We start from the raw sequence: 57,192 nt of genomic DNA on the forward strand, positions 1-57,192 counted from the left end.
CACGTTGGCACCGTGTACGAAGGAACTCGCGACGACGTTGCCCTCGATGTTCTGCGTCACCTGCCAGTTGACACCGGCGTACGGCGCGTAGATCGTTCCCATGAGGGAGTCGCCGCCGGTCACCATGACCGAGGTGGCATCCACGAAGTTCAGCAGGATGAAGTGCGCGTTCGCTGATCCGATGCCTGCGCTCGTTGGATTTGTGCCGTTGAACGATGAACCGAAGACGTTGATCAGCAGCGGCGTGGTGTCGTTCGGTTGAGTCGTGAACGTCAGCGACGCGAGGTTCTCGAGGTCCGTCGTCGTGATGTTCAGCACATTCGTCTCACCCGGCGTGAGCGTGATACGTCCGTTCGCTCCGGGAGGCACCGAGCTAGGCAGCGGCTGCGAATCGTCACGGTTGAGCAGCTCGATGGTCGGCGAGCATGTCCCCATGAGCGTGGCCGTTTCCCGGTACAGAGCGAACGCCGCGGGAACATCGATGAGCTCGGACGTCCCTTCGACGGCATATACGGAGTCAGGCGCCTGAGAGGTCGCGAGTTGGATACGTGGTGAGTATTCGTAGGCCTGCCCGGGCGGCACGATATGGGTCGCGAGTCCCGGCGTCCCGTTCATGTCGGTCGTCAGTGCGGTGTAGCTCGTCGCGTCACCGATCTTCGCAAACCCACCGTTGTGGACCTCGACGTTCTCGGCTGTCGTCGGGAACACCACCTGACCCCCGGCCCAGAGGTACGTCGGCTGAGCATCTCCCGGGGCGGTGAACGTGTCATAGAACGGTCCCACCCCCGCGGCGACGTTGTACCCCTTGCCGATGATGTAGTCACCGCCCGTCGCCATCGTGCCCTCGGACTCGTCCGCGTTCACGGTGGTGTCGCCCTCTACGAAGACGAGGAACCCACTGTTGGCGGGATGACCGTCGACCAACTGTCCGAGCGGGGTGCGAACGGGATTGAACGGTCCGATCGCCTCCCCGGGGGCGGCAGCCGCCGGCGTTGAGACCGTAAGCGCCGCGATCCCGAGCGCCAAGGCGCACGCACCCGCGGAGACCTGCAGAATTCCCCGTGCAGCGTGCATACGGTCAGTCTGCCACCACCACGGTCAAATGTGTGCCTGAGCGGTGAGATTCGCGAGCACCTTGTCCCAGGTGCCCTCGACAGCCATCCGGTGATGCCACGTCCATGCCGTCTACCACGGCCCGAACGCCGCCGGCAGATCACGCCACGCGATCCCGCACCGATGTCGATAGGCGATCCCTTCGAGCATCATGCGCGCGTCCGAGAGCTTCCGACCAGGCTTGCCCGTCGACTTCGGCACTGACGACTCGAACGACGACCACTGAACATCAGAGAGCAACTGGAAACGCGACACGGCTCAAGAGTCTCAGCCAGAATCGTCCGCCTTTGTCAGATACGACTTAGGCGAGTCGGGCACGGACCGCGGTCTCCAACGCGGTGAGGCGGGTCTCGGCATCGGCGGGGGAGGTTCCGCGCACGTCGAGGTACGCCTTCAGCTTCGGCTCCGTGCCGCTGGGGCGGAAGATCACGCGCGACCCGTCGTCGAGCATGTAGCGCAGGATGTCGCCTGACGGGGCGTCGCCGGATGCCGAGAGCAGGTCGGTCGCCTCGGTCACGGTGCGCTCGCCGAAGGCCGTGGGAGGTTCGGCGCGCAGCGACGCCATCGTGTGCGCGATGACCGAGGTGTCCTCGACCCGGATCGATACCTGGCCGCTGGAGTAATGGCCGATCTCGTCAGAGACCTCGTCCACCAGATCGGCGAGAGTGCGGCCCGTCGTGCGTGCCTCGGCGGCGAGGGCGAGCACGGCGACGGCCGCCGAGATGCCGTCCTTGTCGCGCACCGTCTCGGGGTTCACGAGGTAGCCCAGCGCCTCCTCGTATCCGTACACCAGATCGGGCGTGCGCGAGATCCATTTGAATCCGGTCAGCGTCTGGACCGAGCGAACCTCGTAGCGCTCAGCGATCGCCGAGAGACCGGGAGAGGAGACCAGCGAGCACGCCAGGGTCGCGCCGGGGGCTCCGGATGCGGCGCGCGCCGCACGCAGGCCGAGCAGCAGGCCGATCTCGTTGCCGGTGAGGCGCCGCCATGCACCGTCGGCGCCGGGAATCGCAACAGCCAGCCGATCTGCGTCGGGGTCGTGCGCCAGCGCGAACTCCGCGCCGGCCTCGCGTGCGGCCTCGAACAGGAGGTCCATCGCGCCAGCTTCCTCAGGGTTGGGGAACGCGACGGTGGGGAACGCTCCGTCCGGATGGAGCTGAGCGACAGCCGCCGCCGGCCGTGGGAAGCCCGCCTCGTCGAGCACGCGCGCGAAGGTCTCCCAGCCGACGCCGTGCATCGCCGTGTACGCCCACGCCATGCCGTCCGCCCCGCGCGGATAGCCGGGCCCGGCGACGGCCGCCGTCGCGCGCACGTACGCGTCGACGGACTCGTCGTCCGCCACGCCGTAGTCGCCGGAGCGCGGCAGCTCGGAGACCGAACCTTCCGCGACGCGGCCGATGTGCGCGGCGATGTCGCCGTCGGCGGGAGGCACGATCTGCGCGCCGCCGCTGTCGCCGCCGAGATACACCTTGTAGCCGTTGTCGGCCGGCGGATTGTGGCTGGCGGTGACCATCACGCCCGCATCGGCGCCGAGGTGCCGCACGGCGAACGCGAGCACGGGGGTGGGAAGCATCCGCGGCAGCAGAACGGCGCGCAGACCTGCACCGGCGATGATCTCCGCGGAGTCGCGGGCGAACACGTCGGAGTTGCGGCGGCCGTCGTACCCGATCACCACGACGGGAACGTGTCCGCTCGTCGTCTCACGCAGGTAGGCGGCGAGGCCTGCCGCGGCCTGGGCGACCAGCACGCGATTCATGCGCATGGGTCCTGCGCCGAGTGCGCCGCGCAGCCCCGCCGTGCCGAACTGCAGACGCCCCGAGAACCGGGCGCGCAGCTCTTCTGCGGCATCCGGATCCTCCCTCACCCGTTCGAGCAGCGCGTCGAGCTCGGCGCGGGTCTCCTCATCCGGGTCCTGCGCGCTCCATGCCCGCGCCGTAGCAACGACATCGTCCAGCGCGCCCGCACCCTGTTCGCTCACGTGTTCCTCCCGATGCTCCCGTCCCGCGCGGTGCCGTATCGGCCGGCCGCGGCATCCGGTCCGTGCTCCCGCCCCATGGCTCTCATCAGATCCTTCCGACGACGTCGGCCAACAGCTGTGAGATCCTGCCCTCCGCCGCGCGCCCGGCCTCGATGACCTCGGCATGGCTGAGCGGAGAGGGGGAGATGCCGGCGGCGAGGTTCGTGATCAGCGAGAAGCCCAGCACCTCCATACCCGACTGGCGGGCTGCGATCGCCTCGAGTGCCGTCGACATGCCGACGATGTGCCCGCCGAGGGTCTTCGCCATCTGCACTTCGGCCGGCGTCTCGTACTGCGGTCCGCGGAACTGGCAGTACACGCCCTCGTCGAGATCCGGATCGACCGAGCGTGCCACCTCGCGCAGCCGTGCCGAGTACAGATCGGTCATGTCGATGAAGGTCGCGCCCTCGAGCGGACTGTCGGAGGTGAGATTGAGGTGGTCGCTGATCAGCACCGGCTGCCCCGCCGACCACGCGGGCTTGATGCCGCCGGCGCCGTTGGTGAGCACCATCACCTTCGCGCCGGTCGCCGCCGCCGTGCGCACGCTGTGCACGACCCTGCGCACGCCGTGTCCCTCGTAGTAGTGGGTGCGCGCGCCGATCACCAGCACGTTCCTGCCGCTGGGAGTGCGCAGGCTCCGGATGGTGCCGACGTGGCCCTCCAGTGCGGGCTTCGAGAAGCCGGTGACCTCGGTCGCGGGAATCGTCGCGACCGTTTCGCCGAGCAGCTCCGCCGCTTTGCCCCACCCGCTGCCGAGCGTGACGGCGATATCGTGCCCGGCGACGCCGGTGAGCCTCGCGATGTCGTCTGCCGCGGCCTGCGCGATGGAGAACGGGTCTGCCGGGTGGTCGAGCGGGTGCGTCATGCGACCACCTTAAGCACAACCGCCGACGGCGCGCCCCGGCCCCCGGCATCCGGTTCCTCGTGTCCGTCGCCCGCGGCGGCTGCAGGGTGCTGAGACGGGGTCAGGGAGTGACAGAATGGAGCCATGAGCTTCGACTTCGAGCGCAAGCAGCGGATCGCGATCATCGGCGGGGGGCCTGGCGGCTACGAAGCGGCGCTGTCCGCTGCTCAGCTCGGGGCCGAGGTGACTCTCGTGGAGAACACGGGCGTCGGAGGGGCCGCGGTCCTCACCGATGTGGTGCCGTCCAAGACGCTGATCGCGACGGCGGACGCCGCGCAGGCGATCGATGCAGCAGGCGACCTCGGCGTGCAGTTCTACGCGAAGGGTGCAGAGGACAAGCCGCTCAAGCCGGAGACGGCCATCAATCTGCTCGCGGTGAACAAGCGGATCCTCGCTCTGGCCGGTCAGCAGTCGGAGGACATGCGCGAGCAGCTGATCGAGGCCGGCGTGAATGTGATCTCCGGTCACGGCCGGATGAAGGGCGACAACGCCGTCGTCATCTCCACGGGTCCCGGCGGCACGGACTTCGATCAGATCGAGGCCGACACGATCGTCATCTCGACCGGTTCGACCCCGCGTGAGCTTCCATCGGCCAAGCCCGACGGCACGCGTATCCTCACCTGGAAGCAGGTCTACGATCTGCCGGCCGTGCCAGAGCACATCATCGTGGTCGGCTCCGGCGTCACCGGCGCCGAGTTCGCGTCGGCGTACATGAACCTCGGTGCGAAGGTGACGCTCGTCTCGAGCCGTGAGCAGGTGCTTCCCGGTGAGGACCCGGATGCCGCTGCCGTGCTCGAGAAGGTGTTCACCCGCGGCGGCATGACGCTGCTGGCGCGCTCGCGCGCCGAGAAGGTGGAGAACACGGGAGACGGCGTCGTTGTGACGCTGTCGAACGGCGACGAGATCGCCGGATCGCACTGTCTGATGGCCGTCGGATCGACGCCGAACACCACCGACATCGGGCTGGAGGAGGCCGGTGTGCAGCTGGCCGATACCGGACGCATCATGGTCAACCGCGTCGGCCGCACGTCGATCCCGAACGTGTACGCGGTCGGCGACTGCACCAACCTGATGCCGCTCGCCTCGGTCGCGTCGATGCTCGGTCGCACGGCGGTGTTCCACGCCATGGGCGACGCGGTCATCCCGTTCGCGAACAACAAGATCGCGGCGAACATCTTCACCAGCCCCGAGATCGCCACGGTCGGTTGGACCACCGGCGAGGACGCCGTCGAGTACAAGCTCCCGATCGCCGCGAACGCCCGCGCTAAGATGATGAGCGTCCGCGACGGCTTCGTGAAGCTCTACGCGCGCAAAGGATCAGGCACGGTCGTCGGCGGCGTGGTCGTCGGGCCGAAGGCGAGTGAGCTGATCTACCCGATCTCGATCGCCGTCGACCGCCGTCTCACGGTCGACCAGCTGGCCCGCGTGTTCACAACCTACCCGTCGCTCTCTGGCGCGATCAACGACGCCGCCCGCGCGATGCACGGCATCAACAAGCGCGGCTTCTGACTCCGCAGCACGAAAGCGGCGCGGCGGGCCCATCCGGGTCCGACGCGCCGTTCTTCTTCATTTCTGGCACATTTCTGATGCTGGGCACCCCCGGAGATGTGCCAGAAATGAAGAGATGACCCGCGCTACGCGATGGTGAGCAGGGGGTGGCCGGATGAGATCGTCTGGCCGACAGGGGCGTCGATCGCTGAGACGGTGCCGTCCTTGTGCGCGTGGATGGGCTGCTCCATCTTCATCGCCTCGAGCACGAGCACCAGGTCGCCCTTGACGACCTCCTGGCCGTCCTCGACGGCGACCTTCACGATCGTCGCCTGCATCGGCGACTTCAGCGAATCCCCGCTGGCGCCCGTCGTGACCGACGAGCCCGAGTGCGAGCGGCGCGAAGGCGGCGCCGCTGCGGGGCGCCCCGTGCCGCCGCTGTTCGTGGTGATGCGGTCGGGCAGGCTGACCTCGAGGCGCTTGCCCGCGACCTCCACGACCACGGTGTGGCGCGGCTCCCGTTCGGCGGGAGCCGTCAGCTCGCCGTCCCACGGCGGGATGTCGTTCACGAACTCGGTCTCGATCCAGCGCGTGTAGACGCCGAACTCGCCGCTCTCCGCCGTGAACGCGGGGTCGGAGACGACCTTGCGGTGGAACGGCAGCACGGTGGGCAGTCCGGCGACTTCGAACTCCTCGAGCGCGCGGCGCGAGCGCTCCAGCGCCTCGGCGCGGTCGCTGCCCGTGACGATGATCTTCGCGAGCATCGAGTCAAACGCGCCCGACACGCTGTCACCGGCCGTGACGCCGGAGTCGAGCCGGATGCCTGGACCGCCGAAGGTCTTGAAGACATGGATCGGGCCCGGCTGCGGGAGGAACCCGCGGCCCGGGTCCTCGCCGTTGATGCGGAACTCGATCGAGTGCCCGCGCGGGGCCGGGTCGTCGTACCCGAGCTCCTCGCCCGCGGCGATCCGGAACTGCTCGCGCACCAGATCGATGCCGGTGACCTCCTCGGAGACCGGATGCTCGACCTGCAGCCGTGTGTTGACCTCGAGGAAGGAGATGGTGCCGTCCGCACCGATGAGGAACTCGCACGTTCCCGCGCCGACGTAGCCGACCTCCTTCATGATCGCCTTCGACGCCTCGTACAGCACGGTGTTCTGCTCGTCGGTGATGAACGGCGCGGGCGCCTCCTCAACGAGCTTCTGGTGGCGGCGCTGCAGCGAGCAGTCGCGGGTGGAGACGACGACGACGTTCCCCGCCTCGTCGGCGAGGCACTGGGTCTCGACATGGCGCGGCTTGTCGAGGTACTTCTCCACGAAGCACTCGCCGCGGCCGAACGCAGCGATGGCCTCGCGCGTGGCCGACTCGAACATGTCGGGCACTTCGTCGATCGTACGGGCGACCTTCAGGCCGCGGCCGCCGCCGCCGTACGCCGCCTTGATCGCAATCGGCAGGCCGACCTTCTCCGCGAAGGCGACGACCTCCTCCGCCGTGTCGACAGGCCCTGGCGTGCCGGGCGCCAGCGGTGCGCCGACCTTCTCGGCGACGCGGCGCGCGGTGACCTTGTCGCCCAGCGACTCGATCGCCTCGGGCGACGGCCCGATCCAGGTCAGTCCCGAACGGATCACGGCGCGTGCGAACCCGGCGTTCTCCGCGAGGAATCCGTATCCGGGGTGGACCGCATCCGCGCCGGAACGGCGGGCGACGGAGAGGATCTTGTCGATCTGCAGGTAGGTGTCGGCGCTGGTCTCACCGTCGAGGGCGTAGGCCTCATCGGCGAGCTTCGCATGCATGGCGTCACGGTCCTGGTCGGCGTAGACGGCGACCGACCCGAGGCCGGCGTCGCGGGCCGCCCGGATGATGCGAACGGCGATCTCGCCACGGTTGGCGATGAGGACCTTACGAAGGGCGCGGCTATCGAGCATGGGTTTCAGCCTAGTTCGGAGGCAGAGCGAGAAATTGAGCGACTCCGACAACAAAGCGTGCGCTTCGTGACGTGAATCCTACGAGCGGAGATGCGACGGTGGATCGCGTCAGGCTCCGCGGTTCCACAGGCTCGGCCAATCGACGCCGAGATCGCGCACCAGGCGTCGCACCGTCGACAGCGACATGCCTACGACGGTCGAAGGGTCGCCGTCCACCGATTCGATGAACGCGCCTCCCAGACTGTCGACGGTGAACGCGCCAGCCACATGCAGCGGCTCGCCCGTGGCGACGTAGGCGTCGATCTCGCCGTCAGTGATGTCGGACGCGAACGTCACGCGCGCCTCAGCGACCGCATGCGCCTCGTACGATCCGTCTGCTGAGACGCGGTGCACACTGTGGCCGGAGTGCAGCACGCCAGTGCGACCGCGCATGTCGCGCCAGCGGGCGACGGCGCGCTCCGGCGTGTGCGGTTTGCCGTAGACGACGCCGCTGAGCTCGAACATCGAGTCCCCGCCGATCACGAGACCGTCGAACCCCTCCGCGGCAAGTCTGCCTGCGACATCCGCCGCCTTGCGGCGCGCGAGCAGCAGCACGTGCTCCGACGGGGTCAGCGCGTGACCCTGTTCCGCCTCGACGGCCTGCACGACCGCGTCCTCGTCGACGTTCGGCGACTCCAAGCGCGGCTCGATGCCCGCCTGTCGCATCAGCATGAGGCGGGCAGGGGAGGTGGAAGCGAGGCAGACCGGCATGCGTCCAGAGTATTAGCGGGCACTCGGTTCGCAAAGGCACGGCCGCGGCTCACGGTGATCCAGCCGGGGCGTGCTGCCGCAGGCATCCGGATGGTCGATTCGCAGGCCGTTCCTGACACGATAGAGGCATGGAAAAGGGCGATCAGATCGAACTCGACGTCACGGGCGTCGCGCACGGGGGCGTGTTCGTCGCGCGCGAGCCGGAGGGGCGCGTGGTGTTCGTCGCCGATGCGATCCCCGGAGAGCGGGTGCGTGCACGCATCACCGAGGTGAAGAAGTCGTTCGCACGCGCTGAGACGGTCGACGTCCTCGATGCATCGCCCGACCGCGTGCCGCACGTCTGGCCCGCCGTGGCCGGGGGCGAGCAACCGGGCGGCGCCGACCTCGGTCACATCGCACTGCCTCGCCAGCGCGAGCTGAAGGCGCAGGTGCTGCGTGAGGCGTTCGCGAAGTTCGCCGATCTCGAGATCGATGCGCCCGTGCTGGGCCCGGAGGCCGTGCTCGGAGGCGATCATCCGGATGTAGCGGCCACCCGTGACGGGCTGCGCTACCGCACCCGCATCAGCCTGCACGTCGACGATCGAGGGCGCATCGGCCCGTTCGCCCCGCGCAGCCACCGCGTCGTCGAGGTCGGCGATCACCCCCTCGCAACACCGGAGATCGCCGAAGTCGCCGTCGCTCTGCGCAGCGCGCCGGAGGGTCGCGTCGACTTGGTGCAGCCGGCCGACGGCGGCATCCGGACCCTGCGGCGTCCCGCGCGCCGACCCGGTGACCGCGCCCCGCGCGAAGAGCCCGAGGTCGTCGTCGAAGCGGTGGCGGACCGCGAGTTCCAGGTCGACGCAGGGGGATTCTGGCAGGTGCACCGCGCCGCGGCCGAGCTGCTCACGGGCGCCGTGCGGCGGGGGCTCGGCCCGCTGGATTCCGACGCGTGGAACCTCGACCTGTACGGCGGCGTCGGCCTGTTCGCGGCGACGCTGGGTGAGCTCGCGGAAGGAGCGCGACTGACGACCGTCGAATCGTCGCAGCGCGCGTCGCTGCACGCGGAGCAGAACCTCGCCGACTTCGGCGCGGAAGCACTCGACCTGCGCGTCGAACACTTCCTCACGCAGCTGTCGAACCAGGCCAGCCTGCTCGACCGCGAGATGCTCACACGAGGCGTCGCGCTGCTGGACCCGCCGCGCTCGGGGGCAGGCAGGGACGTCGTCGAAGGCCTTGCCGACCTCGGCCCGTCGCGCGTCGCATACATCGCGTGCGACCCCGTGGCTCTCGCCCGCGACGTCGGCACGTTCCGCGGTCTCGGCTACGAGCTGGAATCGCTGCAGGCATTCGACATCTTCCCGCAGTCGCACCACGTCGAGGCCGTCGCCGTCCTGACGCGCTGAACCGGCATGCCTTCGGGACGGCGTCGTCGGCATGCGCAGCCGCCGTGCGCGCGACGTGGATCGTGCGGCGGCTCGATAGGCTGGCCGGATGATCCGGGTTGCACTGATCGATGACCACGAGTCCGTCCGTCTCGGCCTCGTGGCCGCGATCGGGCGCGCAGGGTGGGTGACGATCTACGAGGGGGCGACTGTGTCCGACTTCCTCGCGTGGCGGCAGACGGAGCGGACGCCGGCCGCGGACGTCGTGCTGCTCGACCTCACCCTCGGCGACGGCACGACGGTCACGGAGAATGTGACGCGGCTCGCCAGGGAGTCCTCGGTGATCATCCACTCGGTCGCCGACCGCCCTTCCGCGGTGCGTGAGGCGCTCGTCGCCGGGGCGGTCGGCGTGGTGAGCAAAGCATCGCCGATCGACGACGTGATCGACGCGGTCGGTGTCGTCGCGCGCGGCGACCAGCTCAACAACGTCGAGTGGGCGAGCGCCGTCGAGGGCGACAGGGCGTTCGCCGACGCCCAGCTGTCGATCAGAGAGCGCGAGGTGCTTCGGATGTATGCGGCTGGGCTGCCGCTGAAGGCCGTAGCGGAGCGCCTGGGAGTCGCCTACTCCACTGCCAAGGAGAACATCACTCGCGTGCGGGTGAAGTACACCGAGGTCGGACGCCCCGCTCCGACGAAGGTCGATCTGCTCAGGCGGGCGGTGGAGGACGGGCTCGTGGACGGATTGTCCGAGGACCCGACTCGTGCCTGACGAGCAGTCGCTGATCGACGAGGCGTGGCGTCGGATCCCGCAGGGGCGGAAACAGGCGAGTCCCGGGCGGTTCACCAGGGCGAGGTTCGAGCGGATCGCGCAGGTGCTCGTCGCCGTCGCCGGTGCGGTGCTCGGCGGCCAGACTCTGGTGATCGCGGTCACGGACGGCCAGTTCCAGGCACATCCAGTCGTACTCGGAATCACCATGAGCTCGCTGGCGGCCATGATCGTGACCGCGGCAGTCGGCCGCTTCGCCCGGCTCGCGGCCGGAGTGTTCGCCGTCGGCTACGTCGCCGCACTGGCGTGGTGGTGCTTCGTCGACATCGGCGGCGTCGATCCGATCGCACAGCCGTGGCCGTTCTTCCTGCTCTCGGTCGCGACAGGGGCAGCGCTGGTGGCCTTCAGCCTGCCGTGGCAGATCGTCTGGGCGATCGTCCCTCCGCTCCTGTTCGGCATCGCGCAGCTGCTGCGCGCCGACTTCGCCGAGACCGCGTGGGAAGCGCTCGGCTACGACACGTCGGTTGCGATTCTTCTCAATCTGCTGATCGTCGTCCTCGGCTGGATGTACCGCGGCATCGCCAACGGTGTCGACGAGGCGCGGAGCCGCGTGGTGGAGGCATATACCGACGCACGCGCCGTGGAAGCAGCGGAACAGGAGCGCATCGAGATCGCGAGCCTCATGCACGACAGCGTGTTGGCGGCACTCATCGCCGCAGCGCGAGCGGAGACGCCGAGGGAGCGCCAACTCGTCGTCGACATGTCGCGTGAGGCGCTGACTCGCCTCGCCGATGCAGAGACCGCGGGCCCCGAGGGCAGTGACGCGCCGCGAGGCGTCAGCGAGATGGCCGCGGCGATCGAGCACGCGGCGAGTGAGCTCGGCGTCACTCTGACCGTGCCAGTGCACGTTCCGGACGGCGACGTCGAGATCCCCGGCAGAGTCGCGCGAGCCGTGGTGCTCGCTGCGAAGCAGGCGGTCGCCAACGCCGTGCACCACGCTGACGCCGTGGGACTCGCAGCGAGCGTGAGAGCCGATGGCGCAGGCATCAGCGTCGAGGTATCCGATCGCGGACCCGGCCTGGACGTCGGCGCGATCCCCGCCGATCGCCTCGGCATCCGGGCTTCGATCATGGCCAGACTCGCAGCGGTCGGCGGTGAGGGCCACATCGATTCCGGCTCACACGGCACACGGGTCACGCTGACCTGGAGCGCCACCGATGACGACGAGGGGGACCGGACATGACACTGCGCCGAGTCCTGATGACGATCGTCATCGCCTTCACAGCGTACTTCCTGGTCAGGGGCGCCATCATCGCGACGATCGTGCCGAACGCGCTGCACCACCTCGTCACCGTGGCGCTGTGGCTGGCGACCGTCGCGATCGTGCTGTGGGTGCCGGGGCGGGATCCTCGTGCGAAGGGAGTCGGGAACCGATCGCCGTCACGGCTGCCGCTGTGGGCCGCGATCGTCGTGGTCGTCGCCATCACGGTCTCTCAATCGCAGGCGATCTGGGCGAGCGGAGACCACATCCACGACCCGATCATGGCGACGATGTTCGGCGCGAACGGTGAGGTGCTGACGATCCTCATGGTGCGTCGCCGCCCGTCCTGGGCGTGGGGCGGCGTCGCCGTCGTCGCCGCCCTCGGCATCGCCGCGATGGGCGTAGGGGAGGCGCTGGGGCGAGGCCTGCTCGGTACGTTCCTCTGGGTGGGGATCGCGCAGCTGATGCTGTGGTCCGTCGACAGGGCGTATCTCGACACGGCTCGGCTGGTGAGGCTGCAGCAGGCCTCGGCGGCCTGGCAGGCGTCGCAGGATGCGCGACGCGCCGAGCGGCGCGAGCGGGTGCGATTCGCCCTCGCCGTGGCCGGGCCCGTCCTGACTCGGGTCGTGCTGTCCGGCGGCCGGCTCGACGATGCGGAGCGAACGGACGCGCTGACGGCCGAGGGCACGCTGCGCGACGAGCTGCGCGCGCACCGGCTGCTGGACGACGATGTGCGCGCGGCGATCCGGATGACGCGCGACCGCGGTGCGAGCGTGACGGTGATCGACGATGACGCCCTCACCGACCTCGGCGACGATGCGCTCGAACGGGTGCGCGCTGTGCTGGCGGAGGCGCTGCGCGCGACCGATGCCGACCGCATCATCGTGAGGACCACGCCCGATCCCGACACCGCGGTGACGATCGTCGGCCGCCGTGCCGCGCCCAGACCCGACGAGGACGCCCTCGCCCTGTGGCAGGAGATCCCCCGGCCCTGACCCGGCACTCACTGCCAGCAGCCGTCGGGGGAGGAGAAAGGTCCCGGGCGGCGTATTCGCCGCCCGGGACCTTTGGAGACGCGGAGCAGTTACCCGAAAACCGTCCGCGAGGGAACCGGCGCGTGCCGCCATCCCTAGGGCGGCGCGCCAGAGCGCTTGAGCGCGTTTCCGTATTCAGTATTTCAAGCCGAGGCGTCCGCGTCTGTAGGTATTTTGGGGGACATTTGTTGCGAGATCCGACAACTCAGCCTGCGAAACGGCCCCACTGGCTTCCCGGCGTGCGCCGCATCCGCCGCGAGCGGTTCCACGCGCTGCGCGCCGTCTGCTCGTCGGCCGTGGCATGTTCGGTCTCTTCGAGGTATGCCGTGGGGAGCACACCGGCCAGCGCGGCCAGATCCTCCTCAGACGGCGTTCCCCTGGTGATCTCGACGCTCGGCAGCTCGCCGCGCCCGTGCGTGCCCTCGGTGCTCACAGCGGAATGTTCCCGTGCTTCTTCGGCGGCAGCTCGGCGCGCTTGTTGCGCAGCGAGCGCAGCGCCTTCGCGACCGACACGCGGGTCTGCGCCGGTTCGATGATGCCGTCGAGCTCCCCGCGTTCCGCGGCGAGGAACGGCGACGCCACGTTGTAGGTGTACTCGTTCGCGAGCCGGGTGCGCACCTCGGCGAGATCCTCGCCGTTCTCCGCCGCCTTCTTCAGCTCACCGCGGTACAGGATGTTCACGGCCCCCTGGCCGCCCATCACGGCGATCTCGGCGGTCGGCCACGCCAGGTTGACGTCGGCGCCGAGCTGCTTCGACCCCATCACGATGTACGCCCCGCCGTACGCCTTGCGCAGGATCACGGTCACCAGCGGCACGGTCGCCTCGGCGTATGCGTACAACAGCTTCGCGCCGCGACGGATGACACCCGTCCATTCCTGGTCCGTGCCCGGCAGGTAGCCAGGCACGTCGACGAGCGTGACGATCGGGATCGAGAACGCGTCGCAGAACCGCACGAACCGCGATGCCTTCTCGCCCGCCTCGATATTCAGAGTGCCCGCCATCTGCTGCGGCTGGTTCGCGATGATGCCCACCGAGCGCCCCTCGACGCGGCCGAACCCGACCACGATGTTCGGCGCGAACAGCGGTTGCACCTCGAGGAACTCGTCGTCGATGACCTGCTCGATGACCTGCTTGATGTCATACGGCTGGTTCGGGGAATCCGGGATGATCGTGTTGAGCGAGCGGTCCTCATCCGTCGTCTCGAACTCGAAGCCCGTGTCGTACGCCGGAGGATCGGCCATGTTGTTGTCCGGCAGGAAGCCCACCAGCCCGCGCGCGTAGTCGAGCGCGTCGTCCTCATCTTCGGCGAGGTAGTGCGCCACACCGGAGCGGGTGTTGTGCGTGTAGGCACCGCCGAGCTCCTCCATGCCGACGTCCTCGCCCGTGACCGTCTTGATGACATCCGGGCCCGTGACGAACATCTGACTGGTCTTGTCGACCATGATCACGAAGTCGGTCAGCGCCGGCGAGTACACGGCGCCGCCGGCTGCCGGCCCCATCACGATCGAGATCTGCGGGATCACGCCGGAGGCCGCCGTGTTCAGCCGGAAGATCTCGGCGTACTTGCCCAGCGCGAGCACGCCCTCCTGGATGCGCGCGCCGCCGGAGTCGAGGATGCCGATGATCGGCATGCCGCCGCGGAGGGCGAATTCCATGACCTTGATGATCTTGTCGCCGGCCACTTCGCCGAGCGATCCGCCGAAGGTGGAGAAGTCCTGCGAGTAGACGGCGATGTTGCGGCCGTGGATGGTCGCCGTGCCCGTGACGACGGAGTCGCCGTACGGGCGGGAGCGGTCCATGCCGAACGACGTGGTGCGGTGGCGCACGTATTCGTCGAACTCGACGAAGCTGCCGGGATCGACGAGCATCTCGATGCGCTCGCGCGCTGTGAGCTTGCCCTTGGCGTGCTGCTTCTCGACAGCATTCTCCTCAGCCTGAGTCACGGCTTCGGCGTAGCGTTCGCGGAGGTCGGCGATCTTGCCTGCGGTCGTAGAGAGATCCGGTTCGGTCACGCGTTCCACCCTAACCGCGCGAAGCTGACTGCTTTTGGTGGCCACGCACAATGACTCCGGAGATCGTGTGTGTGATCTGGATGATCGAGACGAGGCAGGGCGTGCCGTGATCTGCGCGTACGCTGGCTGGGTGACGTGGGAGAAGACGCGCGGTGCTGCCGCGAGCGTGACGGAGTTGGAGCACACCGGGTCGACGAACGCCGATCTGGCCAGTCGAGCGGCGATGGACGTTCTGCCGCACCTGAGCGTGCTGCTCACCAGGGACCAGCGGTCGGGCCGAGGGCGGCTCGACCGGCAGTGGCGGGCGCCCGCGGGCGCCGCGCTCGCGGTTTCGGTCCTGGTCAGGGTCGACGGCGTGCCCTTCGCCTCGCGGGGTTGGATTCCGCTGATCGCGGGCGCGGCGATGGCGAGGGCAGTGGGAGCGCAGCTCGTCGGCTATCCGGTCGGAGCGAAGTGGCCCAACGACGTGCTGGTGGCGGGGCGGAAGATCTGCGGCATCCTCGTGGAGGCGACCGCCGACCTCGGCACCGTGATCATCGGGTCGGGCATCAACACACGGATGACGGCCCAGGAGCTGCCAGTGCCGACGGCGACATCGTTCGCGGCCAGCGGCATCCGGTGCGACGAGGATCGGCTGCTGGCCGACTATCTGCGCGAACTGGACCGGCGGCTCGGGGCACTGACCGAGGCCGGCGGCGACGCGGAGCGAGCAGGTGTGCGGCGCGACGTCGTCGAAGGATGCATCACGCTCGGACAGAGCGTGCGCGTGATGATGCCGGCGGGCGACGACCTGCTCGGCAGGGCCGAGGACATCGACGCGGACGGACGGCTCGTCGTGCGCACGCCGAAGGGTCCGGTGTCTGTCGCGGCAGGAGACGTCGTGCACGTGCGCCCTGCGGAATAGACGGCTTGCAGCATCCGGAGCCGCGCGCCACCGGGCACAGGCGGCGCAGACACGGCAGAATGGGAACCCCGCGCGGACAGAAGGGAGCGGCCGTGACAGTGCCGAGCATGCCCGATCGCCCTGATCTGCCGCCCCCTGGCGCGCCGAGGCCGGAGGAACTGCTCGTGGCGAGGTTCCGGCCGCAGGCCAGGCGCCTGATCTGGTCGGCGCTGCTGCTGATCGTGCTCTGCGCCGCGGGAGGATACGGCTGGGGCAACCTGCCGGACGGTTTCAGCAACTGGATGATCCTCGCCGCGGGCGCGGGCCTCGTGCTGCTGTTCGTGGTCACACCGTGGCTGGTGTGGCGCTCGCGGGTGTACACGGTGACGACTCGGCGCGTGATCGCCAGGCGCGGCCTGTTCGGGCAGAGCAGCATCGAGCTCTCGCACGCCCGCGGTTACTCGATCGAGACGCGGCGCGGTCTCTGGCAGCGTCTGTGGGGCACGGGCACGCTGACGCTCTCCGACGGTCTGGAGGGGAAGATCGTGCTGGTGAACGTGCTGCGCCCCCGGCTCGTGTCCGAGGTGCTCGCCGACCAGATCGAGGTCAACCAGATCCTCGCCCACCGCGAGGCCGAGTCCCAGCTCTGACGCGCACCCGCCTCCGCCCTGGCCGGGTGCCTCAGCTGCCGAAATGCGCACTTTTCGCCGAGACGCGCCGTTCTGGACGTCCGAATGATCGAAAAGTGCGCATCTCGCGGGCGGCCCCGGCTGTCATTGCGTGCCGGGAGGCCTCGGTTCCGGATGGCAGGATAGGTGCATGTCCCTGCGTGTCGGAGTAATCGGTGGCGGCCAGCTGGCCAGGATGATGATCGCACCTGCCGTGGAGCTCGGCGTCGAGCTGCGCGTGCTCGCCGAGGCGGACGGCATGTCGGCGGCGCTGGCCGCGACGGCGGTCGGCGACTACCGAGATCCGGATGTCGTGCTCGCGTTCGCGAAGGACGTCGATGTGATCACGTTCGATCATGAGCACGTGCCGCAACCGGTGCTGCGTGCGCTGGTCGATGCCGGAGTGAAGGTGCACCCCGGTCCCGACGCGCTGCGCTACGCCCAGGACAAGATCGTGATGCGCACGCGCCTGGCCGAAGTCGGCACGCCGCAGCCGGACTGGGCGGCTGTGCGCGATGCAGGCGAGCTGCAGGCATTCCTCGACGGGCACAGCGGGCGAGCGGTGGTGAAGACCCCCCGCGGTGGCTACGACGGCAAGGGCGTGCGAGGGGTGTCATCCGGATCCGAGGCCGACGACTGGTTCGCGGACTTCGACGGTGAGCCGATTCTGGTCGAGGAGCTGGTCGACTTCCGTCGCGAACTGGCTCAGCAGATCGCGCGCCGTCCATCCGGTGCGACGAGGGCGTATCCGGTCGTCGAGACCGTGCAGCGCGACGGCATCTGCAGCGAGGTCTTCGCACCGGCTCCCGGCGCCTCGGCCCGCACCGTCGAAGCGTCGGCGCAGATCGCGGAGGAGATCGCCGCCGGGCTCGGCGTGACGGGAATGCTCGCCGTCGAGCTGTTCGAGACGACGGACGGGCGCGTGCTGGTGAACGAACTCGCCATGCGACCGCACAACAGCGGCCACTGGACGCAGGACGGTGCCGTGACGAGCCAGTTCGAACAGCATCTGCGCGCCGTGCTCGACCTTCCACTCGGCGACACCGCGCCGGTGAGCGAAGCCGCCGTGATGATCAACATCCTGGGCGGTCCCGAGGGCGAGGAGCTCACGGACCGGATCGCCGTGGCGGCCGCCGAGCACCCGACGGCGAAGATCCACACCTATGGCAAGGCACCGCGGCCCGGCCGCAAGGTCGGCCACGTCAACGCGTTCGGCGACGACCTCGACGACGCGGCGCACGTGGCGCGCGCGGCGGCCGCTCTGTTCGGCTGAGCGCCTCGAGCAGTTCGGGGCGGGCGACGGCCTGCGGGTGCGCGGACAGCGCGCCCGTCACCTGTCGAGTGATCGCAGGGGAGAGCAGGGAGTCGCCCGCTGCCACCGCCCTGACGGCTCGACGAGCATGCGCAGCCCGGTGCAGACGAGTTCCTGGTCGTCGACCAGCACGATATTCGTCCAGGACACCCTGGTCACTTTGCTCATCCGGAACGGGGGCGTCTCCGCCTGGCCTCTCCCCGTATTCGCGTTCCTGATGCCGGTCGTCTCCGTCGCTTCGGCCGCGGCAGCCGTGCTCGTCGACCGCCGTCGAGCCAGGGGACGTGCGGATGAGGACCGTGGCGCCGACCGTGCCGGCGACACGCGCCGGGAATAGCCAGGCGCCATGGACGTTAGACTTCTGTAGCCGGGCCGCAGCAAACCCCGGGCTCCAATTTTTGCCGCTTCGAGCGGACCACGCGCCGAGAGGCGTTTTCTGCGGCCCGGTCTTTTCATGTCCGCCCGACTCGCGCCTGCGAGCTCGCGAGATGCGCGCTTCTCGCCGAGATGCGCCGATTCTGACGGGCTCCTGTCGTAGAAGTGCGCATCTCGGCAGCTGGGCGCGGGGCATCGGTGCGTGGCGTCTCACGGCGTAGGGTCGGAGCATGACGCGGTTCGCCTTTCTGATCAGCCCGGTCCCGGCGGATGCGACCGGGGACTTCGAATCCACGATCACGCAGATCGATCCGGATGCTCCCGCCCTCAGCGTGGGCGATCTCAGCGCGAATCGCGGCGACGGCGTGTTCGAATCGATCGGCGTCTTCGACGGCAGGGCGAAGCAGGTCGTGCCGCACTTGGAGCGGCTGGCCAACTCGGCGCAGCTGCTCGAACTGCCCGAACCCAACATCGCGCAGTGGAGTCGCGCCTTCGATCGCGCCGTGGCGTCGATTCCCGACCGGGGTGAGTGGACGATCAAACTGCTGCTCAGCCGCGGCGTGCAGATCGGTGGGCCGGGCGCGCCGGCCAGCGGGCCGACCGCCTGGATCACGGCATCGCCCGCACCCGACTTCACCGCTGCGCGGGAGAACGGCATCAGGGTCGTCACGCTCGATCGCGGCTACGACTCCGGCGCGGCGCAGCGTGCGCCGTGGCTGCTGCTGGGGGCGAAGACCCTCTCCTACGCGGTGAACATGGCCGCCGCGCGGGAGGCGCACAGGCGCGGGGCCGACGAGGCGATCTTCACCACCACAGACGGCTACCTGCTCGAAGCGCCGACCGCGAACGTGATCCTGCGCCGCGGCGACCACTTCATCACACCGGAGCCGACCGCGGGCATCCTGCACGGCACGACGCAGCTGGCCGCGTTCGACTGGCTCGAGGAGAACGGGCATCCGACCGGCTACGAGCACATCCCGGTTGCGGCGCTCGCCGCCGCGGACGCCGCCTGGTTCGTCTCGTCGATCCGGCTCGCCGCGCCCGTGACGCATATCGACGGGCGCGAGGTCCCCGTCGACAACGACCTCACTCGAGCACTGAACGTTCACCTGCGCGGCTGATTCTGGCCATCTGGGCCCGTGCGCGGTTCGCGAGATGCGCACCTTTTCGACAGAATCACGTCCAAACCTGCGCATCTCGACGAGAAGAGCGCATCTCGGCAGCCGGCCTACGGCGCGCGGAGGATGTGGTCGCGCGCGTGCGCGACGGCGGCGTCGAGCTCTGTGAACAGGTGCCGATGGTGGCGCAGCGACGCGAGCACACCGACCTTGCGGAAGAGCTCCCTGTGCATCGGTTGGACGCCCTTGATCAGCACGGTGATCCCGCGCCGCTCCAGCGTGCGCACCAGCGTGCTGAGCACGTTCGCCCCCGTCGCGTCGACGAGTTCCAGATGGGACATCCGCAGAATCGCGACCTGGACGCGTTCGAGGTTCTGCGCATCGTCGAACACCCGATCCGCGACGGAGAAGATGAGCGGTCCGTCGAACCGCAGGAGTGCGATGCGCTCGTCTCCCTCGACAGCGGCGCCGGGCAGCGGCTCCGCGGTGACCCTGGTCGTCCCTGCCAGATGCCGGATCGCGAAGAAGCCGGCGAAGACCACCCCGATCACGACCGCGACGATCAGATCGAACGAGACCGTGATGATAGCCGTGAGAACGAATGCCGCGGCGTCAGACCGCGTCGACCGCAGGATGACGCGCACCGTGCTGAGACGGACCATGCGCACCGCCGTCATGACGAGGACGCCGCCGAGTGCCGCGACGGGGATGGCTGAGACCGGTGCAGAGGCCGCGAACACGATCACGAGCAGGAGCACCGCGTGCGTCGCGGCTGCCAGGCGCGTGCGCCCGCCGGCGCGGACGTTCACGGCCGTGCGGGCGATCGCACCCGTGGCTGGCATGCCGCCGAACAGCCCGGCGCCGATGGAGGCGAGCCCTTGGCCCACAAGCTCCCGGTCCGGATGGATCGCGCCGGTGTCGGCGAGCGATGAGGCCACGCGGGCCGAGAGCAGCGATTCGATTGCGGCGAGTGCGGCGACTGTCGCGGCGGGGCCGGCGAGCTCCAGGAGCATGGCGGGGTCGACGGCGGGCAGAGCCGGCGCGGGCAGCGTCGCTGGCAGCGAGCCGATGGTCGCAAGCGGATTCGGAACGATCACGGCGATGATCGTGACCATGACGATGCCGACGAGTGACCCCGGAATCGCCGGATGGATGCGCGGACACACGATCATGCAGGCGACGACGACCGCGGCGGCGCCGAGTGCCCAGAACGCGTAGGAGCCGTTCGCAGTCGTGATCGACTCCCATGCCGCGACGGCCGCGTTCGCATCGTGCGAGGCGATGTCATCCGCGACCAGCGATGGGATCTGCTGCAGACCGATGATGACGGCGATTCCCAGGGTGAAACCTTCGATCACCGGCCAGGGGATGAAGCTCACGGCGCGCCCGAGCCTGGCCGCTCCCGCCGCGAGAACGATGATCCCCGCCATGATGCTCACGGCGGCGACGGCGCCGAGACCGTGCTGCGCGACGATCGGCGCGAGCACGACCACCATCGCTCCCGTCGGGCCCGACACCTGCACGTGAGATCCGCCGAACACGGCTGCGATCACACCAGCGACGATCGCCGTGATCAGGCCGGCTTCGGCCCCGGCGCCGGAGCTCACGCCGAAGCCGAGCGCGAGCGGCAGCGCGACGATGCCGACGGTGATGCCGGCGATGAGGTCGCGTCGCCAGGTCCGCGGCACCGCACGGTAGTCGGCACGCGACGGCAGAAGGCCGACGAATCTCCTCGCCCTGCCGTTCATCTGGACTGCTCGGACCCGACGAGGGCACCTTCGAGGCGAGAGCCGTCCTCCGAGAGGACATCGAGCAGGAGCGCCCGCGCCACGGTCAGCATCTCGGCCACGCGCTCGCCCGTGATCCGGTAGTAGACGTGGCTTCCCCGGCGCTCCGAGGTCACCAGGCGGTAGCGGCGCAGCACGGACAGGTGCTGAGAGAGATGGGAGGCCTCGAGACCGGTCTCGCGTTGGAGAAAGCCCACGCTCAGCTCCTCGCTCTCCGAGAGCAGCTCGAGGATCCGGATGCGCAGCGGATGCGCGAGGCCCTTGAACAGACTCGCCTTGATCTCATAGAGCGGCCGAGAGAGATTGCTGAATGGCATGATGAAGTCATCATATCGTGCCGACCGCATACCCCTGCCCTGTCCGTCCCGGCGACGAAAGGTTCAGCGGGAGAGGAGGGCGTCGGCGAACTCGAGGAACCAGGTGCGGGCGACTGCGGGTGTGAGGGTCGCGACGCCCTGTGCGCGCTGGGTGGCGAGGCCGTCAGAATACGCGGCGAGCTTGAGAGCGGCGGCATCCGGATCGACATCGCGGAACGTGCCGTCGGCCGCGCCGCGCGCGATCACCCTGGCCACGCAGCGCTCCCAGTGGCGGATGCGCGCGCCGTATGCGTCGTTCATGCCCGGTCGCTGCGAGATCGCGGCCCAGTAGTCCGTCCAGATGCGCCAATGCGCCTCGACCGCGTCGCCCTCGGCGAACAGCGGCTCGAGCAGAATTCCCAGCGCGCGCCCGGCATCCGGTTCCGCGTCGGCGGCGGAGACGACCTGCTCGTAGAAGCGCTCCGACTCTGCGATCACGACCGCCCCGAGGATGTCGTCGACGCTGTCGAAGTGGTACGTCACCGTGCCCATCGACACGTCGGCCGCTGAGGCGATGTCGCGCAGCGAGGTCGAGCCGAGGCCCCGCCGCACGATCACGGCGCGCGCCGCCGCGACGATCTGCTCCCGCCTGGCCGCGGGGCTCATCCGGCGCCGCGGAGGCTTCGCCCCGTCGCTCATGCCGACGTGCGCGGGATCGTGTTCGCCTTCGTGCACTCGAAGATCTTCTCGCGCACACCGTCGCGCTCCGCGAAGGCGGTCACGGCGTTTTCGAGATGGAAGCTCTCGGCGTCGCATCGGATGATCGAGCGCGTCTCGATGTCGGCAGCCCAACCGTCGTTCGACAGTCGCAGCGACCACCGCGACTCCGTCTCGGGGGAGTCCGGATGCCCCTCCCTGATGCGGTAGATCTCCCGCGCGCTCTCAAGGAAGTCGAGGCCGTCGGGGTAGTGACGGGTGCCGCCGTAGTTCGGGTCGATGTCGAGCACGGTCTCACCGGTGGCGATGTCGCTCGTGACTACGCGCGGCGGGCGCGGCGCGGCAGCGCCATCCGGAGCCGTGATCTCGATCGGACGGACGTGCTCGGCCGGGCCGAACGACACCGGGCGTCGGGCGTCCGCCACGAGCGGCAGAGTCACCGTGCTCGCAGCGAGATCGACGTCGAGCGAGCCGTCGACGCCGTGCGGCCAGATCCACGGCCAGTAGTGGTTGCTGATCGCGATCCGGACGGTGTGGCCGGGCTCGAAGCGGTAGCCGGAGGCGACGAGGTCGAACGTCACATCGACGTCCTCGCCCGGCGCCAGCGGCGTCGAGCGGTCGCGGCCTGCTCTCTTGAGCAGGTTCAGCACCCCGCGGGTGACCAGCGTCGACGACCCGTCGGGGGCGACGTCGCACAGACGCACGATCACATTGCCGCGATCATGCGTCGACCGCAGCCGCAGCTGCACCTCCGCGCGCCCGAGCAGTTCGAACGGCTCGTCGACGGGGACATCGATGCAGGTCGAACGGCCGTCCTCCGCGCGCTGATCCGGCGGCAGATCTCCGACGTTGCCGAACGGGAAGAAGCGCCCGGCGTCCTGCCCGGTGTTCCACGGCGAGTCGACGATCGCGCGGCCGGCGCCCAGCGGCACCTCGTGTCTGTGCGTCTCGCCCGGCCAGTCGACGCCGACCCAGCGGCCCGGCTGCTCGTCGACGTAGGTGGCTGGTGCGACCGGGTCGTTCACCCATGCGCGCAGGTCGGGGTCGTGCTCGACGCCGGTGTCGACACCTTTCAGCCAGCGGTCCCACCAGCGCAGCGTCTCTCCGAGGAAATCGATGCCGGGACCCGGCGCCAGCCCGCGGTCGGGGTACTGGTGCGACCATGGCCCGATGATGCCCTTGGTCGGCACCTCGAGGTTCTCGAGCAGGCGCAGCACCGTGTCACGGTACGGATCGGACCAGCCGCCCACCGCCAGCACGGCGGCGCGGAAGCCGTCGTAGTCCTCGCAGGCGCTGCCGTGGCGCCAGTAGTCGTCGCGCTCCTGGTGCGCCAGCCACGTCTCCGCCAGCGGATGCTGGTGCGTGAGACGCTCGCGCCACTGCTCGGCCCATCCGGATCCGACGATCTCCGGCCGCGGCGGGCGGGAGGCGAAGGCGAGCATCGTGCCGGCCCACGCGGCCATATCGATCGCCAGCACGGCGCCGCCCATGTAGTGCACGTCGTTGTCGTAGCGGTCGTCGGTCGAGCACACCGTCACGATCGCCTTCAGCGATTCCGGCCCGCGGGCTGCGAGCTGCAGCGAGTTGAACCCGCCCCACGAGATGCCGAACATGCCGACGTCCCCCGAGCACCACGGCTGTGCCGCGAGCCACTCGATCACCGCGATCCCGTCGTCGAGCTCCGCCGCGGAGTACTCGTCGTCGAAGAGCCCCTCACTCGAGCCGGAGCCGCGCACATCGACACGGATCGACGCGTAGCCGTTCGCGGCGTAGTACGGATGGCGCTCGCTGTCGCGCACGCTCGTCCAGTCGTCCAGCCGGTACGGCAGATACTCCAGAATCGCCGGCACCGGATGCTGCTCGGCGTCCCGCGGCAGCCAGACCCTCGCGTGCAGACGCACGCCGTCGGGCATCGGGATCCACACGTCGCGCGTGTCGACCTGGTCCTGGTCGATGTCGATCAGCTTCATACCTGGAGCAGGGCTCCCTCGTCGTCGCGCACGAACCGGCCGCCGCCTAGAGCGACCATTCGTGCTTCCGGATCGACGCGCGCGCGTCGGTCGTCCGCGTCGGCATCCGGCAGGTCGGTGTGGCCGGGCTCGACGACGGCGTCGAGCAGCGACCGGGTGTACGGGTGGCGCGGGTCGGCGAACAGCTCGGCCGAGGGCGCGGCCTCGACGATGCATCCGCCGTTCATCACCACGATCCGATCGGCGACGTTGCGCACCACGGCGAGGTCGTGGCTGATGAACAGGCACGACAGGTCGTGCTCGTCGCGCAGCGCGGCCAGCAGGTCGAGCACATCGGCCTGCACCGACACGTCCAGGGCGGTCGTGATCTCGTCGGCGATCAGCAGCGTCGGGTCGGCCGCGAGCGCGCGGGCGATGCCGACGCGCTGGCGCTGACCGCCCGACAGCTGTGCGGGGATCCGGTCGGCGAACTCCGGCCCGAGCCCCACCTCGGTCAGCAGCGCCTCGACGCGTTCACGACGGGCGACACGGCCGCGCACGCGCGAGAACACCGCCAGCGGGCGGGCGATCGCGTCGCCCACGGTGCGGCGCGGGTTCAGTGCGAGATCGGCGTTCTGGAAGATCAGCTGCACCGACCTGCGCACGTCGACGGGCCGTTTCCCCACCGGCTTCAGCAGGTCGTGCCGTGATCCGTCGGAATCGGTCAGCTGCGCGCTGCCGGAGAGCACGGGTGCGAGCCCGGCGAACGCTGTGGCGACCGTCGATTTCCCGCTGCCGGATTCCCCGACGATCGCGATGGTCTCGCCGCGGTGGATGTCGAGGCCGAAGTCGCGCACTGCGCGCGTCGACGCGCCCGGATACCGGATGTCGATTCCCTCGCATCTCAGGACGGCTTCATCTGCGCGCGCTCGGACGTCCGGCGCCGCTGCGCCCTCGATGCGCGGCGCCGCGTCGAGCAGCTTCCGCGTGTACTGCTCGACTGGCCGTTCGAGCACATCGAGCACCCGGCCGCGCTCGACCTCGCGGCCGGTGCGCAGCACGAGCACGTCGTCGGCGACCGCCGAGACGACGCCGAGGTCGTGGCTGACGATCAGCACCGCCATGCCGAGCTCCGCGCGCAGATCGTTCACGAGCGCGAGCACAGCGGCCTGGGTGATCACGTCGAGCGCGGTGGTCGGCTCGTCGAGCACGAGGATCTTCGGGTTCGTGGCGACCGCCATCGCGATGCCGACGCGTTGCTGCTGGCCGCCGGAGAGCTCGTGCGGGTAGCGGCGGCCGATCGTCTCGGGGGACGGGAGGCGCACGAGTCGGAGAAGCGACACGATGCGCTCGTCGCCGGACGGCAGGTCGTGCACGCGCAGCGCCTCGCGGATCTGCTCGCCGACGCGGATCGTCGGGGTGAGGGCGTGCCCGGCGTTCTGCGCGACCAGGGCGACCCGCTCGCCGCGCAGACGCCGCAGCGCCTCGGGTGCGAGCGAGAAGACGTCGTCGTCGAAGACGGTGACGGAGCCGGAGTCGATGCGCGAACCGTCGCGCAGGTGCCCGAGCAGGGTGCGCGCTGCGGTCGACTTGCCGCTCCCCGACTCTCCGACGAGGCCGAGCGTGCGGCCTTCGGCGAGGGTGAACGACAGGTCGTCCACTACGGTGACGCGCTGGTCGCCGGTGCGGTAGGAGATGGTGAGGTCGCGCACTTCTGCGACGGTGGCGGCGGTCATGCGGGCACTCCTCTCCTCGCGCGGTCGACTCCGAAGTGCTTGCCGAGCCCGTCTGCGGCGAGGTTGAGCCCGACCACCAGAATCGACAGCGCGACGATGGGCGCGAGGGTTCCTGCGGGCGCCACGGTCAGCGCGGCGCGGTTCTCCTGGATCATGAGCCCCCAGTCGGGCGTCGGCGGGTTCACGCCGAAGCCGAGGAATGACAGCGTCGAGACGAGCAGCACGACCCACGATGCGCGCATCGCGAACTCGACGAGGATCGTGTCGAGGATGTTCGGCAGCACCTCGCGTGCGATGATCGGCAGCGAGCGTTCGCCTCGGGCCTTCGCCGCCGTGACGTAGCCGGTCGAGAGCACGGGGAAGGTCGCTCCGCGCACGACGCGCGCCACGGCGGGAATGTACACGACGGCGACGGCGAGCACGAGCACCCAGAGGCTGTTGCCGAACACGCTCACGATGAGCAGCATCGCCAGCACGGCGGGCACGGCGAGGATCGCGTCGAGCACGCGGGTGACGCCGATGTCGACCCAGCGCCCGTAGTAGGCGGAGACCGTGCCGATGAGGGTTCCGACGACGACGGCGACGAGAGTCGCCAGCAGCGCCACGAGCAGTGCGAACCGGCCGCCTTCCAGCGTGCGTGAAAGCACGTCGCGGCCGTACTGGTCGGTGCCGAGCAGGTGCTGCCAACTGGCGCCTGCGAGCGCATTCGGCGAATCCGTGGCGATCGGGTCGTACGGCGACAGCCATGGCGCGACCACAGCGATGACGACGGTGAGTGCGACGAGCACCAGTCCGATGCGGGTGCCTGCGGTGAGATCGCGGAGCCGGATCATGCGGCGGCCTCCTTCGTCGGGCGGGCGGCTCGTCGGTGCAGCGTGCGCTGGCGCGGGTCGATCCACAGCGCGGCGAGATCGGCGGCGAGGTTGACCACGACGTACACGACGGCGCTGACGACGGCGATCGCCTGCAGCATCGGCAGGTCGCGCGTCGAGACCGACTCGATCATCAGCTTGCCGAGCCCCGGGTAGTTGAACACCGACTCGACCACCACGACGCCGCCGAGCAGCCACGCCACGTTGATCGAGATCACGGGCAGCACGGGCAGCAGCGCGCTGGGGGCGACGTGGCGCCACAGCACGGTGCGCCGCGGCACGCCCTTCAGCTCCGCCGTCACGGCGTACTCCGTGGCGAGACCGTCGATCGTCGAGGAGCGCATGGCCCGGATGATGTACGCGGCCATCGCGATGATGAGCGTCACGGCGGGCAGGATGATCGACGGCAGCAGATCGGTGAACGCCGCATCCGGCCCCTGCAGCACGACGGCGGGGAAGATCGGCAGCACGATCGCCAGCAGCAGGATGAGCAGGGTCGCGATGACGAACTCCGGAATGCTCATCAGCACGAGCGACAGCACCGATACCGACGAATCGGTCGCCGTGCCGCGGCGGTGCGCGGCGATCACGCCGAGGGCGACCGCGATGCCGATGCCGAAGATGATGGCGGGGACGGCGATCATCAGCGTGTGGGAGAAGGCGTTCCAGATCTCGCCGGAGACGGGCCCGCCCGAGACGAGCGACGTGCCGAAGTCACCGGTGACGGCTCCGGCGATCCAATCGCCGAAGCGGAGCCACACGTTCTGGTCGAGGCCGAGCTGTGCGCGCAGCGTCTCGACGGCCTCCGGCGTGGCGTTCTGCCCGAGCAGCTGCTGGGCGACATCACCCGGCAGCGCCTGCACGGCGAAGAAGACGAAGAACGCCGCGAGGAACAGGGTGACCAGGCCGGTCACGAGGCGCGTTGCGATGAGGCGGAACATGGCCGGTCAGCCCTCCTTCAGTCCGATGGACATGTAGTCGAACTCGAAGCCGTACTCGTCGTAGCCGACGACGTTCTCGCCGAGCCCGACGAGACGGTCGCCGAACACGGGCGTCATGTCGGCGCCGTCGGCGACGATGAGCCGCTGCGCGTCCTGGTACTTCTGCAAGCGGGTCGCGTCGTTCATGTCGGCGCGCGCCTCGTCGAGCAGACGGTCGAAGTCGGGGTTGGACCACGCCGACTCGTTGTAGCCGGAGCCGGAGCGGAAGATCTGGTTCAGCAGCTGGTCGATCGGGCGCCCCGTGAACCAGTAGCTGACCATGAGCGGCTCGGCCATCCAGACCTGCGTGTAGTAGGAGTCGGCCGCGACGTTGGTGATGTCGAGGTCGATTCCCGCCTGCTTCACCTGAGAGGCGTAGGCGGTCGCGATCGCGGTGAAGTTCGGCTCGTACGCCGAGGTGTGGATCTTCGTGGAGAATCCTTCTCTGCCGATCTTGGCCAGGATGCTCTTCGCCTTCTCAGGGTCGTACTCGCGCTGTTCGTCGACGAAGGCTGCCAGCTGGGGAGGCACGGGGTTGTCCCATCCCGGCGTGCCCGTGCCCTGCAGAGCGGTGCCGAGGATGGCGCGCGGGTCGTAGGCGAGCTTCATCGCCTGGCGCATCTGCGGATCGGCGAACTCGTCGCTGGTGTGCAGCATCGGGATCGTGTACCACTGCGCGTTCTCGACGCGGGAGACGGTGACGCCGGGAGAGCCGGAGACGACGCGTGCGGTGGGGTTGTCGAGGTTCGTCTGCGAGAGCAGGTCGACCTGGCGTGCGAGCAGAGCGTTCACCCTGGCCGAGGTGTCCTGGATCGAGAAGAACTCGATGCGGTCGAGGGCGGCGCGCCCGTCGAAGTACGCCTCGTTCGCACGGATGGCGCCCTGTCCGGCAGGAGTGAAGCTCTCCAGCACGAACGGACCGGTGCCGATGCCTGTGCGGCCGATGTCGGCAGCCGAGTCCTCGGGGATCACATAGCACTGGTAGGCGGTCAGCAGCGAGGGGAACTCCGCGTTGGGGGAGCTCAGCCGGAACCGGACGGTGGTGGTGTCGACGGCTTCGATGCGCTCGATCTGCTCGAGGGGCCCTGCCTGCGGCGACGCCGTCTCCGGATCGAGGATGTGCTGGAACGTGTATCGCACGTCGCGGGAGGTGAGCGTGCGGCCGTCGTGGAACGTCACGCCGCTGCGCAGGCGGAAGTCCCACATCGTTGCATCGGCGTTCGCCGACCAGTCGGTCGCCAGATCCGGAACGGTCTCACCGGCGCGGTCGAGCTTCACGACCCGGTTGTAGATCGCCCCGAGGTACTCGTAGGCCGACAGCGAGCTGGCCGGGTCCAGAGTCTCGGCGGCCGATGCGGCGGGGCGGGCGATGCGCATGGTGGCTCCCGGCTTCGTCTTGCCGGTCGCCGCGCTGTCCGCGAGGTGGAGGGGTGGCGCCCCGCACGCGGCGAGGCTGAGGGTTGCGGAGGCTCCGAGGAGTCCTCCGAGGAGGTGTCGACGGTTGAGAGTCACAGGTATCTTCCAGACGCTAATCGTTCAGTTGCACGATACAGCGATCTGTCAGGAACCCAAATCGGCGGTCGGCCGCGAATGACCCATGTGAATCGCCGCTTTCCCTGTCATGCGTAGGGATCATCCGGGGTCCGACACGCCGCCCGAACGGTTCGCGTCAGTGGCGCGGAGAAACCTATGCATGCGAATAGAACGATGTCATCCGGGCTGAAGTGCGTCTCGCGAGATGCGCACTTCTTCGACAGAACTGCGGTCAGAGGTGCGCACCTCGGCAGCTGCGCGGGGGACGGGAAAGGCCCCGTGCGCGGGGCGCACGGGGCCGAGGAACCGGATGGTCCGCGTCTCCCGAGGCGCGGACCATCCGGGAACGGGTCAGCCGAAGCGGCCGGAGACGTAGTCCTCCGTTGCCTGCACGGACGGGGTGGTGAAGATCTTCGGGGTCTCGTCGAACTCGATCAGCTTGCCGGGCTTGCCGGTGCCCGCGATGTTGAAGAACGCCGTCTTGTCGCTGACACGGCTGGCCTGCTGCATGTTGTGCGTCACGATCACGACCGTGTAGTCGTTCTTCAGCTCCGCGATCAGCTCCTCGATCGCGAACGTCGAGATCGGGTCGAGCGCCGAGCACGGTTCGTCCATCAGGATGACCTCGGGCGAGACTGCGATCGCGCGTGCGATGCACAGACGCTGCTGCTGCCCGCCTGACAGGCCGGAGCCGGGCTTCTCGAGCCGGTCCTTGACCTCGTTCCACAGGTTGGCGCCGCGCAGCGACCTCTCGACGAGATCGTCCTGATCGCTCTTCGACATCCTGGAGTTGTTCAGCTTCACACCGGCCAGCACGTTGTCGCGGATCGACATCGTCGGGAACGGGTTGGGGCGCTGGAACACCATGCCCACCTGTCGGCGCACCAGCACGGGGTCGACACCGGGATCGTAGAGGTTCTTGCCGTTCAGCAGCACTTCACCCGCGACGCGGGCGCCCGGGATCACTTCGTGCATCCGGTTCAGGGTGCGCAGGAAGGTGGACTTGCCGCAGCCGGACGGACCGATGAAGGCCGTGACGCTGCGCGGCTGGATGTCGATCGAGACGCCCTCGACGGCGAGGAAGTCGCCGTAGTAGACGTTCAGATCGTTGACTTCGATGCTCTTGGACAACGTGATTCCTTCTTATCGGGACTTGGGCGCGAAGATCTTCGCGATCAGGCGGGCGACGAGGTTGAGAACCATCACGATCAGGATGAGCGCGAGCGCCGCGCCCCACGCGTTCGCCACGGCCGCGTCCGGCGTCGTTCCCTGGTTCATGTACGAGTTGTAGGCGAACACCGGCAGCGTCATCATCTGGCCGTCGAACAGGTTCGTGTTCATCCCCATCGTCATGCCGGCGGTGAGCAGCAGCGGGGCCGTCTCACCGATGACGCGCGCGATGGCGAGCATGATGCTCGTGACGATGCCTGCGATGGAGGTGGGCAGCACGATCTTGACGATCGTGAGCCACTTCGGCACGCCGAGGGCATAGGAGGCCTCGCGCAGCTCGTTCGGCACGATGCGCAGCAGCTCCTCGCTGCCGCGCACCACGACGGGGATCATCAGCACGCTGAGCGCGAGAGAGCCCATGAAGCCCATGGATATGCCAGGGCCGATCAGCAGTGCGAACACCGAATAGATGAACAGACCCGCGACGATCGAGGGAATGCCGGTCATGACGTCGACGAAGAACGTGATCGCCTTCGCGATCCTGCCGCCGTTGCCGTACTCGACGAGATAGATCGACGTCATCAGCCCGATCGGCACGGAGATGAGCGTGGCCATCAGCGTGATCAGCACGGTGCCCCACATCGCGTGCACGATGCCGCCGCCCTCGCCGACGACGTTGCGCATCGAGTAGGTGAAGAACTCCCCGTCGAACCGGAGGATGCCGTTGCTGACGACGGTCCACAGCAGCGACAGCAGGGGCAGCAGCGCTAGGACGAACGCCGTGCTGACCAGACCAGTCATCAGACGGTCCATCGCGTGGCGCCGACTCTCGGCGGCGAGTGAGACGGTCACGATCAGCACGATGTACAGCAGCATCGCGACGATGACGGCGCCGGCGACGTTGAAGCCCGCCAGCCCGTCCCCGCCGATTGCGACGATGCCGAAGACAGCGAGCGAGACGACGAAGGCGACGCCGACGAGGCCCCACGGAGCCCAGCCGGGCAGACGGTTCGCGGTCAGCGAGACGGAGGCGCTCGAGGGTGCGGCCGTTGTGGTCACGGTGGTCATGTCAGTTCGCTCCCGAGAACTCGGCGCGGCGGCTGACGATCCAGCGCGCCAGCGCGTTGACGGCGAAGGTCACGATGAACAGGATGAGGCCGGTCGCGATAAGGGCGTTGACGCCCTCGCCATGGGCCTCAGGGAAGGCCAGGGCGATGTTGGCGGGGATCGTGGTGGGGTTGACGGAGGTGAGCACCTCGAAGGAGACGACGCCCGTCACGGAGAGCACCATGGTCACGGCCATCGTCTCGCCGAGCGCGCGGCCGAGGCCGAGCATCGCTCCGGAGACCATGCCTCCGCGTGCGAACGGGAGAACGGCCATCCGGATCATCTCCCAGCGGGTGGCGCCGAGAGCGAGTGCGGCCTCCTCGTGCAGGCGCGGCGCCTGCAGGAACACCTCGCGGCAGATCGCGGTCATCACGGGCAGGATCATCACCGCGAGCACGAGCGACGCCGTGAGGATCGTGCGGCCCGTCGGCGAGACCACGCCGCCGAACAGCGGAATCCAGCCGAGGTATTCGTTCAGCCACGCGAATCCGGGCTGCAGCAGCGGGGCGAAGACGAGGCCGCCCCACAGGCCGAACACCACAGAGGGCACGGCGGCCAGCAGATCGATGATGTAGCCGAGCACCGCGGCGAGGGCGCGCGGTGCATAGTGCGAGATGAACAGCGCGATGCCGATTGCGATCGGCGTGGCGATGATGAGCGCCAGGAAGGACGACCAGATCGTGCCGAACACGAACGGGCCGACGTAGGACCAGAACGACTGGCCTTCGAGGATGTGGTTGCCGCTCGTGTCCGGCTTGAACGCCGGGATCGACTGCACGACGAGGAAGACGGCGACGGCGGCGAGGACGAGCAGGATGATCCAGCCGGCGCCGAGCGCCGTACCGGAGAAGATTAGGTCTCCCGGGCGCTTCTTCGCCCTGATCGCTCCCGGCTGAGCCTGGGATTCGGACTCGGGCGACGGCTTCTCGGCGTCGGCCGTTTTCTCAGACGCGCTCATTGGCTCCTGGTCCTCGGATTGCAGTGGTTTCGACTCGGGAATCGTGGCGGTGCCCCCGTCGTCTCTCACGCGTCGTGCGCGTCAGAGAGCGACGGGGGCACCGGCGACCGATCAGACGATCAGCCGACCTGGATGGTGTCGATCGCGCCGAGCACCTGCTCGCGCAGCGAGTCGGAGATCGGTGCGTTGCCCGCGTTCTCGGCGGCGGCGTCCTGACCCTCAGCGCTTGCCATGTACTCGAAGTAGCCCTTCACCAGAGCGGCGACGTTCTCGTCTTCGTACTGCTCGCAGGCGATAGCGTAGCTGACCAGGGCGATCGGGTATGCACCACCGGTGGCGCTTGCGGGGTCGATGTCGAAGACGAGGTCGCCCTCGCCGCGGCCCTCGACGAGCGGCGAGTTCTCGACGAGCGCGGCGGCCGCGTCCGAGGAGTACTCGACGTACTCGCCGTCGACGCCGACGTGCACCTGGCCGGAGCCGTCGGGGATCTGCGACGCGTCGAGATAGCCGATCGTGCCCACACCGCTGCCGAGCACCTGCGCGACGCCCGAGGTCTGCTGGGCGGCCTCACCGCTGTCGAGCGGCCACTCACCGGAGATCTCGAAGTCCCAGATGTCGGGGGCGGTTGCCTGCAGGTAGGTCACGAACGTCTCGGTGGTGCCCGAGTCGTCGGCGCGGTGCACCGGGGTGATGTCGAGGTCGGGCAGGTCGGCGTCGGGGTTCGTCTCGGCGATGGCGTCGTCGGACCAGTTGCTGATCTCACCGGCGAAGATGCCGGCGATCGTCTCGGCATCGAGGTTCAGAGTATCGATGCCCTCGAGGTTGAACGCCACGGCGACGGGCGAGATGTACATCGGCACCTCGACGATGTCGTCGGTCGAGCACGCGCCGAAGCCGCCTGCCGCAACCTCCTCGTCGTCGTATGCGCGGTCAGAGCCGATGAAGTTGCTGGCGCCGGCGAGGAAGTTCTCGCGGCCCGTGCCGGAGCCGGTCGACTCGTAGTTGACGGTGACGCCGGAGTTTGCGGTCTGGAAGCCGGCGACCCAGGCCTCCTGAGCGGCCACCTGCGAGGAGGCGCCGCTGGCGTTGATCGTGCCTTCGAGGGCCGTGCCGTCCTCGTTGCCGTTCGCGGCGTCGCCGGATCCGCCTTCGTTGGCCGCACAGGCGGTGAGTGCGAGAGCGGCAGCGGCACCGAGCACCGCGACGCTGGTGAAACGGGTGATCTTCACTGTGTTTCCGTTCAGTCATGTGTTCAGGGATGACCCCGCAGAACTCCGGGGCACGCACTGACGCTAGGCGGATGCGTTAACGAGAGTGCGCTCCTCGGGTGAACGGAAGGTGAACGGGGAGCGAAGGGCGCGCATATCCACCTCGGCAGGGGGTCCGATGTCACGATGACCATGCTGTCGCACAGCAGTCGCGCGGATCCGGATGGGGCTTGGGCGTCAGACGAGAGGCGAATGGGCCTCGACGGCGACGATGCTCCGCTCCGGTTCGTGCTTGCTGATGTGGGCCACGGTGAACGACCCGGTCGACATCGCTGAGCGCGTGTCCATCCGCGAGGCGCGGCGCGCACCCGTCTCGAGCCAGAGCTGCTCGAGGATTCCCGGGAGCACGGGCCCGTGGCTGCACAGCACGGCGCCCTTGCCAGCGGCGAGGCGCTCGGAGACGACGCTGCGCACATCGTCGAGCCCGTCCTCCCACGCATCCTGGCTGATGGCATCGGTTTCGGTGATGGGCCGCCCGAGTGCCTTCGACAGCGGACGCACGGTCTGCAGGCACCTCGTGGCGGTGCTCGATACCACCTTGCGCACGCCGAACGCACGCAGTTCGCCGGCGAGCGCCTTGGCCTGGTCCCTGCCCTTCGGGAGGAGCGGACGGAGGTGGTCGGCCCTCGGCCAGTCCTTGCGCGACATCGCCGCGCCGTGCCGCAGGGCGACGACAGGGAACGTTGCGCGGGCGCCGTTCTCGAACTGTGTCAGGAACTGCTCGAGGATGTCGACGTCGAACTCGTAGGTGAGCCGCTTCAGCGCCTTCTCGGCCGTCAACCACTCGATTGCCGAGACCTCCCGGTTGGGAGAGAATGTGCTCTCGCGGACGGCGCGATCCTTCGCGCGCATCGCCCAGTAGTGCACGACCTTGTCGCGCCCGTTCGGCAGGGCATAGCGCGTGTCGCCGATCGGCGGGCCGAGCGGCGCGGCGATCCCCGTCTCCTCCCGCACCTCTCGTGCGGCGGCCTCTGCGAGGATCTCGCCCGCCTTGACCTTGCCCTTCGGAAAACTGATGTCGTCGTGGGCGGTGCGATGCACGACGAGGACGCGCAACCTTCCGCCCGTGACGCGCCAGAGGACGCCGCCCGCAGCATAAACCGTGCTCGTACTCACCGTGCCATTATTCATCGCGGTGAGCGCGAGCGGCGGCGACCCGCGACGATCTCCATAGTCCGATCCTGCACATCGACGATCGGGCTGCCGTCTGCGTCGAGATGATGACGGGTCCACACGGCGTCCGCACCGAGCCGCCACGTCGCCGAGGAATCGTCCATAGCCATCGCGAACAGGTCGAGCAGCTCCCTGATGTGGCGCTCCTCCTTCACGCGCACCAGCGCCTCCACGCGGCGATCGAGGTTGCGGTGCATCATATCGGCGCTGCCGAGGAAAACCTCGGGACTGCCATCGTTCTCGAAGGCGAAGATGCGCGAGTGCTCGAGGTAGCGACCGAGCACGCTGCGCACCCGGATGTTGTCGCTGACGCCGGGAAGGTCGACACGCAGGCTGCAGATGCCCCGCACCCACACATCGACCTGCACACCGGCCTGGCTGGCTCGGTACAGCGCGTCGATGATCTGCTCGTCGACCATCGAGTTGACCTTGATCCGCACCGCGGCCGGCTTGCCCTCACCGGCGTGCTTCGTCTCGCGCTCGATCAGCTTGACCAGGCCCTTGCGCAGGTGCAGCGGTGCCACCAGCAGTCGTTTGAACTTCTTCTCGATCGCGTAGCCGCTGAGTTCGTTGAACAGACGGGTCAGGTCGAGCCCGACGGCCGGGTCGCAGGTGAACAGTCCGAAGTCCTCGTAGATCCGGCTGGTCTTCGGGTTGTAGTTGCCCGTGCCGACGTGGCTGTAGTGCCGCAGCTGGCCGCGCTCCTCTCGGACGACGAGGGCGAGCTTGCAGTGGGTCTTCAGCCCGACCAGGCCGTACACGACGTGCACGCCGGCCTTCTCGAGCTGACGCGCCCACTCGATGTTGTTGGCCTCGTCGAAGCGTGCCTTCACCTCTACGAGGGCGAGCACCTGCTTGCCGTTCTGGGCGGCCTCGATCAGCGCGGCGATGATCGGGCTGTCACCGCTGGTGCGGTACAGCGTCTGCTTGATCGCCAGCACATGCGGGTCTCGGGCCGCCTGTTCCAGGAAGGCCTGCACACTGGTGGCGAACGATTCGTACGGGTGGTGCACGAGCACGTCGCCGCCGCGGATGGCCTGGAAGATGTCGGCCTTCGCGTGCTTCGAGTCCGCGTCCTTCGGGCGCAGTTCGAGCGCCGTCACGGGAACGTGCTTGTGGTACTTCAGCTCCGGCCTGTCGAGTGAGGAGAAGTCGAACAAGGCGCGCAGATCGAGCGGTCCGCGCAGGCGGTAGACCTCCTGCTCGGAGATGTCGAGCTCGTCGAGCAGCAGGTCGAGGGTGACGTCGTCCATCTCCTCGGCGATCTCGAGCCGGATGGGCGGCCCGAAGCGCCGCCTGCGCAGCTCCTGCTCGAGCGCCTGGATCAGGTTCTCGGTCTCGTCCTCCTCGACGACCATGTCCTCGTTGCGTGTGAGGCGGAAGGCATGGTGCTCGAGCACGTCCATACCGGGGAAGAGGTCCGAGAGGTTCTCGGCGATGAGGTCCTCCAGCGGCAGCATCCGACCGCGGTTCGTCTCCTCTCCGCCCGGCACCGGCACCATCCGGGGCAGCATCGGGGGCACCTTGACGCGCGCGAACTCCTGGCGTCCGGTGCGGGCGTTCCGGATGCGCACGGCGAGGTTCAGCGACAGCCCGGAGATGTAGGGGAACGGGTGGGCGGGGTCGACCGCTAGCGGCATCAGCACGGGGAAGACCTGCACCTGGAAGTACTCGTACAGCTCCGCCTGCTCTTCGCCGGTGAGGTCGTGCCACGCGACGATCTCCACACCCTCGGCGGCCAGAGCGGGGCGCACCTGCTCGTGCCACACAGAGGCGTGACGCTCCTGCAGGGCGTGCGCCTCGGCGCCGATCGACTCGAGCACCTTTGCCGGTGCCGTGCCGATGTTGTTCGGCACCGCGAGGCCCGTCATGATGCGACGCTTCAGACCCGCTACGCGCACCATGAAGAACTCGTCGAGGTTGCTAGCGAAGATGCCGAGGAAATTGGTGCGCTCCAGCAGCGGTACGTTCGGGTCCTCGGCGAGCTCGAGCACGCGCTGGTTGAACGCCAGCCAGCTCAGCTCGCGGTCGACGTAGCGGTTGTCGGGCAGATCGACGTCGGCCGTCGGTACGAGCTCGTCGAAGTCGTCGTCCTCCGAGTCTCCCAGCCCGGTGTCAACGATCGATGCGTCCGTCATGGCTGCTCCTGCCAATCGAATCAGTGGGCTCCCTATCCTGGCACCCGCAGGTGGCCTTGTGGTTAACAGCCCGCGTGGCGGGCGTCATCCGGGAGTGTCCGGCGCGTGTCGCACCTCGGCTACGACACGTGCTGCTCCGCATGTTCGTCGACGACGTTGAATCGGTAGCCGACGTTGCGCACCGTGCCGATCAGCTGTTCGAGGTCGCCGAGCTTCGCGCGCAGGCGCCTGACGTGCACGTCGACGGTGCGGGTGCCCCCGAAGTAGTCGTAGCCCCAGACCTCGCTGAGCAGCTGCTCGCGCGTGAACACCCTGGAGGGATGCGTGGCGAGGAAGTGCAGCAGCTGGAACTCCTTGAACGTCAGGTCGAGCGGCTTTCCGCGCACCTTCGCCGAGTACGACGCCTCATCGATCGAGATCCCGGATGTCTGCACACGGCCGCCGTTGTCGTCCGGCGCGGGGCTGCGGCCGACGACCAGGCGCAGACGCGCGTCGATCTCCGCAGGCCCCGCCGTGTCGAGCACGACGTCGTCGACGCCCCAGTCCGGTCCGACGACGGCGAGCCCGCCCTCGGTCGCGACGAGCAGGACGGGTGCCACAGGGCCCGCCGTACCCAGCAGCTTGCACAGAGACTTGGCACCGGCGAGATCCGTTCGGGCATCGACGATGATCACGTCGGTCTCCGGCGCGTTCGCGAGGCTGCTCACCCCGGAGGGCAGCTGCCGTGTCTCGTGGGGAAGGAGTTCGAGTGCGGGGAGCACTGCTCCTTCTGAGGCGGAACTCAGAACCAGAAGCCGGGTCACGTGTGTCCTTCCGGGGGCGGTTGTTTGCCAGTTTAGAGTCAGGAGTGTTTCAGGAATGTGTCGTGGGGCAGAATGGGCATCATGACGTCGCCTGACCTCACCCCGCATTCGCCGCTGGCCGGCATGATTGCGACGTGGGCGTTCGGGGCCCTTGCGGCCGTCGCGGTCGGACTGCTGTCTCCGCTCGACGAGCGCTTCCTCTGGCTGGCGGTCGGTGCCGGCGCCTGCGTGTTCGTCGCGTTCGCCGTGAACCTCGCCTACGGTCGCGCAGAGGGTTTCATCGTGCGGACCGCCGCCGCCGCACTCGGCGCCCTGGTCGCGATGGGTGTGATCGCCTTCGTGTTCTTCATCGTCGGCATCACGGCGCTCGTCGCGTCGGTGTAGGGTTGCGGCATGGACCTTTTCGCGCTCGAGATGTTCTTCATCGGCCTGCTGGGGCTGGCGAGCTTGGCGATCGCGTTCGTATCGGGCGCCGTCATCGTGAACCTGTTCCGCGGTCAGAAGTAGTCGCCGCCCGCGCCGGAAGCACTGCTTCATCCGGCGCTTCTGTCTGCGCACGCGGAGAACGAGGTCGCGCCGATAGGTCGCCTGACTCGGTTCAGAGCCGCCCCCTCGGTGCAGCCTCTACGCTGGAGAGATCATGATTGAGATCCCGAGCGACCTCCCCGCCGAAATCGTTCCCCTCTCCTGGCTGATAGGAGTGTGGGAGGGAACCGGCGTGATCGACTACACCGCGGGTGACGCCCATTATGAGGGCGAGTTCGCCCAGCGGGTGAGCTTCAGCCACGACGGCGGCCCGTACCTGAACTACGCGGCGACCGCCACGACCACGACCGCACTCGGCGTGACGCAGTCGCTCGCGGCCGAGACCGGGTTCTGGCGTCTCTCCATCGTGCAGGAGCAGGCAGACCCCGGCCCCGCCCTGCTGCCCGCGGCGGCGACGCGCGCTCCCCGCACGGCGGAGGACATCGAGGCGCTGCGCAACAAGGACGACGCCTTCGACATCGAAGCGTCGATCGTGCGCTCCGATGGCGTCAGCGAGCTGTACATCGGTCAGGTCGCCGGTCCCCGCATCGACCTGGCCACCGACGCCGTGGTGCGCACGCAGGGTGCGAAGAACTACGCGGCGGCGACTCGAATGTACGGGCTCGTCGATCAGCACCTGCTGTGGGCGTGGGACATCGCCGCACTGGGTCGGAGCCTCGCGTCGCACGCCTCGGCGCGCCTGGCGAAGGTGCAGTGATGGCCGAGCATCTCGAGGGAGCGAACGGCAGCGCCGGAGGAGACCGGCATGACACGGCCGGGGACGGACCGGCGCCGTCGTTCGGCGCGGAGATGTCCGGAGCCGTCATCGACGACGGCGTCGTGCTGCACTTCGGCGACCCGGTGCGCGAGCAGCGCGCGCTGGCGGCCGGTCGCGCTGCCGCGCCCCTCGCCGACCGTGCGGTCATCGCGGTGCGGGGCGAGGACAGACTGACCTGGCTCGACTCGATCACGTCGCAGAGCGTGAGCACTCTGGCCGCGGGGGAGAGCACCGAGCTGCTCGTGCTCACGCCGCAGGGACACATCGAGCACGCGGCTGCCGTGCTCGAGGACGGCGAGACGACGTGGCTGATCACCGACGCCGCCGATGCGCCGGGGCTGGCCAAGTGGTTGACGATGATGCGCTTCCGCTCGCGCGTCGAGGTCGCGGAGCGCACCGATCTCGTCGTGGTCGGCTTCGTCCCGGACGGGACGGCCGCCGAGGCGATCGTTCCCCTTGCGCAGGGCCGGGTGTGGCGCGACCCGTGGGCGGGTGTGTCGGCCGGGGGCTGGCAGTACGCGCAGACGGATGAGCATCCTGGCGCGGATCGGGCGTGGTGCGAAGCGATTCTCGATCGGAACGAGGCATCGGCGAGTGACGTGTTCGCCGGAGCCGAGCCAGCGGGCACCGCGGCGAGCGAGGCGCTGCGCATCGCCGCATGGCGCCCTCGCTGGGCGGGTGAGGTCGACGAGAAGGCCATCCCGCACGAGGCTGACTGGCTGCGCAGTGCGGTGCATCTGAACAAGGGGTGCTACCGCGGGCAGGAGACGGTCGCGAAGGTGCACAACCTGGGCCACCCTCCGCGCCGCATGGTGATGCTGCACCTCGACGGTTCGGAGAGCACGCTTCCGGTCAGGGGCGCGCCCGTGTTCGACGGTGACCGCGAGGCCGGGCGCATCACCTCCGTCGCCCGCCACCATGAGCTCGGGCCGATCGCGCTGGCGATCGTGTCGCGCCGCACCGCAGCCGACGCGGTTCTCGTCGTCGACGCCGACGGCACCCGCGTCGCGGCGTCACAGGAGGTCATCGTCCCGGCAGACGCCGGCGCCACGGCCGAGATCCCGCGCATCACCCGCCTCTCCCGCCGCCCCCTCGCCGAGTAGCACGAACCCACGCACCACACACCACCTCGCGAGCTGCCTGGGATTTGTCGAGGTGGTGCGATTCGGCCGCAGTTTCGGACCGTCACGAGGCATCTCGCGAGCCGGATCGCAGGCAGAAAGGCCCCGGATGCCGCAGTGGCCGCCGACGTGCAGGCGCGGCTCGCAGGCTCGGTAGGCTGGGGGCATGACGCACACGCTGATCCTGCTCCGCCACGGGCAGAGCGAATGGAACGAGAAGAACCTGTTCACCGGATGGGTCGACGTCCGCCTGACCGAGAAGGGGCAGGGCGAGGCCCGCCGCGGCGGTGAGCTCATGCGCGAGCTGGGCGTGCTGCCCGACGTGCTGCACACCTCGGTGCTTTCGCGAGCGATCCAGACGGCCGACATCGCGCTCGACGCGGCTGACCGCCTGTGGATCCCCGTGAAGCGCTCCTGGCGCCTGAACGAGCGCCACTACGGCGCGCTGCAGGGCAAGGACAAGGCGCAGACACTCGCCGAATTCGGCGAGGAGCAGTTCATGACGTGGCGTCGTTCGTTCGATGTGCCGCCGCCGGAGATCGCCGCAGACGACGAATTCGCGCAGACCGGCGACCCGCGCTACGTCGGGATCGACGGCGAACTGCCGGCGACGGAGTCGCTGAAGCTCGTCATCGACCGGATGCTGCCGTACTGGCGCAAAGAGATCGTCCCGGATCTGGAAGCGGGCAAGACTGTGCTCGTCACCGCTCACGGCAACTCGCTGCGCGCGCTCGTGAAGCACCTCGACGGCATCAGCGACGAGGAGATCGCAGGCCTGAACATCCCGACCGGCATCCCGCTGAAGTACGAGCTCGGCGACGACTTCATGCCCGTCGCCCCCGGCGAGTACCTCGACCCCGAGGCCGCAGAGGCCGGAGCCGCCGCCGTCGCCAACCAGGGCAAGTGATCAGGGCGTGAGCGCCCCTCTCGCTGCGTTGTCGTCGGTCGCCGGGCTGTCGGTCCGACTCCCTCCTGCGACTTGCGATAGGCACGCTCGCGACCTGATCCGCGTCCTGGTCTGATCACGCGAAGAGGCCGCCCGCTCCATCCGGAGCGGGCGGCCTCTTGTCGTGTCGGCGCGGGGCGGAACCGCGGTTCAGGTATGCCGAAGTGCGGTTCCCAGCCGCGGTCGGTGCACTTCGGGGGACCGGAGTGCGCGCCGCGGCGCGGGAAGGACGGCTCGGGGACTGGAACCGGAACCTCTGGGCTCAGCCCTCAGGGTCCTCGTCGCCGTGGGAGGTCCAGTCGCCCGTGGCGAGGTAGATCATCTTCTTGGCGACGCCGACGGCGTGGTCGGCGAAGCGCTCGTGGTAGCGGCTCGCGAGCGTCGCATCGACGACGGCCGTGACGTCCTCGGAGGTCCGAGCGCCGAGCACCTTGTCGAACACACTGGCGTGCAGCTCGTCGACCTCGTCGTCGGCGTTGCGGATGCTCTCGGCGATCACGAGATCCTCGGTGCGCAGCAGCTCGGTGAGCTGGCGCGCGACGTCGACGTCGAGCTCGCCCATGCGGGCGAACGTCGGCATCAGGTCAGCCGGGATCACCCGCTCCGGATAGCGCAGGCGGGTGAGCTGAGCGATGTGCTCGGCGAGGTCGCCCATGCGCTCGAGCGAGGCGCTCGCGCGCAGCGCCGTGACGACGATGCGCAGGTCGCGGGCCACGGGCTGCTGCATCGCGAGGATCTCTATGGCGAGCTCATCGAGGGAGACGGAGCGCTCATCGATCAGGTCGTCGCCGGCGATGACCTCTTCGGCGAGGGCCACGTCGCTCGTGCTGAACGCCTTCGTGGCCTTCTCGATGGCGACTGTGACCATCTCCGCAATCTCGACGAGGCGGGACTGCACTTCCTCGAGAGACTGGTGGAAAACTTCGCGCATCGTTGTGGGACCTTTCGTCGGCGGGAACCTGCACCTGGTGCGACAGTACCGAGTACGCGCGGAAGGACCCGCGCTATCGGCCATCCCCGATTGTCGTCGTCGAAGGTTAACGAACGGTGACCTGGGTGAGAAATCTGGTGCCCGCCACGCCCGAAAGGTGCACATTCGGTGAACCGGACGGCTTCGCCCCGCATACTCTGGTGGCATGCCCCACTCGCAGCTCCTGCTGCTCGCACTGCTCGTCGGCGTCATCATCGGTGCCGGCATCTGCACGATTCTCTTCGCTGCACTGCGTGCGCGCGAACGTGCGGAGGGGCGCAGCAGCAGCGCTCTGCCGGACGGTGTCACGGCGGTGCTCACCTCCATGGACGATGCGGCTGCCGCCATCGACGCATCCGGTCTGGTCGTCGCGACGTCTCCGTCGGCGCACACGCTGGGTGTCGAGGAACAGACCACGCTCGCCAACGGCGGGCTCCGCGACCTGCTCAAGATCGCGCGCACGGCCGGCAGTGCGACCGAGACCATCCGGCTGCGCCTGGGGCCGCTGCAGGGCCAGGAACGGCTCGTCGCTGCCCGTGTGACGAGGCTGACCGAGCGGTTCTTCCTGCTGATCCTGCGCGACATCTCCGAGCAGGAGCGGCTGGAGGCGATGCGTCAGGACTTCATCGCCAACACCAGTCACGAGCTGAAGACGCCCGTCGGCGCGATCACCCTGCTCAGCGAGGCGATCGATTTCGCCGCGGACGATCCGGATGAGGTGCGCCGGTTCGCGTCCCGGCTCACGGCGGAAGCCGAGCGCCTGGGGCAGCTCACCGGCCGCATCATGCACCTGTCCCGTCTGCAGGCGGCCGACGCCGTCACAGACCTGGGCGACGTCGCGATCGATGAAGTGGTCACCGCGGCGGTCGAGGCGAACACCGTGCCCGCTTCCGGTGCCGGCGTCGAGCTGGTGCGCGGAGGGGAGCGTGGGCTGCACGTGCGCGGCGACGTGCACGTGCTCATCGAGGCCGTGGCGAACCTGATCTCGAATGCGATCTCGTACTCGCCGAAAGGCTCGCGAATCGGGATCGGGGTCAGGCACGACGGCGTGAGCGTCGACATCGCGGTGAGCGACCAGGGCATCGGAATCGCCGAGTCGGATCAGCAGCGGGTGTTCGAGCGCTTCTATCGGGCGGACCAGGCACGATCGAGGCGCACGGGGGGCACCGGTCTCGGGCTGTCGATCGTGAAGCACGCGGTGTATCGGCACGGCGGCGAGGTGAAGCTCTGGTCCCAGCCCGAAAAGGGATCGACGTTCACCATCCGGCTGCCGCTGAGCGACCCGCCGGAGATCGCACAGCCCTCGCACAAGGAAACGAAGAAGGCGACCCGCCGGACGAAGGAGAAGGCATGACGACACGAGTGCTCCTCGTGGAGGACGAACCCGACCTGGCTGACCCCCTGGCGTACCTGCTGCGGCGAGAGGGCTTCGAGGTGGAGATCGCCGACGACGGCGAAGTGGCGCTGGAGGCGTACCGGGAGCGGGGCGCCGACGTGATCCTGCTCGATCTGATGCTGCCAGGTATGCCGGGCACTGAGGTGTGCCGACAGGTGAGGACGACTTCGAGCGTGCCGATCATCATGCTCACGGCGAAAGACAGCGAGATCGACATCGTCGTGGGGTTGGAGCTTGGCGCCGACGACTACGTCACCAAGCCCTATTCGGCGCGCGAACTGCTCGCCCGCATGCGCGCCGTGCTGCGTCGCTCCCAGCAGGAGGAGGACGACATCGACGAGCGGGTGCTCAAGGGCGGCCGCGTCACTCTCGACGTCGACCGCCACACGGTGCAGGTCGACAGCGAGGGCATCAACATGCCGCTGAAGGAGTTCGAGCTGCTCGAGCTGCTGATGCGCAACGCCGGCAGGGTGCTCACTCGCGGTCAGCTCATCGACAGAGTATGGGGCAGCGACTACTTCGGCGACACCAAGACGCTCGACGTGCACATCAAGCGGATACGTTCGCGGATCGAGAAGACGCCGGGTTCCCCGGAGATGCTGGTCACTGTGCGCGGACTCGGCTACCGTTTCGAGGCCTGAGCTCTCGCACCCGTATGCAGAAGGGGTTCCCGCCAGCGGCGGGAACCCCTTCTTGCTGCTTGTGGGCGAGTGTCCGTCAGTGCTCCGCCTCGTCCGCTGCGGTTTCGTCGTCAGACGGCTCGTCCGAAGACGAGATCTCTCCGGGAGCCGGAGCTGCTGGCGGAGTCGGTGCGAGGGTGGACAGGTATGCGAGCTCGGTGTCGAACACCTGCACCTTCTGAGCGACGCCCTCGGTGCCGCCCGACTGGAACACGACTTCCTCGGTTGCTCCGGGAGCGGCCGAGACGTTCTGCAGCAGCAGAGCCGACTCGTCGGCTCCGTAGCTCGCGACCGAGCCGGCCGGGACCTCGATCGCGGCGGAGCCGCCGTCCCAGCTGAGCGTGACCGTCTGGTCGCTGTCGCTGTCGTTGACGAGCGCGGCGACGAAGTTGGCGTCGGTCTCACCGTCGTTCTTCACGAGGAGCGCGTTCAGAATCTGAACCGGTGCGCCATCCGGAACGGCGACGTTCACACCGTCGCTCGGTGAGAAGTCGATGGTGGTGGCCTGCGGGGTGATGGCGCCGCAGCCGACCGTACCGAGAATGACGGCTGCGCCGAGTGCCACGGACGCGAGAGAGCGCGTTTTCACGTATCCTCCAGGTGCTGCGGGTCGGCCGCCGGCCGGCGGACCCTGCCCACCAGTCTAGATGCTCCGGATCGTGCCTCCGCACGCCGTTCGGATCGGCCAACTCTGCACCTGCGAAGCAGCAGGAGCGCGATGCTCGCGATGGCCGGGAAAGCGCCTGCGCCGAGGGCGCCCTTTGCGACCTCACCGCGGGTGACGGCGAGGTCGCGTGCGCTTTCCTGTCCACGCATCGGCTCCTCATCCGGCCGCGATCTCCGTGCGCGTGAATGGAAGCGGCAGAGCCTAGTACATCTTCGGCTGTGATACCCTGGAGAACGCCGAAAGGATGAAAATCTATGCTTTTTGAGGTTGGCGAGACCGTTGTCTACCCGCACCATGGTGCAGCAACTATCACCGAGGTGAAGACCCGCAAGATCAAGGGCGAGGAGAAGACCTACCTCAAGCTGAACGTCACACAGGGCGACCTGGTGATCGAGGTTCCGGCCGACAACGTCGACCTCGTCGGCGTGCGCGATGTGATCGGCAAGGAGGGCCTCGACAAGGTCTTCGACGTGCTGCGTGCTCCGTTCACCGAGGAGCCGACCAACTGGTCGCGTCGCTACAAGGCCAACCTCGAGAAGCTCGCCTCGGGCGACGTCATCAAGGTCAGCGAGGTTGTGCGCGACCTCTGGCGCCGCGATCAGGATCGCGGCCTCTCGGCCGGCGAGAAGCGCATGCTCGCCAAGGCCCGTCAGATCCTCACGAGCGAGCTCGCTCTCGCTGAGAAGGTCGACGAGGAGAAGGCCGGCGAGATCCTCGACAAGGTCCTCGCCTCCGAATAACTCACGCTGCAGTCGAAGCCGCCGGTCCGCCACGGGCCGGCGGTTTCGTGTGTGCGGCGCGGTAGGTTGAGGGCGTGACTGAGCTCTCCTCTCCACGCGTGGCCGTGATCGTCGTCGCCGCAGGTTCCGGCACCCGGCTGGGGGCGCACGTTCCCAAGGCATTCGTCGGTCTCGACGAGCACACCATGCTGCGGCACGCGCTCGACGGCGTCTTCGCGGTTCCCGAACCGTGCCAGGTGATCGTCGTCGCTCCGGCCGATCGCACGGGCGAGGCGCTCACGGAGGCAGAGCAGGCGGCGGGCGGCGCCGTCGAGCTCGTCACGGTCATCGCAGGCGGAGCGACGAGGCACGCGTCCGTGCAGTCCGGTCTGAAGCGCGTGCTCCCCGCCGTCGAGATCGTGCTCGTGCACGACGCGGCGCGCGCTCTCACGCCTCCGGAGGTCTTCACTCGCGTGATCGAGAAGATCCGCGAGACCGGATGGGGCGCCATGCCGATTCTGCCCGTGATCGACACGATCAAACGCGTCGACGGTGAGCGGGTCTCCGGTGCGGTCGATCGCTCGCAGCTCGGCGCTGCTCAGACGCCGCAGGGCTTCCGGCGCGACATCCTCGAAGCCTCGTACGCCGCGGTCAGCCAGGAGCACACGGACGACGCCGCCGTCGTGATGGAAGCGGGGCATCCGGTCGTCGCAGTCGAAGGGCACGCCCACTCCTTCAAGATCACGACCCCTGCCGACCTCGAACGGGCCCGCACCCTCGTCTTGTCCGGTGACGCAGGCGGCGTCGCTGGTGACCCCGTCCCCCGTCGCACCGCGACATTCGGAGTCGTCCCGGCCCCACGCATCGGGATCGGCACCGACGTGCACGCGTATGGCGGAGACGGCGACCTATGGCTGGCCGGGTTGGAATGGCCGGGAGAGCGCGCGCTGTCCGGCCACTCCGACGGCGACGTCGTCGCCCACGCCATCGTCGACGCTCTGCTGTCGGCGGCGGGCCTTGGCGACATCGGCGCGCATTTCGGCGTCGACCGCCCCGAGTTCGCCGGCGCGCACGGCGAGGCGTTCCTCACCGAGACGCTTCGGATCATTCGGGCCGAGGGCTTCGATATCGGAAACGTGGCGGTGCAGTTCCAAGCGTCCAAACCGAAGTTCGCCCCACGCCGCGCGGAAGCCGAGCGTGCACTGTCCGCCGCGCTCGACGGCGCCTCGGTCTCGGTCAGCGCCACCACCGCCGACGGGCTGGGCTTCACCGCCGCCGACGGCGTGCAGGCCTTCGCCACCGCGCTCCTCATCCGCCGCTGAACGCCTGCGCAAGGCATGAGCGCCCTTCGCCACCGGCGTGCTCGACTCTGACGGGACTCTTCGCCGGCGAACGCACAGCCGAACACGCGCACTGCCACCGGCGTCGCGACAAGAAACACGCTGGGATCACGCCGTAGGCTGGGAGGGTGACTCTTCGGCTCTACGACACCCGCGCGCAGGCGCTGCGCGACTTCGTGCCCCTCGACCCGGAGAACGTCACGATCTACGTCTGCGGGCCGACGGTGCAGTCGGGCCCTCATATCGGGCACGTGCGCGCCGCGCTGGCGTTCGACCTGCTGCGACGCTGGCTCGCGCACCGATATCCGCGGGTGACGTTCGTGCGCAACGTCACCGACATCGACGACAAGGTGCTCGCCAACGCCACGGCCGACGAACCGTGGTGGGCGCTGGCTTACCGGATGGAGCGCGAGTTCACCGCCGCGTACGAGGCGATCGGCATTCTGCCGCCGACCTATGAGCCGCGCGCCACGGCATCCGTCGCCCAGATGCAGGAGCTGATCGCCGAGCTGATCGAGCGAGGTCATGCCTATGCTGCGGCCGGCGACGTGTACTTCGATGTGCGATCGTGGCCGCAGTACGGCGCGCTGACCCGCCAGTCGCTCGACGCGATGGAGGACGCCGCTGACGCCGACCCGCGCGGAAAACGCGACCCGCACGACTTTGCGCTCTGGAAGGGCGCGAAGCCGGGTGAGCCTGCCAGTGCGACTTGGCAGTCGCCTTGGGGCGACGGCCGGCCCGGCTGGCATATCGAGTGCTCCGCCATGTCGCGCCGCTACCTCGGCGAGGAGTTCGACATCCACGGCGGCGGGCTCGACCTGCGCTTCCCGCACCACGAGAACGAGCTTGCGCAGTCGGCGGCGGCGGGGCACGGCTTCGCCGGATACTGGGTGCACAACGGCCTTGTCACCGTGGAGGGACAGAAGATGTCGAAGTCGCTCGGCAACTTCACGCTCGCGTCCGACCTGCTCGACGAGCGGCCAGCCGATGTCGTGCGATACGCGCTCGCCGCGGCGCACTACCGTTCGAACCTCGACGTCTCGGAGAAGGCGCTCGACGAGGCCGCGGCGGCTTTGGAGCGAATCCGAGGCTTCCAAGACCGTGCGCTCCGTGCGCTGGGCCCCGCGTCATCCGGGCCGCTGCCGACCGATTTCGAGGCGGCGCTCGATGACGATCTCGGCATCCCGCAGGGCATCGCCGTGCTGCACGAGCAGGTGAGGGCGGGGAACACGGCCCTCGACGCGGGCGACGATCACACGGCGCGAGGCGCTCTCTCAGCTGTCACCGGGATGATGGAAGTTCTGGGATTTCCCGGCACGGATGCCGTGGCCGCGTCATCCGGAGCCGCCGACCAGGCGCTCGGCACACTCGTCGAGCACCTTCTCGCACAGCGCGCGCAGGCGCGCGCCGACAAGGATTGGGCCACCGCCGACCGCATCCGCGACACGTTCGCGGCGGCGGGGATCGCCCTCGAAGACACCGCAGACGGAACACATTGGAGTATCGATGGCTAAGCCAGGGCGCCCCGGCGCGAGCAGTGGCAAGAAGGGGCCGACGAAGGGATCGGGCGGCAAGCACCGCCGTTCCCTCGAGGGCCGCGGGCCGACGCCGAAGGCCGAGGACCGGCCCTACCATGTTGCGCACAAGCGCAAGCAGGCCGCGGAGCGCGGAGCGCGTAAGCCGGGTGGTGGTAAGCCGGCGCCCGCGCGCGGACGTTCGCGCGACGGCTCGGACATCGAGCACGTCACCGGGCGCAACTCCGTGCTCGAGGCGCTGCGGGCGAAGATCCCCGCGACGGCGATGTACGTGGCCCAGCGCATCGAGATGGACGACCGCGTCAAGGAGATGCTGGCGATCGCGCATAAGCGCGAGCTGTCGGTGCTCGAGGTGACGCGTCCGGAACTCGACCGGATGGCCGGATACGACGGTGTGCACCAGGGTGTGGCGCTGAAGGTTCCGCCTTACGAGTACGCGCACCCACAGGAGCTGCTCGAGGAGACGTTCGATCAGGGCGAGACGCCGCTGCTGCTCGCCCTCGACGGGGTGACCGACCCGCGCAACCTGGGCGCGATCATCCGATCGACGGCGGCATTCGGCGGGCACGGCGTGATCGTGCCGCAGCGCCGCTCCGCCGGCGTGAACTCGGCCGCGTGGAAGACGAGCGCCGGTGCACTGGCACGCGTGCCAGTGGCGCTCGCAGGCAACCTCACCACGATGCTGAAGGACTTCAAGAAGCAGGGCGTGTTCGTGCTCGGCCTCGACGGCGACGGAGACGTGTCGCTGCCGTCGCTCGAACTCGCGGACCGGCCGATCGTGGTCGTCATCGGCAGCGAGGGCAAGGGATTGAGCCGTCTGGTCGCCGAGAACTGCGATCAGATCGTGTCCATCCCGATCTCGGCGGCGACCGAGTCCCTCAACGCCGGCATCGCGGCATCCGTGGCCCTCTACCAGGTGGCCACGCTGCGCGCCGCAGCGGAAGCAGAGTAACCCCGCTGCCCGCGCACGCCCGCCGCGAACCGGGCTCGCGAGATGCGCACTTTTTCGACATATGGGCGTCAAAACCTGCGCATCTCGACGAAAAGTGCGCATCTCGGCGGCTTCGCGCCAGCGGGGTTAGACGAGGTCGCGCCAGTTGCGGGGCGGGGCGGTGTCGATTCCGGATGTCAGAGTCTCGGTGGGCGGGCCCATGATGGTGGCCTCGTCGCGCCGGTGGCGCAGCACCGTGTCGATGTAGCTCGACAGCGTCTCGGCCAGCGATACCGACGCATCGTGCATCTGCGACAGGTGCCAGCGGTGCTCCAGCACCTCGTGGAACACCTCGGCGGGCTCGAGCTTCGCGCGCAGCTCGAACGGAATGGCACGTACGACGGGTTCGAACACCGTGGTCAGCCACTCGTGCGCGATGACGCTGTCGTCCTCGTCGCCCGTGCGACCCGTTTTGGCGCGGTATTCGTCGAGGTCGTTCAGCAGCCGCCGCGCCTGGTTCTCCTCGACGTCGAGCCCCGTCAGCCGCAGCAGTCGCCGCTGATGGTGCCCCGCGTCGACGACCTTCGGCCTGATCGACACGCGGGTGCCATCGGGAGTCGTCTTCATCGACATCTCGCCGATGTCGAAGCCGAGACCGTTGAGCCGGCGCACGCGTTCGGTGATGCGCCATGACTCGCTCAGTTCGAACTCCTCCTGCTCCGTCAGCTCTGACCACAGCGAACGGTACGCATTGACGAGACCGTTTGCGATGCCGACGGCATCGACATCCGGATCGATGCGTCCGCTCGCCGCCAGGTCGAAGATCTCGCCCGCGATGTTCGTATGCGCCAGATCGACGTCGTACTCCCGCTGCCCGGCGGTGAGGCCGCCGTCGCCGTCCACGTTCACCTCGTGCAGCCCGCCCGTCTCGGCGTCGACGAGGTACGCGGCGAATGCACCCGCGTCGCGCCGGAACAGCGTGTTCGACAGCGACACATCGCCCCAGGAGAAGCCGACGTTGTGCAGCCGCACGAGCAGCAGCGCGAGCGCGTCGAGCGCACGGTTCAGGGTGTCGGGTCGCAATGCCTGCGTGAACAGCGCTCGGTACGGCATCGAATACGGCAGGTGAGCGGTGACGAGAGCGGAGGGGAGCGAGGCGCCGTTCGCGTCCTGCCGCCCGGCGATCACGGCGACGCGGTCGACGGAGGGCATGTCGAGCCGGCGGAGGGAGCCGAGCAGCTCGTACTCGCGTGCAGCCATCTCCTCGTTGGTCTCCTTGACGGCGACGACCTGCCCCGACAGCTCGCTGAATCGCACGACGTGCCGTGAGATGCCCTTCGGCAGCTTGACGATGTGCTCGTTCGGCCACTGCTCGAGCGGCAGCTGCCACGGCAGGCTGAGCAGCTGGGGGTCCGGCCCGCTGGCCGTGATGCGAAGGGGCAAGAGGATCTCCCGGATGAGGTTGTGGCGGTGTGGGGGAACGGTGCCGGATGCTGTCGGTGCCTGACCGTTCACGGACGCCGGATGGCGGGCCGGAGACGACAGCGGCGCGAGCCGACCAGGAGGTCGACCCGCGCCGCTGTGCGCATGTGCGAAGCGTCACACCGTGGTGACGATGGCCTCCTGAGTGAGGCGCTCGCCGGTCTCGCCGTCGAACACGTGCACGTGGTCGGACACGGGGGTCAGCGTGACCGTCTCGCCGGCCTTCGGGTGCGAGCGGCCGTCGACGCGCGTCACGATCTCCTGATCGGTTCCCACGATCGTGCCGTAGAGGAACCCGTCGGCGCCGAGCTCCTCGACGAGGTTGACCTCCACCTCGAGGCCCGGCGTGCCGTCTGCGGCGACAGCGAGGTCCTCGGGGCGGATGCCGGCCGTTACCGACGAACTGGTCGCCGCGTCGAGCGTCACGCGCGAGAGCGGGACGCTCGCGGTGCCGAACTTGACGCCGCCGTCGGCGATCTCGGTGGTGAACAGGTTCATCGCGGGGGAGCCGATGAAGCCGGCGACGAACACGTTCGAGGGGCGCTCGTACAGCTCACGCGGCGAGCCGACCTGCTGCAGCAGGCCGTCCTTCAGCACGGCGATCCGGTCACCCATCGTGAGCGCCTCGGTCTGGTCGTGCGTGACGTAGACGGTCGTGACGCCGAGACGACGCTGCAGCGATGCGATCTGGGTGCGCGTCTGCACGCGCAGCTTCGCATCGAGGTTCGACAGCGGCTCGTCCATCAGGAACACCTGCGGTTCGCGGACGATCGCGCGACCCATCGCGACGCGCTGACGCTGACCGCCCGAGAGAGCCTTCGGCTTGCGGTCGAGGTAGTCCTCGAGGTCGAGCAGCTTCGCGGCGTCCTGCACGCGCTTTGCACGATCCTCTTTGCTGACGCCGGCGATCTTCAGGGCGAAGCCCATGTTCTCGGCCACCGTCATGTGCGGGTACAGCGCGTAGTTCTGGAACACCATCGCGATGTCGCGATCCTTCGGCGGCACGTCGGTGACGTCGCGATCGCCGATCAGGATGCGCCCGTCGTTGACCTCTTCGAGGCCCGCGAGCATGCGGAGCGACGTCGACTTACCGCAGCCGGACGGTCCGACGAGCACGAGGAACTCGCCGTCGGCGACCTCAAGGTTGAGCTTGTCGACAGCCGGGCGGGTGCCTCCGGGGTAGAGGCGCGTAGCGCTGTCGAAAGTGACCGATGCCATGATCTTCTCCTTCACCGGCAGGTACGTGCCGGACGATCCGTTGTGAATGGAACGGCGGGTACGACCCGCCGCGACCCACCATTGGGTCAGGACCAGTATGCCATGCCGCGGGCATCCGCCCGCTGCACCCGCGCGCTCAAAGAGGCTGAGGCGCGACACCCCTGCGCGTTCACAGCGCGGTACGGGTATTCTCAGTGGGTTGAGTAGGGCCGCACGGGCGGCGAGGGAGGACAATGTCGAGCCACAACGGCGAGCCCCGCGACGAGCAGTCGGGTGCGAACGATCTCGAGACCACGGACGAACAGGCTGCGGCCGCTGGCTCGTCCGTCGACCCCGCTGACGCGCGGATCACGGATGAGGCGGCCGAGTTCGACGAGGACGACGCGGTCGGCGACCTGGCCGAGCCGGGCGCCGCAGCGGGTCGTCGCCACCTCGTGCGGCAGAAGGCGAAGAAGGTCACCACCAAGCAGCGCGTGCGCCGGGTGCTGGTGCGCTCCGGGATCGCCGTCGTCATCATCGCCGCACTCGTGGCTGCGGGGTTCTGGATCAAGCAGAACGTCGTTCCCGAGGTCACCGAGCCCGTTCCCGAGCCGGGGAACATCGCAGACGGCGCCTTCCTGTTCGACGGGCACGACCTCTCGAGCATGCTCGACGATGAGTCGGGCGAGGAGGACGCCGAAGGGGAGGGTTCCGATACGTCGGATCCGGACGACGGCGGTTCCGCAGAGACGGAAGACGAAGAACCGGAGCGGGTCACGGTCGACGTGTACGTCGACTACCTCTCACCGGAATCTGCTCTGTTCCACCAGGCGAACGCTGCTCAGCTGGCGAGTTGGGTCTCCGAAGACGCGATCTCGCTGACCTATCACCCCGTCGCCCTGCTGACGGCGAAGTCGAACGGCACCCGCTACTCCCAGCGTGCGATGGGGGCAGTCGCCTGTGTCGCCAGCGGCGATCCGGAACGCTTCGTGCCGTTCAACGACGCACTCCTCACGGATCAGCCGGCTGTGGATACTCCGGGCCACACGAGCGAGGAGCTCGCGGGCATCGCCGAGTCGGTCGGTGTGGAGAACTCCGACGTGTCCTCGTGCATCGAATCCGACAAGTACGCAGCGTGGGCACGCGATATGACGAGCGAACTCAGCGCAGGCGACCTGCCGGGCCAGGGCGACCAGCAGCTTACGGGCGCGCCGATGGTGCTCGTCAGCGGCATACCGTACACGGGGGCGCTCGACGATCCGGGTGAGCTGTCGCAGTTCGTGCTCACGGTCGAGAGCGACGAGTACTTCCAGAGCCCGACTCCCGAGCCGTCGGAGTAGGGCATGTCCTTTCGCAGTCCGTCCTCGTCATAGGATGGAAGCGCGCCGGCTTAGCTCAGTTGGTAGAGCACCGCTCTTGTAAAGCGGGGGTCGTGGGTTCGAGCCCCTCAGCCGGCACAAGATTTCCACGGCTGTAGGCCGTGGAGATCTTGTCGTTTTCTGTGGAGTCCTCGGGCGCGGCAGGCGATCTGGCGCACTTCGTGCGCAAGATCGTGCCGAGCCCTGCGGGCGGCGGAGCAGGCAGTGCCCCCGCGGGCGGGCCGAGTCAGGGTAGTGCCCTGTGGGTGGCCCCGGTCGAGGCCTGTGGTGCGAGACGAACAGTCAGCGGTCGGGGGCCGACTCACCTCGCCGGCGTCGCTGCGCGGTCTGCGCTGGCACTCAGTCCTCCGGCGTGAAGTTCAGTGCGAGCGAGTTCATGCAGTAGCGGTCGCCGGTCGGCGTGCCGAAGCCGTCAGGGAACACATGGCCGAGGTGGCCGCCGCAGCGGGCGCAGCGCACCTCCGTGCGCACCATGCCGTGCGCGCGGTCCTCGAGCAGCTCGACGGCGTCGGGACGCACCGACTCGTAGAAGCTCGGCCATCCGCAGTGCGCGTCGAACTTGGTGCCGCTGAGGAACAGCTCGTTGCCGCATCCGGCGCAGGTGTACAGCCCGGCTCGCTCCTCGTCCAGCAGCTCACCGCTGAACGGGCGCTCCGTCGCCGCCTCACGCAGCACCGCGTACTGCTCGTCGTCGAGCTCGGCGTGCCATTCGTCATCGGTCTTCGCCACCTCGTAGTCCATGCTTTCACTTTACGTCCGTCCGGGTGTGGCGGCGCCGTTCTCCCGGCTCGCGCGCGTATCTTGGGCGTCATGGCATTGCACGATCAGGACCGCGCGATCCTCGCGTTCGAGGCGCAGTGGCAGCGGCATGTCGGAGCGAAGGAAGAAGCCGTCCGCACTGAGCTCGGTCTGACGCCGGCACGGTACTACCAGCTGCTGGGCCGGCTGATCGATACGGCCGATGCGCTCGAGCATGATCCGCTGCTCGTGAAGCGACTGCGCAGGGTTCGTGACGAGCGCGTGGCGAGACGGGCGGCTCCGCTCGCGAGGCAGACGTCCTGACCGAGTCGCGGGACGTGCGCTGATCACCGAGAGCCGCCGTGAGCATCCGTTTGGCAACATGCCCTAGTACCATTCATGGGGTGCCGACCCAGACATCCTCACGAGACCGCTTCGACGACGCGCCCCGCAACCGAGGGCGGGTCGGTGCGCACAGGGCAGAGAAGCCGGGCGGGCGCGGCATCGTCGTCGTGATGTGGGTCCTGATCGCGATCGTCGTGTTCCTCGCGGCGGGCACCGTCGGCTTCCTCGCCCTGTTCCAGAACAGCTCACTGCTCGGCGCGGCGGACGCGGGTGCGGCGATCGCCGTGGTCGGTGGCGTGCAGCCGCCGGGCATCGTCGGCTGACGCACGCAGGCAGAGCACCGGATGTCGACATCCGGTGCTCTTCTCATCTGTTGCGGCGAACCTGTCGCTGCGGCTTGCACTCGGGGGTGCCGAGTGCCAGAATGCGTATTAGCACTCCCCAGTTCGGAGTGCTAATCCCATACGCCTACGTCCGGGAGGGACGACACACTCATGGCAAAGATGATCGCTTTCGACGAGGAGGCCCGGCGCGGCCTCGAGCGCGGCCTCAACACGCTGGCCGACGCCGTCAAGGTGACGCTCGGCCCCCGCGGCCGCAACGTCGTGCTCGAAAAGAAGTGGGGCGCTCCCACAATCACGAACGACGGCGTTTCGATCGCCAAGGAGATCGAGCTCGAAGAGGCATACGAGAAGATCGGCGCTGAGCTCGTCAAGGAGGTCGCCAAGAAGACCGACGACGTCGCGGGCGACGGCACGACGACGGCGACGGTGCTCGCTCAGGCGCTCGTTCACGAGGGTCTGCGCAACGTCGCAGCCGGCGCCGACCCGATCGGCCTCAAGCGCGGCATCGAGAAGGCCGTCGCGGCCGTCTCCGAGGAGCTGCTGGCCGGCGCCAAGGAGGTCGAGTCGAAGGAGCAGATCGCTGCCACCGCATCGATCTCGGCCGCTGACACGGAGATCGGCGAGCTCATCGCCGAGGCAATCGACAAGGTCGGCAAGGAGGGCGTCGTCACGGTCGAGGAGGCCCAGGCCTTCGGCACCGAGCTCGAGCTCACCGAGGGTATGCGCTTCGACAAGGGCTACCTGAACCCGTACTTCGTCACGGACCCTGACCGCCAGGAGGCCGTGTTCGAGGAGCCCTACATCCTCATCGCGAACCAGAAGATCTCGAACATCAAGGATCTTCTGCCGGTCGTCGACAAGGTGATCCAGTCGGGCAAGGAGCTCGTCATCATCGCTGAGGACGTCGAGGGCGAGGCTCTCGCCACGCTCGTGCTGAACAAGATCCGCGGCATCTTCAAGTCGGTCTCCGTCAAGGCGCCCGGCTTCGGCGACCGTCGCAAGGCTCAGCTGCAGGACATCGCGATCCTCACCGGCGGCCAGGTCATCACCGAAGAGGTCGGCCTCAAGCTCGAGAACACCGAGCTCGAGCTGCTCGGTCGTGCGCGCAAGGTCATCGTCACGAAGGACGAGACGACGATCGTCGAGGGTGCGGGCGAGGCCGACCAGATCGACGGCCGCGTGACCCAGATCCGTCGTGAGATCGAGTCGACGGACAGCGACTACGACCGCGAGAAGCTGCAGGAGCGCCTGGCGAAGCTCGCCGGCGGTGTTGCGGTCATCAAGGCCGGCGCCGCGACCGAGGTCGAGCTCAAGGAGCGCAAGCACCGCATCGAGGACGCCGTTCGCAACGCGAAGGCGGCCGTCGAAGAGGGCATCGTTCCCGGCGGCGGCGTTGCGCTGCTCCAGGCCGCTGCCGTTGCGTTCGACAAGCTCGCGCTCACGGGCGACGAGGCGACCGGTGCGAACATCGTCCGTGTCGGCATCGGCGCGCCGCTCAAGCAGATCGCGCTGAACGCCGGTCTCGAGCCGGGTGTCGTCGCTCACAAGGTTGCGGAGCTGGAGGCCGGATACGGTCTCAACGCTGCGACCGGCGAGTACGTCGACATGTTCGCCGCGGGCATCATCGACCCGGCCAAGGTCACGCGTTCGGCGCTGCAGAACGCCGCGTCGATCGCCGGTCTGTTCCTGACGACCGAGGCCGTCGTCGCGGACAAGCCGGAGAAGGCTTCGGCCGCCCCGGCGGGCGACCCGACGGGTGGCATGGACTTCTGATTCAGAAGCCTGAGGCACATGGGGCGGCTCCTTCCTTCGGGGAAGGAGCCGCCCCATCGCTCTGTCAGCGGAACATGGCGACGGCGCTCTGCTCAGCGTCCGCATAGCTGGTGCCGGCGGCCGCGAGGGCGGCGCCCAGTGCAGTGAGTGCTTCGTCGAGGCGCACCTGCACGGAGCGCCATTCCTCAGCGCTGGCCTGGAACGCGGCGGCGGCCTGACCGGTCCACGATCGCTGCAGGTCGGCGAGCTGCCCGTGCAGCAGACCTGATTCCGATTGCATGCGGCCGACGGTGGCCTGGATGGCCGAGGCCTTCGTCTGCACCTCTTCGCTGTCGACGGTGTACATGGGCATGGTGCTCTCCTTCTGGTACCGGGCGGAATCTGTGCAGCCACGCTACGAACCCGACCCGCCGCTGCGGCAGGGCAACCGGTGCCTGTGGACGCGAAAGCCGAGAAATCGAGCCCTGTGAGGGAAGGGCCGTCCGGATGGGGGAAGCTCGTCGCTCGCGTTCAGTAGGCTGGAGAGGTGGCGAAACTGTACTTCCGATACGGGGCGATGAACTCGGGGAAGTCCACCGCGTTGCTGCAGGCGGCCTTCAACTACGTCGAGCGTGGTCAAGCCGTGCTGCTGGCGAAACCGGCGATCGACACCAAAGCAGTGGATGAGATCTCCTCGCGCCTCGGCGTCTCACAGGCCGTCGACTTCCTGATCGGCCCCGCTGACGACGCGCGCGAGCGATTCCTCGCGGAGCGAGACGCCTACCGCCGACGGGCCTCCGACGCGCTGATCGAGTCGGAGGCTCCGCGCGATATCGCCTGCCTGCTCGTGGACGAGGCGCAGTTCCTCGCAC

At 68.6% G+C, this 57,192-nt stretch carries 52 protein-coding genes, 1 tRNA gene and 1 pseudogene (1 of these 54 running past the window's edge); 25 read left to right on the top strand and 29 right to left on the bottom strand.

The features are described from left to right. The 4 genes and pseudogenes from DZG09_RS07095 to DZG09_RS07110 form a co-directional block, all read right to left on the bottom strand. Positions 1-1,074, bottom strand: a 1,074-nt coding sequence (locus DZG09_RS07095) for a collagen-binding domain-containing protein (protein ID WP_119696911.1), incomplete at its 3' end; no start/stop codon positions are given. A gap of 33 nt (positions 1,075-1,107) precedes the next feature. Then, positions 1,108-1,368: pseudogene (locus tag DZG09_RS16875) on the bottom strand (transposase); the annotation flags it as partial. Positions 1,369-1,414: 46 nt separating this feature from the next. Then, complete coding sequence (locus DZG09_RS07105) at positions 1,415-3,091, bottom strand: phospho-sugar mutase (protein ID WP_240423752.1); 1,677 nt, start codon at positions 3,089-3,091, stop codon at positions 1,415-1,417. A gap of 85 nt (positions 3,092-3,176) precedes the next feature. After that, positions 3,177-3,995 carry a purine-nucleoside phosphorylase gene (locus tag DZG09_RS07110; protein ID WP_119696914.1) on the bottom strand — a complete coding sequence of 273 codons (819 nt, stop codon included), beginning with the start codon at positions 3,993-3,995 and terminating at the stop codon, positions 3,177-3,179. Positions 3,996-4,118: 123 nt separating this feature from the next. Here DZG09_RS07110 and DZG09_RS07115 point away from each other — a divergent pair, with 123 nt between their 5' ends. Further along, a complete protein-coding gene (locus tag DZG09_RS07115) occupies positions 4,119-5,543 on the top strand; it encodes an NAD(P)H-quinone dehydrogenase (protein ID WP_119696915.1) in 1,425 nt (474 codons plus the stop codon). 125 nt (positions 5,544-5,668) lie between these two features. Here DZG09_RS07115 and DZG09_RS07120 read toward each other — a convergent pair whose 3' ends face one another. After that, the gene (locus DZG09_RS07120) at positions 5,669-7,447 is read right to left on the bottom strand and encodes an acetyl/propionyl/methylcrotonyl-CoA carboxylase subunit alpha (RefSeq protein WP_119696916.1); all 1,779 of its coding nucleotides are present in this window, start codon (positions 7,445-7,447) and stop codon (positions 5,669-5,671) included. A 108-nt stretch (positions 7,448-7,555) separates the two neighbouring features. After that, positions 7,556-8,197, bottom strand: coding sequence for a Maf family protein (locus DZG09_RS07125; protein WP_119696917.1), 642 nt, complete (start codon positions 8,195-8,197; stop codon positions 7,556-7,558). 128 nt (positions 8,198-8,325) lie between these two features. Between DZG09_RS07125 and DZG09_RS07130 the strand changes: the two genes are divergently transcribed. The 4 genes from DZG09_RS07130 (at position 8,326) to DZG09_RS07145 (ending at position 12,580) form a co-directional block, all read left to right on the top strand. Continuing rightward, positions 8,326-9,579: a class I SAM-dependent RNA methyltransferase gene (locus tag DZG09_RS07130; protein ID WP_119696918.1), complete on the top strand. Its 1,254-nt coding sequence runs from the start codon at positions 8,326-8,328 to the stop codon at positions 9,577-9,579. A gap of 88 nt (positions 9,580-9,667) precedes the next feature. After that, complete coding sequence (locus DZG09_RS07135) at positions 9,668-10,327, top strand: response regulator transcription factor (RefSeq protein WP_119696919.1); 660 nt, start codon at positions 9,668-9,670, stop codon at positions 10,325-10,327. Next, positions 10,320-11,567 carry a sensor histidine kinase gene (locus tag DZG09_RS07140; protein ID WP_119696920.1) on the top strand — a complete coding sequence of 416 codons (1,248 nt, stop codon included), beginning with the start codon at positions 10,320-10,322 and terminating at the stop codon, positions 11,565-11,567. The genes DZG09_RS07135 and DZG09_RS07140 overlap by 8 nt, the downstream gene beginning before the upstream one ends. Next, on the top strand, positions 11,564-12,580 hold the full coding sequence (locus DZG09_RS07145) for a hypothetical protein (RefSeq protein ID WP_119696921.1): 1,017 nt from the start codon (positions 11,564-11,566) through the stop codon (positions 12,578-12,580). The genes DZG09_RS07140 and DZG09_RS07145 overlap by 4 nt, the downstream gene beginning before the upstream one ends. A gap of 244 nt (positions 12,581-12,824) precedes the next feature. Here DZG09_RS07145 and DZG09_RS07150 read toward each other — a convergent pair whose 3' ends face one another. Together DZG09_RS07150 and DZG09_RS07155 are read right to left on the bottom strand one after the other, a co-directional pair. Beyond that, entirely contained in the window at positions 12,825-13,052 is a 228-nt protein-coding gene (locus DZG09_RS07150) for an acyl-CoA carboxylase epsilon subunit (protein WP_119696922.1), read from the bottom strand. Next, positions 13,049-14,641, bottom strand: a complete 1,593-nt coding sequence (locus tag DZG09_RS07155) for an acyl-CoA carboxylase subunit beta (protein ID WP_119696923.1) — start codon at positions 14,639-14,641, stop codon at positions 13,049-13,051. Before DZG09_RS07155 ends, DZG09_RS07150 begins: the two co-directional genes overlap by 4 nt. Positions 14,642-14,762: 121 nt before the next feature. Between DZG09_RS07155 and DZG09_RS07160 the strand changes: the two genes are divergently transcribed. From DZG09_RS07160 to DZG09_RS07180, 4 genes are all read left to right on the top strand, one after another. Further along, on the top strand, positions 14,763-15,536 hold the full coding sequence (locus DZG09_RS07160) for a biotin--[acetyl-CoA-carboxylase] ligase (RefSeq protein ID WP_240423754.1): 774 nt from the start codon (positions 14,763-14,765) through the stop codon (positions 15,534-15,536). Between the two features lie 107 nt (positions 15,537-15,643). Further along, the gene (locus DZG09_RS07165; RefSeq protein ID WP_205529084.1) at positions 15,644-16,165 is read left to right on the top strand and encodes a PH domain-containing protein; all 522 of its coding nucleotides are present in this window, start codon (positions 15,644-15,646) and stop codon (positions 16,163-16,165) included. 169 nt (positions 16,166-16,334) lie between these two features. After that, complete coding sequence (locus tag DZG09_RS07170; protein WP_119696925.1) at positions 16,335-17,456, top strand: 5-(carboxyamino)imidazole ribonucleotide synthase; 1,122 nt, start codon at positions 16,335-16,337, stop codon at positions 17,454-17,456. A gap of 644 nt (positions 17,457-18,100) precedes the next feature. Then, a complete protein-coding gene (locus tag DZG09_RS07180) occupies positions 18,101-18,991 on the top strand; it encodes an aminodeoxychorismate lyase (RefSeq protein ID WP_119696927.1) in 891 nt (296 codons plus the stop codon). A 107-nt stretch (positions 18,992-19,098) separates the two neighbouring features. On the opposite strand, the gene DZG09_RS07185 is transcribed toward DZG09_RS07180, so the two are convergent. From DZG09_RS07185 to DZG09_RS07255, 15 genes are all read right to left on the bottom strand, one after another. Continuing rightward, positions 19,099-20,736, bottom strand: a complete 1,638-nt coding sequence (locus DZG09_RS07185; protein WP_119696928.1) for a SulP family inorganic anion transporter — start codon at positions 20,734-20,736, stop codon at positions 19,099-19,101. Continuing rightward, positions 20,733-21,092, bottom strand: a complete 360-nt coding sequence (locus DZG09_RS07190; RefSeq protein WP_119697440.1) for an ArsR/SmtB family transcription factor — start codon at positions 21,090-21,092, stop codon at positions 20,733-20,735. Before DZG09_RS07190 ends, DZG09_RS07185 begins: the two co-directional genes overlap by 4 nt. Positions 21,093-21,155: 63 nt before the next feature. Beyond that, positions 21,156-21,806, bottom strand: a complete 651-nt coding sequence (locus tag DZG09_RS07195; protein WP_205529085.1) for a TetR/AcrR family transcriptional regulator — start codon at positions 21,804-21,806, stop codon at positions 21,156-21,158. Next, entirely contained in the window at positions 21,767-23,758 is a 1,992-nt protein-coding gene (locus DZG09_RS07200) for a CocE/NonD family hydrolase (RefSeq protein WP_119696929.1), read from the bottom strand. The genes DZG09_RS07195 and DZG09_RS07200 overlap by 40 nt, the downstream gene beginning before the upstream one ends. After that, a complete protein-coding gene (locus DZG09_RS07205; protein WP_119696930.1) occupies positions 23,755-25,473 on the bottom strand; it encodes a dipeptide ABC transporter ATP-binding protein in 1,719 nt (572 codons plus the stop codon). Before DZG09_RS07205 ends, DZG09_RS07200 begins: the two co-directional genes overlap by 4 nt. Beyond that, positions 25,470-26,306, bottom strand: coding sequence for an ABC transporter permease (locus tag DZG09_RS07210; RefSeq protein ID WP_119696931.1), 837 nt, complete (start codon positions 26,304-26,306; stop codon positions 25,470-25,472). Before DZG09_RS07210 ends, DZG09_RS07205 begins: the two co-directional genes overlap by 4 nt. Continuing rightward, complete coding sequence (locus DZG09_RS07215; protein ID WP_119696932.1) at positions 26,303-27,286, bottom strand: ABC transporter permease; 984 nt, start codon at positions 27,284-27,286, stop codon at positions 26,303-26,305. Before DZG09_RS07215 ends, DZG09_RS07210 begins: the two co-directional genes overlap by 4 nt. A 6-nt stretch (positions 27,287-27,292) precedes the next feature. Further along, a complete protein-coding gene (locus tag DZG09_RS07220) occupies positions 27,293-28,702 on the bottom strand; it encodes an ABC transporter substrate-binding protein (protein ID WP_205529086.1) in 1,410 nt (469 codons plus the stop codon). A gap of 507 nt (positions 28,703-29,209) precedes the next feature. Next, positions 29,210-29,989, bottom strand: coding sequence for a phosphate ABC transporter ATP-binding protein PstB (gene pstB, locus DZG09_RS07225; protein WP_119696934.1), 780 nt, complete (start codon positions 29,987-29,989; stop codon positions 29,210-29,212). A gap of 12 nt (positions 29,990-30,001) precedes the next feature. Beyond that, positions 30,002-31,096 carry a phosphate ABC transporter permease PstA gene (gene pstA, locus DZG09_RS07230; protein ID WP_119696935.1) on the bottom strand — a complete coding sequence of 365 codons (1,095 nt, stop codon included), beginning with the start codon at positions 31,094-31,096 and terminating at the stop codon, positions 30,002-30,004. Between the two features lies 1 nt (position 31,097). Continuing rightward, positions 31,098-32,093 carry a phosphate ABC transporter permease subunit PstC gene (gene pstC / locus DZG09_RS07235; RefSeq protein WP_119696936.1) on the bottom strand — a complete coding sequence of 332 codons (996 nt, stop codon included), beginning with the start codon at positions 32,091-32,093 and terminating at the stop codon, positions 31,098-31,100. A 119-nt stretch (positions 32,094-32,212) separates the two neighbouring features. Next, complete coding sequence (locus tag DZG09_RS07240) at positions 32,213-33,322, bottom strand: phosphate ABC transporter substrate-binding protein PstS (protein ID WP_119696937.1); 1,110 nt, start codon at positions 33,320-33,322, stop codon at positions 32,213-32,215. 216 nt (positions 33,323-33,538) lie between these two features. Continuing rightward, positions 33,539-34,477 carry an NUDIX hydrolase gene (locus tag DZG09_RS07245; RefSeq protein ID WP_119696938.1) on the bottom strand — a complete coding sequence of 313 codons (939 nt, stop codon included), beginning with the start codon at positions 34,475-34,477 and terminating at the stop codon, positions 33,539-33,541. Between the two features lie 11 nt (positions 34,478-34,488). After that, positions 34,489-36,672: an RNA degradosome polyphosphate kinase gene (locus tag DZG09_RS07250; protein WP_119696939.1), complete on the bottom strand. Its 2,184-nt coding sequence runs from the start codon at positions 36,670-36,672 to the stop codon at positions 34,489-34,491. A 119-nt stretch (positions 36,673-36,791) separates the two neighbouring features. Further along, positions 36,792-37,475 (bottom strand): winged helix-turn-helix transcriptional regulator, encoded by a 684-nt coding sequence (locus tag DZG09_RS07255; RefSeq protein ID WP_119696940.1) that lies wholly within the window; start codon positions 37,473-37,475, stop codon positions 36,792-36,794. An 81-nt stretch (positions 37,476-37,556) separates the two neighbouring features. On the opposite strand from DZG09_RS07255, the gene DZG09_RS07260 reads away from it, so the two are divergent. The 4 genes from DZG09_RS07260 to DZG09_RS07275 all read left to right on the top strand — a co-directional run bounded on the left by DZG09_RS07260 (position 37,557) and on the right by DZG09_RS07275 (position 40,806). Next, positions 37,557-37,859: a hypothetical protein gene (locus tag DZG09_RS07260; RefSeq protein WP_119697442.1), complete on the top strand. Its 303-nt coding sequence runs from the start codon at positions 37,557-37,559 to the stop codon at positions 37,857-37,859. 256 nt (positions 37,860-38,115) lie between these two features. Continuing rightward, positions 38,116-38,718, top strand: a complete 603-nt coding sequence (locus DZG09_RS07265) for a heme-binding beta-barrel domain-containing protein (protein ID WP_119696941.1) — start codon at positions 38,116-38,118, stop codon at positions 38,716-38,718. Positions 38,719-38,810: 92 nt separating this feature from the next. Next, a complete protein-coding gene (ygfZ, locus tag DZG09_RS07270) occupies positions 38,811-39,881 on the top strand; it encodes a CAF17-like 4Fe-4S cluster assembly/insertion protein YgfZ (RefSeq protein ID WP_240423866.1) in 1,071 nt (356 codons plus the stop codon). A 184-nt stretch (positions 39,882-40,065) separates the two neighbouring features. Next, entirely contained in the window at positions 40,066-40,806 is a 741-nt protein-coding gene (locus tag DZG09_RS07275) for a phosphoglyceromutase (protein ID WP_119696943.1), read from the top strand. A gap of 301 nt (positions 40,807-41,107) precedes the next feature. On the opposite strand, the gene phoU is transcribed toward DZG09_RS07275, so the two are convergent. Further along, a complete protein-coding gene (gene phoU, locus DZG09_RS07280) occupies positions 41,108-41,776 on the bottom strand; it encodes a phosphate signaling complex protein PhoU (RefSeq protein ID WP_119696944.1) in 669 nt (222 codons plus the stop codon). Between the two features lie 205 nt (positions 41,777-41,981). Between phoU and DZG09_RS07285 the strand changes: the two genes are divergently transcribed. Both DZG09_RS07285 and DZG09_RS07290 read left to right on the top strand, forming a co-directional pair. Beyond that, positions 41,982-43,169, top strand: a complete 1,188-nt coding sequence (locus DZG09_RS07285; protein WP_119696945.1) for a sensor histidine kinase — start codon at positions 41,982-41,984, stop codon at positions 43,167-43,169. After that, a complete protein-coding gene (locus DZG09_RS07290) occupies positions 43,166-43,852 on the top strand; it encodes a response regulator transcription factor (protein ID WP_119696946.1) in 687 nt (228 codons plus the stop codon). Before DZG09_RS07285 ends, DZG09_RS07290 begins: the two co-directional genes overlap by 4 nt. 76 nt (positions 43,853-43,928) lie before the next feature. Here DZG09_RS07290 and DZG09_RS07295 read toward each other — a convergent pair whose 3' ends face one another. Next, the gene (locus tag DZG09_RS07295) at positions 43,929-44,480 is read right to left on the bottom strand and encodes a DNA modification methylase (RefSeq protein ID WP_162893205.1); all 552 of its coding nucleotides are present in this window, start codon (positions 44,478-44,480) and stop codon (positions 43,929-43,931) included. Between the two features lie 332 nt (positions 44,481-44,812). On the opposite strand from DZG09_RS07295, the gene DZG09_RS07300 reads away from it, so the two are divergent. From DZG09_RS07300 to rlmB, 4 genes are all read left to right on the top strand, one after another. Continuing rightward, positions 44,813-45,298, top strand: coding sequence for a CarD family transcriptional regulator (locus DZG09_RS07300; protein ID WP_087056038.1), 486 nt, complete (start codon positions 44,813-44,815; stop codon positions 45,296-45,298). 74 nt (positions 45,299-45,372) lie between these two features. After that, positions 45,373-46,599: a 2-C-methyl-D-erythritol 4-phosphate cytidylyltransferase gene (gene ispD, locus DZG09_RS07305; RefSeq protein ID WP_119696948.1), complete on the top strand. Its 1,227-nt coding sequence runs from the start codon at positions 45,373-45,375 to the stop codon at positions 46,597-46,599. 146 nt (positions 46,600-46,745) lie between these two features. Next, positions 46,746-48,131, top strand: a complete 1,386-nt coding sequence (gene cysS, locus DZG09_RS07310; protein ID WP_119696949.1) for a cysteine--tRNA ligase — start codon at positions 46,746-46,748, stop codon at positions 48,129-48,131. Further along, positions 48,124-49,104: a 23S rRNA (guanosine(2251)-2'-O)-methyltransferase RlmB gene (rlmB, locus tag DZG09_RS07315; RefSeq protein WP_119696950.1), complete on the top strand. Its 981-nt coding sequence runs from the start codon at positions 48,124-48,126 to the stop codon at positions 49,102-49,104. The genes cysS and rlmB overlap by 8 nt, the downstream gene beginning before the upstream one ends. Before the next feature lie 126 nt (positions 49,105-49,230). On the opposite strand, the gene DZG09_RS07320 is transcribed toward rlmB, so the two are convergent. After that, positions 49,231-50,532, bottom strand: a complete 1,302-nt coding sequence (locus DZG09_RS07320) for a DUF4032 domain-containing protein (RefSeq protein ID WP_119697443.1) — start codon at positions 50,530-50,532, stop codon at positions 49,231-49,233. Between the two features lie 150 nt (positions 50,533-50,682). Next, positions 50,683-51,783: an ABC transporter ATP-binding protein gene (locus tag DZG09_RS07325; protein WP_119697444.1), complete on the bottom strand. Its 1,101-nt coding sequence runs from the start codon at positions 51,781-51,783 to the stop codon at positions 50,683-50,685. Between the two features lie 233 nt (positions 51,784-52,016). Here DZG09_RS07325 and DZG09_RS07330 point away from each other — a divergent pair, with 233 nt between their 5' ends. Both DZG09_RS07330 and DZG09_RS07335 read left to right on the top strand, forming a co-directional pair. Then, a complete protein-coding gene (locus tag DZG09_RS07330; protein WP_119696951.1) occupies positions 52,017-53,102 on the top strand; it encodes a DsbA family protein in 1,086 nt (361 codons plus the stop codon). A gap of 44 nt (positions 53,103-53,146) precedes the next feature. Next, a tRNA-Thr gene (locus tag DZG09_RS07335) sits at positions 53,147-53,219 on the top strand. A 261-nt stretch (positions 53,220-53,480) separates the two neighbouring features. Here the strand turns inward: DZG09_RS07335 and msrB are convergent. After that, positions 53,481-53,882 carry a peptide-methionine (R)-S-oxide reductase MsrB gene (gene msrB / locus DZG09_RS07340; RefSeq protein WP_119696952.1) on the bottom strand — a complete coding sequence of 134 codons (402 nt, stop codon included), beginning with the start codon at positions 53,880-53,882 and terminating at the stop codon, positions 53,481-53,483. Between the two features lie 69 nt (positions 53,883-53,951). Between msrB and DZG09_RS07345 the strand changes: the two genes are divergently transcribed. The 3 genes from DZG09_RS07345 (at position 53,952) to groL (ending at position 56,341) form a co-directional block, all read left to right on the top strand. Continuing rightward, a complete protein-coding gene (locus DZG09_RS07345) occupies positions 53,952-54,203 on the top strand; it encodes a DUF3263 domain-containing protein (protein ID WP_119696953.1) in 252 nt (83 codons plus the stop codon). An 80-nt stretch (positions 54,204-54,283) separates the two neighbouring features. After that, a complete protein-coding gene (locus DZG09_RS07350) occupies positions 54,284-54,547 on the top strand; it encodes a hypothetical protein (RefSeq protein ID WP_119696954.1) in 264 nt (87 codons plus the stop codon). Positions 54,548-54,718: 171 nt separating this feature from the next. Continuing rightward, positions 54,719-56,341: a chaperonin GroEL gene (gene groL, locus DZG09_RS07355; protein ID WP_119696955.1), complete on the top strand. Its 1,623-nt coding sequence runs from the start codon at positions 54,719-54,721 to the stop codon at positions 56,339-56,341. A 64-nt stretch (positions 56,342-56,405) separates the two neighbouring features. Here groL and DZG09_RS07360 read toward each other — a convergent pair whose 3' ends face one another. After that, positions 56,406-56,693, bottom strand: a complete 288-nt coding sequence (locus DZG09_RS07360) for a WXG100 family type VII secretion target (protein WP_119696956.1) — start codon at positions 56,691-56,693, stop codon at positions 56,406-56,408. Between the two features lie 174 nt (positions 56,694-56,867). Between DZG09_RS07360 and DZG09_RS07365 the strand changes: the two genes are divergently transcribed. After that, positions 56,868-57,192, top strand: the start of a protein-coding gene (locus DZG09_RS07365; protein ID WP_119696957.1) for a thymidine kinase. Its footprint extends 335 nt past the window's final position; the window shows 325 of its 660 coding nt (coding positions 1-325); the start codon lies at positions 56,868-56,870; its stop codon lies beyond the right edge, outside the window.

The organism is Microbacterium halotolerans, from assembly GCF_003569805.1.
GTDB classification, from domain to species: domain Bacteria; phylum Actinomycetota; class Actinomycetes; order Actinomycetales; family Microbacteriaceae; genus Microbacterium; species Microbacterium halotolerans.

Excerpts from the sequence above, each read along its gene's own strand:
- DZG09_RS07110 (WP_119696914.1), bottom strand. The coding sequence starts at position 3,995 with ATGACGCACCCGCTCGACCACCCGGCAGACCCGTTCTCCATCGCGCAG.
- DZG09_RS07115 (WP_119696915.1), top strand. The coding sequence starts at position 4,119 with ATGAGCTTCGACTTCGAGCGCAAGCAGCGGATCGCGATCATCGGCGGG.
- DZG09_RS07120 (WP_119696916.1), bottom strand. The coding sequence starts at position 7,447 with ATGCTCGATAGCCGCGCCCTTCGTAAGGTCCTCATCGCCAACCGTGGC.
- DZG09_RS07125 (WP_119696917.1), bottom strand. The coding sequence starts at position 8,197 with ATGCCGGTCTGCCTCGCTTCCACCTCCCCTGCCCGCCTCATGCTGATG.
- DZG09_RS07130 (WP_119696918.1), top strand. The coding sequence starts at position 8,326 with ATGGAAAAGGGCGATCAGATCGAACTCGACGTCACGGGCGTCGCGCAC.
- DZG09_RS07135 (WP_119696919.1), top strand. The coding sequence starts at position 9,668 with ATGATCCGGGTTGCACTGATCGATGACCACGAGTCCGTCCGTCTCGGC.
- DZG09_RS07145 (WP_119696921.1), top strand. The coding sequence starts at position 11,564 with ATGACACTGCGCCGAGTCCTGATGACGATCGTCATCGCCTTCACAGCG.
- DZG09_RS07165 (WP_205529084.1), top strand. The coding sequence starts at position 15,644 with ATGCCCGATCGCCCTGATCTGCCGCCCCCTGGCGCGCCGAGGCCGGAG.
- DZG09_RS07170 (WP_119696925.1), top strand. The coding sequence starts at position 16,335 with ATGTCCCTGCGTGTCGGAGTAATCGGTGGCGGCCAGCTGGCCAGGATG.
- DZG09_RS07180 (WP_119696927.1), top strand. The coding sequence starts at position 18,101 with ATGACGCGGTTCGCCTTTCTGATCAGCCCGGTCCCGGCGGATGCGACC.
- DZG09_RS07185 (WP_119696928.1), bottom strand. The coding sequence starts at position 20,736 with ATGAACGGCAGGGCGAGGAGATTCGTCGGCCTTCTGCCGTCGCGTGCC.
- DZG09_RS07190 (WP_119697440.1), bottom strand. The coding sequence starts at position 21,092 with ATGCCATTCAGCAATCTCTCTCGGCCGCTCTATGAGATCAAGGCGAGT.
- DZG09_RS07200 (WP_119696929.1), bottom strand. The coding sequence starts at position 23,758 with ATGAAGCTGATCGACATCGACCAGGACCAGGTCGACACGCGCGACGTG.
- DZG09_RS07205 (WP_119696930.1), bottom strand. The coding sequence starts at position 25,473 with ATGACCGCCGCCACCGTCGCAGAAGTGCGCGACCTCACCATCTCCTAC.
- DZG09_RS07210 (WP_119696931.1), bottom strand. The coding sequence starts at position 26,306 with ATGATCCGGCTCCGCGATCTCACCGCAGGCACCCGCATCGGACTGGTG.
- DZG09_RS07215 (WP_119696932.1), bottom strand. The coding sequence starts at position 27,286 with ATGTTCCGCCTCATCGCAACGCGCCTCGTGACCGGCCTGGTCACCCTG.
- DZG09_RS07220 (WP_205529086.1), bottom strand. The coding sequence starts at position 28,702 with ATGCGCATCGCCCGCCCCGCCGCATCGGCCGCCGAGACTCTGGACCCG.
- pstA (WP_119696935.1), bottom strand. The coding sequence starts at position 31,096 with ATGACCACCGTGACCACAACGGCCGCACCCTCGAGCGCCTCCGTCTCG.
- pstC (WP_119696936.1), bottom strand. The coding sequence starts at position 32,093 with ATGAGCGCGTCTGAGAAAACGGCCGACGCCGAGAAGCCGTCGCCCGAG.
- DZG09_RS07250 (WP_119696939.1), bottom strand. The coding sequence starts at position 36,672 with ATGACGGACGCATCGATCGTTGACACCGGGCTGGGAGACTCGGAGGAC.
- DZG09_RS07260 (WP_119697442.1), top strand. The coding sequence starts at position 37,557 with ATGACGTCGCCTGACCTCACCCCGCATTCGCCGCTGGCCGGCATGATT.
- DZG09_RS07265 (WP_119696941.1), top strand. The coding sequence starts at position 38,116 with ATGATTGAGATCCCGAGCGACCTCCCCGCCGAAATCGTTCCCCTCTCC.
- ygfZ (WP_240423866.1), top strand. The coding sequence starts at position 38,811 with ATGTCCGGAGCCGTCATCGACGACGGCGTCGTGCTGCACTTCGGCGAC.
- DZG09_RS07275 (WP_119696943.1), top strand. The coding sequence starts at position 40,066 with ATGACGCACACGCTGATCCTGCTCCGCCACGGGCAGAGCGAATGGAAC.
- phoU (WP_119696944.1), bottom strand. The coding sequence starts at position 41,776 with ATGCGCGAAGTTTTCCACCAGTCTCTCGAGGAAGTGCAGTCCCGCCTC.
- DZG09_RS07285 (WP_119696945.1), top strand. The coding sequence starts at position 41,982 with ATGCCCCACTCGCAGCTCCTGCTGCTCGCACTGCTCGTCGGCGTCATC.
- DZG09_RS07290 (WP_119696946.1), top strand. The coding sequence starts at position 43,166 with ATGACGACACGAGTGCTCCTCGTGGAGGACGAACCCGACCTGGCTGAC.
- DZG09_RS07300 (WP_087056038.1), top strand. The coding sequence starts at position 44,813 with ATGCTTTTTGAGGTTGGCGAGACCGTTGTCTACCCGCACCATGGTGCA.
- rlmB (WP_119696950.1), top strand. The coding sequence starts at position 48,124 with ATGGCTAAGCCAGGGCGCCCCGGCGCGAGCAGTGGCAAGAAGGGGCCG.
- DZG09_RS07325 (WP_119697444.1), bottom strand. The coding sequence starts at position 51,783 with ATGGCATCGGTCACTTTCGACAGCGCTACGCGCCTCTACCCCGGAGGC.
- DZG09_RS07330 (WP_119696951.1), top strand. The coding sequence starts at position 52,017 with ATGTCGAGCCACAACGGCGAGCCCCGCGACGAGCAGTCGGGTGCGAAC.
- msrB (WP_119696952.1), bottom strand. The coding sequence starts at position 53,882 with ATGGACTACGAGGTGGCGAAGACCGATGACGAATGGCACGCCGAGCTC.
- DZG09_RS07345 (WP_119696953.1), top strand. The coding sequence starts at position 53,952 with ATGGCATTGCACGATCAGGACCGCGCGATCCTCGCGTTCGAGGCGCAG.
- groL (WP_119696955.1), top strand. The coding sequence starts at position 54,719 with ATGGCAAAGATGATCGCTTTCGACGAGGAGGCCCGGCGCGGCCTCGAG.
- DZG09_RS07360 (WP_119696956.1), bottom strand. The coding sequence starts at position 56,693 with ATGCCCATGTACACCGTCGACAGCGAAGAGGTGCAGACGAAGGCCTCG.